Source organism: Geodermatophilus sp. CPCC 206100, assembly GCF_048569675.1.
GTDB lineage: Bacteria > Actinomycetota > Actinomycetes > Mycobacteriales > Geodermatophilaceae > Geodermatophilus.
Genome location: NZ_JAQISV010000013.1, coordinates 1 through 56,177 on the forward strand (window position 1 = coordinate 1; position 56,177 = coordinate 56,177).

Annotated in this window: 53 protein-coding genes and 1 pseudogene (1 of these 54 running past the window's edge); 25 read left to right on the forward strand and 29 right to left on the reverse strand. The window is 75.5% G+C overall.

The genetic code is table 11. The features are described 5' to 3' along the window. Positions 1–230: 230 nt before the first annotated feature. Genes PGN05_RS06895 through PGN05_RS06905 form a run of 3 tightly spaced genes read right to left on the reverse strand, consistent with a single transcriptional unit; the run spans position 231 to position 2,199 of the window. Positions 231–929 carry a hypothetical protein gene (locus tag PGN05_RS06895; protein WP_419751795.1) on the reverse strand — a complete coding sequence of 233 codons (699 nt, stop codon included), beginning with the start codon at positions 927–929 and terminating at the stop codon, positions 231–233. After that, positions 926–1,840 carry an ABC transporter ATP-binding protein gene (locus PGN05_RS06900; RefSeq protein ID WP_419751796.1) on the reverse strand — a complete coding sequence of 305 codons (915 nt, stop codon included), beginning with the start codon at positions 1,838–1,840 and terminating at the stop codon, positions 926–928. Before PGN05_RS06900 ends, PGN05_RS06895 begins: the two co-directional genes overlap by 4 nt. Further along, positions 1,840–2,199 (reverse strand): GntR family transcriptional regulator, encoded by a 360-nt coding sequence (locus PGN05_RS06905; protein WP_419751797.1) that lies wholly within the window; start codon positions 2,197–2,199, stop codon positions 1,840–1,842. The genes PGN05_RS06900 and PGN05_RS06905 overlap by 1 nt, the downstream gene beginning before the upstream one ends. Before the next feature lie 103 nt (positions 2,200–2,302). Here PGN05_RS06905 and PGN05_RS06910 point away from each other — a divergent pair, with 103 nt between their 5' ends. After that, entirely contained in the window at positions 2,303–3,454 is a 1,152-nt protein-coding gene (locus PGN05_RS06910; protein ID WP_419751798.1) for an epoxide hydrolase family protein, read from the forward strand. 40 nt (positions 3,455–3,494) lie between these two features. Here the strand turns inward: PGN05_RS06910 and PGN05_RS06915 are convergent, their stop codons facing one another. Next, complete coding sequence (locus tag PGN05_RS06915) at positions 3,495–3,656, reverse strand: hypothetical protein (RefSeq protein ID WP_419751799.1); 162 nt, start codon at positions 3,654–3,656, stop codon at positions 3,495–3,497. A 122-nt stretch (positions 3,657–3,778) separates the two neighbouring features. Between PGN05_RS06915 and PGN05_RS06920 the strand changes: the two genes are divergently transcribed. Then, positions 3,779–4,081: a DUF4333 domain-containing protein gene (locus tag PGN05_RS06920; protein WP_419751800.1), complete on the forward strand. Its 303-nt coding sequence runs from the start codon at positions 3,779–3,781 to the stop codon at positions 4,079–4,081. A 21-nt stretch (positions 4,082–4,102) separates the two neighbouring features. Here the strand turns inward: PGN05_RS06920 and egtE are convergent, their stop codons facing one another. The 5 genes from egtE to PGN05_RS06945 all read right to left on the reverse strand — a co-directional run bounded on the left by egtE (position 4,103) and on the right by PGN05_RS06945 (position 8,241). Next, on the reverse strand, positions 4,103–5,233 hold the full coding sequence (gene egtE / locus PGN05_RS06925; RefSeq protein WP_419751801.1) for an ergothioneine biosynthesis PLP-dependent enzyme EgtE: 1,131 nt from the start codon (positions 5,231–5,233) through the stop codon (positions 4,103–4,105). A 28-nt stretch (positions 5,234–5,261) separates the two neighbouring features. Then, positions 5,262–6,089: an anti-sigma factor domain-containing protein gene (locus tag PGN05_RS06930; RefSeq protein WP_419751802.1), complete on the reverse strand. Its 828-nt coding sequence runs from the start codon at positions 6,087–6,089 to the stop codon at positions 5,262–5,264. Further along, the gene (locus tag PGN05_RS06935; protein WP_419751803.1) at positions 6,070–6,669 is read right to left on the reverse strand and encodes an RNA polymerase sigma factor; all 600 of its coding nucleotides are present in this window, start codon (positions 6,667–6,669) and stop codon (positions 6,070–6,072) included. The genes PGN05_RS06930 and PGN05_RS06935 overlap by 20 nt, the downstream gene beginning before the upstream one ends. A 92-nt stretch (positions 6,670–6,761) precedes the next feature. Further along, positions 6,762–7,400 (reverse strand): class F sortase, encoded by a 639-nt coding sequence (locus tag PGN05_RS06940; protein ID WP_419751804.1) that lies wholly within the window; start codon positions 7,398–7,400, stop codon positions 6,762–6,764. A 25-nt stretch (positions 7,401–7,425) separates the two neighbouring features. Then, positions 7,426–8,241 carry a DUF4397 domain-containing protein gene (locus PGN05_RS06945; protein ID WP_419751805.1) on the reverse strand — a complete coding sequence of 272 codons (816 nt, stop codon included), beginning with the start codon at positions 8,239–8,241 and terminating at the stop codon, positions 7,426–7,428. Positions 8,242–8,357: 116 nt separating this feature from the next. Between PGN05_RS06945 and PGN05_RS06950 the strand changes: the two genes are divergently transcribed. The 3 genes from PGN05_RS06950 to PGN05_RS06960 are packed head-to-tail and all read left to right on the forward strand — an operon-like array spanning position 8,358 to position 10,091. Beyond that, positions 8,358–8,831, forward strand: a complete 474-nt coding sequence (locus tag PGN05_RS06950; RefSeq protein WP_419751806.1) for a DUF309 domain-containing protein — start codon at positions 8,358–8,360, stop codon at positions 8,829–8,831. A 19-nt stretch (positions 8,832–8,850) separates the two neighbouring features. Next, the gene (locus PGN05_RS06955) at positions 8,851–9,651 is read left to right on the forward strand and encodes a class I SAM-dependent methyltransferase (RefSeq protein WP_419751807.1); all 801 of its coding nucleotides are present in this window, start codon (positions 8,851–8,853) and stop codon (positions 9,649–9,651) included. Beyond that, on the forward strand, positions 9,651–10,091 hold the full coding sequence (locus PGN05_RS06960; protein WP_419751808.1) for an SRPBCC domain-containing protein: 441 nt from the start codon (positions 9,651–9,653) through the stop codon (positions 10,089–10,091). Before PGN05_RS06955 ends, PGN05_RS06960 begins: the two co-directional genes overlap by 1 nt. 9 nt (positions 10,092–10,100) lie before the next feature. On the opposite strand, the gene PGN05_RS06965 is transcribed toward PGN05_RS06960, so the two are convergent. Continuing rightward, on the reverse strand, positions 10,101–10,601 hold the full coding sequence (locus tag PGN05_RS06965; protein ID WP_419751809.1) for an HAAS signaling domain-containing protein: 501 nt from the start codon (positions 10,599–10,601) through the stop codon (positions 10,101–10,103). Continuing rightward, the gene (locus PGN05_RS06970; RefSeq protein ID WP_419751810.1) at positions 10,598–10,942 is read right to left on the reverse strand and encodes a PadR family transcriptional regulator; all 345 of its coding nucleotides are present in this window, start codon (positions 10,940–10,942) and stop codon (positions 10,598–10,600) included. Before PGN05_RS06970 ends, PGN05_RS06965 begins: the two co-directional genes overlap by 4 nt. A 145-nt stretch (positions 10,943–11,087) precedes the next feature. Here PGN05_RS06970 and PGN05_RS06975 point away from each other — a divergent pair, with 145 nt between their 5' ends. Together PGN05_RS06975 and PGN05_RS06980 are read left to right on the forward strand one after the other, a co-directional pair. Next, positions 11,088–12,584: an NAD-dependent malic enzyme gene (locus PGN05_RS06975; protein ID WP_419751811.1), complete on the forward strand. Its 1,497-nt coding sequence runs from the start codon at positions 11,088–11,090 to the stop codon at positions 12,582–12,584. A 145-nt stretch (positions 12,585–12,729) separates the two neighbouring features. After that, on the forward strand, positions 12,730–13,584 hold the full coding sequence (locus PGN05_RS06980) for an Fpg/Nei family DNA glycosylase (protein WP_419751812.1): 855 nt from the start codon (positions 12,730–12,732) through the stop codon (positions 13,582–13,584). 48 nt (positions 13,585–13,632) lie between these two features. On the opposite strand, the gene PGN05_RS06985 is transcribed toward PGN05_RS06980, so the two are convergent. Then, positions 13,633–15,186: a GAF domain-containing protein gene (locus PGN05_RS06985; protein ID WP_419751813.1), complete on the reverse strand. Its 1,554-nt coding sequence runs from the start codon at positions 15,184–15,186 to the stop codon at positions 13,633–13,635. A 118-nt stretch (positions 15,187–15,304) separates the two neighbouring features. Beyond that, complete coding sequence (locus PGN05_RS06990; protein WP_419751814.1) at positions 15,305–16,522, reverse strand: MBL fold metallo-hydrolase; 1,218 nt, start codon at positions 16,520–16,522, stop codon at positions 15,305–15,307. 113 nt (positions 16,523–16,635) lie between these two features. Between PGN05_RS06990 and PGN05_RS06995 the strand changes: the two genes are divergently transcribed. Further along, positions 16,636–16,794, forward strand: coding sequence for a hypothetical protein (locus PGN05_RS06995; RefSeq protein WP_419751815.1), 159 nt, complete (start codon positions 16,636–16,638; stop codon positions 16,792–16,794). Here the strand turns inward: PGN05_RS06995 and PGN05_RS07000 are convergent, their stop codons facing one another. Both PGN05_RS07000 and PGN05_RS07005 read right to left on the reverse strand, forming a co-directional pair. Then, positions 16,795–17,658 (reverse strand): hypothetical protein, encoded by an 864-nt coding sequence (locus PGN05_RS07000; protein ID WP_419751816.1) that lies wholly within the window; start codon positions 17,656–17,658, stop codon positions 16,795–16,797. A gap of 233 nt (positions 17,659–17,891) precedes the next feature. Continuing rightward, positions 17,892–18,101, reverse strand: a pseudogene (locus PGN05_RS07005) (Rieske 2Fe-2S domain-containing protein); the annotation flags it as partial. A gap of 159 nt (positions 18,102–18,260) precedes the next feature. Between PGN05_RS07005 and PGN05_RS07010 the strand changes: the two are divergent. Together PGN05_RS07010 and PGN05_RS07015 are read left to right on the forward strand one after the other, a co-directional pair. Continuing rightward, positions 18,261–18,641, forward strand: a complete 381-nt coding sequence (locus PGN05_RS07010) for a DUF485 domain-containing protein (protein ID WP_419751817.1) — start codon at positions 18,261–18,263, stop codon at positions 18,639–18,641. Continuing rightward, a complete protein-coding gene (locus tag PGN05_RS07015) occupies positions 18,634–20,277 on the forward strand; it encodes a cation acetate symporter (RefSeq protein WP_419751818.1) in 1,644 nt (547 codons plus the stop codon). The genes PGN05_RS07010 and PGN05_RS07015 overlap by 8 nt, the downstream gene beginning before the upstream one ends. A gap of 255 nt (positions 20,278–20,532) precedes the next feature. On the opposite strand, the gene PGN05_RS07020 is transcribed toward PGN05_RS07015, so the two are convergent. The 3 genes from PGN05_RS07020 to PGN05_RS07030 form a co-directional block, all read right to left on the reverse strand. Continuing rightward, a complete protein-coding gene (locus tag PGN05_RS07020) occupies positions 20,533–20,748 on the reverse strand; it encodes a hypothetical protein (protein WP_419751819.1) in 216 nt (71 codons plus the stop codon). Between the two features lie 125 nt (positions 20,749–20,873). Then, positions 20,874–21,734 (reverse strand): manganese catalase family protein, encoded by an 861-nt coding sequence (locus PGN05_RS07025; protein ID WP_419751820.1) that lies wholly within the window; start codon positions 21,732–21,734, stop codon positions 20,874–20,876. Positions 21,735–21,840: 106 nt separating this feature from the next. Next, positions 21,841–22,569 (reverse strand): sensor histidine kinase, encoded by a 729-nt coding sequence (locus PGN05_RS07030; RefSeq protein WP_419751821.1) that lies wholly within the window; start codon positions 22,567–22,569, stop codon positions 21,841–21,843. A gap of 70 nt (positions 22,570–22,639) precedes the next feature. On the opposite strand from PGN05_RS07030, the gene PGN05_RS07035 reads away from it, so the two are divergent. From PGN05_RS07035 to PGN05_RS07045, 3 genes are all read left to right on the forward strand, one after another. After that, positions 22,640–23,317 (forward strand): response regulator, encoded by a 678-nt coding sequence (locus tag PGN05_RS07035; RefSeq protein WP_419751822.1) that lies wholly within the window; start codon positions 22,640–22,642, stop codon positions 23,315–23,317. Positions 23,318–23,403: 86 nt separating this feature from the next. After that, positions 23,404–24,504: a saccharopine dehydrogenase family protein gene (locus PGN05_RS07040; RefSeq protein ID WP_419751823.1), complete on the forward strand. Its 1,101-nt coding sequence runs from the start codon at positions 23,404–23,406 to the stop codon at positions 24,502–24,504. Further along, entirely contained in the window at positions 24,501–25,775 is a 1,275-nt protein-coding gene (locus PGN05_RS07045) for a glutamate mutase L (protein ID WP_419751824.1), read from the forward strand. Before PGN05_RS07040 ends, PGN05_RS07045 begins: the two co-directional genes overlap by 4 nt. Here the strand turns inward: PGN05_RS07045 and PGN05_RS07050 are convergent. The 3 genes from PGN05_RS07050 to PGN05_RS07060 form a co-directional block, all read right to left on the reverse strand. After that, positions 25,753–26,511, reverse strand: coding sequence for a VOC family protein (locus PGN05_RS07050; RefSeq protein WP_419751825.1), 759 nt, complete (start codon positions 26,509–26,511; stop codon positions 25,753–25,755). The genes PGN05_RS07045 and PGN05_RS07050 overlap by 23 nt on opposite strands. A 72-nt stretch (positions 26,512–26,583) precedes the next feature. Then, positions 26,584–27,990: a PH domain-containing protein gene (locus tag PGN05_RS07055; RefSeq protein WP_419751826.1), complete on the reverse strand. Its 1,407-nt coding sequence runs from the start codon at positions 27,988–27,990 to the stop codon at positions 26,584–26,586. Between the two features lie 113 nt (positions 27,991–28,103). Then, positions 28,104–28,604 (reverse strand): PH domain-containing protein, encoded by a 501-nt coding sequence (locus PGN05_RS07060; RefSeq protein WP_419751827.1) that lies wholly within the window; start codon positions 28,602–28,604, stop codon positions 28,104–28,106. Positions 28,605–28,658: 54 nt separating this feature from the next. Here PGN05_RS07060 and PGN05_RS07065 point away from each other — a divergent pair, with 54 nt between their 5' ends. Beyond that, the gene (locus PGN05_RS07065; RefSeq protein WP_419751828.1) at positions 28,659–28,988 is read left to right on the forward strand and encodes a rhodanese-like domain-containing protein; all 330 of its coding nucleotides are present in this window, start codon (positions 28,659–28,661) and stop codon (positions 28,986–28,988) included. A gap of 34 nt (positions 28,989–29,022) precedes the next feature. Here PGN05_RS07065 and PGN05_RS07070 read toward each other — a convergent pair whose 3' ends face one another. Together PGN05_RS07070 and PGN05_RS07075 are read right to left on the reverse strand one after the other, a co-directional pair. Then, on the reverse strand, positions 29,023–30,639 hold the full coding sequence (locus PGN05_RS07070; RefSeq protein WP_419751829.1) for a long-chain fatty acid--CoA ligase: 1,617 nt from the start codon (positions 30,637–30,639) through the stop codon (positions 29,023–29,025). A 74-nt stretch (positions 30,640–30,713) separates the two neighbouring features. Further along, positions 30,714–31,916 carry a cytochrome P450 gene (locus PGN05_RS07075; protein WP_419751830.1) on the reverse strand — a complete coding sequence of 401 codons (1,203 nt, stop codon included), beginning with the start codon at positions 31,914–31,916 and terminating at the stop codon, positions 30,714–30,716. A gap of 89 nt (positions 31,917–32,005) precedes the next feature. Here PGN05_RS07075 and PGN05_RS07080 point away from each other — a divergent pair, with 89 nt between their 5' ends. After that, positions 32,006–32,944, forward strand: coding sequence for a DUF5926 family protein (locus PGN05_RS07080; protein WP_419751831.1), 939 nt, complete (start codon positions 32,006–32,008; stop codon positions 32,942–32,944). Between the two features lie 82 nt (positions 32,945–33,026). Here the strand turns inward: PGN05_RS07080 and PGN05_RS07085 are convergent, their stop codons facing one another. Both PGN05_RS07085 and PGN05_RS07090 read right to left on the reverse strand, forming a co-directional pair. After that, complete coding sequence (locus PGN05_RS07085) at positions 33,027–34,460, reverse strand: M20/M25/M40 family metallo-hydrolase (protein WP_419751832.1); 1,434 nt, start codon at positions 34,458–34,460, stop codon at positions 33,027–33,029. Next, positions 34,457–35,938, reverse strand: a complete 1,482-nt coding sequence (locus PGN05_RS07090; RefSeq protein WP_419751833.1) for an MFS transporter — start codon at positions 35,936–35,938, stop codon at positions 34,457–34,459. The genes PGN05_RS07085 and PGN05_RS07090 overlap by 4 nt, the downstream gene beginning before the upstream one ends. A gap of 230 nt (positions 35,939–36,168) precedes the next feature. Between PGN05_RS07090 and chvE the strand changes: the two genes are divergently transcribed. The 7 genes from chvE (at position 36,169) to araA (ending at position 45,328) form a co-directional block, all read left to right on the forward strand. Then, the gene (gene chvE / locus PGN05_RS07095) at positions 36,169–37,317 is read left to right on the forward strand and encodes a multiple monosaccharide ABC transporter substrate-binding protein (protein ID WP_419751834.1); all 1,149 of its coding nucleotides are present in this window, start codon (positions 36,169–36,171) and stop codon (positions 37,315–37,317) included. A gap of 157 nt (positions 37,318–37,474) precedes the next feature. Continuing rightward, on the forward strand, positions 37,475–39,013 hold the full coding sequence (mmsA, locus tag PGN05_RS07100; protein ID WP_419751835.1) for a multiple monosaccharide ABC transporter ATP-binding protein: 1,539 nt from the start codon (positions 37,475–37,477) through the stop codon (positions 39,011–39,013). Further along, on the forward strand, positions 39,010–40,275 hold the full coding sequence (mmsB, locus tag PGN05_RS07105; protein WP_419751836.1) for a multiple monosaccharide ABC transporter permease: 1,266 nt from the start codon (positions 39,010–39,012) through the stop codon (positions 40,273–40,275). The genes mmsA and mmsB overlap by 4 nt, the downstream gene beginning before the upstream one ends. Before the next feature lie 84 nt (positions 40,276–40,359). Then, positions 40,360–41,394 (forward strand): LacI family DNA-binding transcriptional regulator, encoded by a 1,035-nt coding sequence (locus PGN05_RS07110; protein ID WP_419751837.1) that lies wholly within the window; start codon positions 40,360–40,362, stop codon positions 41,392–41,394. 58 nt (positions 41,395–41,452) lie between these two features. Beyond that, positions 41,453–43,126 (forward strand): xylulokinase, encoded by a 1,674-nt coding sequence (locus tag PGN05_RS07115; RefSeq protein ID WP_419751838.1) that lies wholly within the window; start codon positions 41,453–41,455, stop codon positions 43,124–43,126. Beyond that, entirely contained in the window at positions 43,123–43,803 is a 681-nt protein-coding gene (locus PGN05_RS07120; protein ID WP_419751839.1) for an L-ribulose-5-phosphate 4-epimerase, read from the forward strand. The genes PGN05_RS07115 and PGN05_RS07120 overlap by 4 nt, the downstream gene beginning before the upstream one ends. A gap of 13 nt (positions 43,804–43,816) precedes the next feature. Beyond that, positions 43,817–45,328, forward strand: a complete 1,512-nt coding sequence (gene araA / locus PGN05_RS07125) for an L-arabinose isomerase (RefSeq protein WP_419751840.1) — start codon at positions 43,817–43,819, stop codon at positions 45,326–45,328. A 30-nt stretch (positions 45,329–45,358) separates the two neighbouring features. Here araA and PGN05_RS07130 read toward each other — a convergent pair whose 3' ends face one another. Further along, positions 45,359–46,576 (reverse strand): arginine deiminase, encoded by a 1,218-nt coding sequence (locus PGN05_RS07130; protein ID WP_419751841.1) that lies wholly within the window; start codon positions 46,574–46,576, stop codon positions 45,359–45,361. Positions 46,577–46,605: 29 nt separating this feature from the next. Then, entirely contained in the window at positions 46,606–50,004 is a 3,399-nt protein-coding gene (locus PGN05_RS07135; RefSeq protein WP_419751842.1) for a BTAD domain-containing putative transcriptional regulator, read from the reverse strand. A 180-nt stretch (positions 50,005–50,184) separates the two neighbouring features. Between PGN05_RS07135 and PGN05_RS07140 the strand changes: the two genes are divergently transcribed. Beyond that, the gene (locus PGN05_RS07140) at positions 50,185–51,648 is read left to right on the forward strand and encodes an FAD-binding oxidoreductase (RefSeq protein ID WP_419751843.1); all 1,464 of its coding nucleotides are present in this window, start codon (positions 50,185–50,187) and stop codon (positions 51,646–51,648) included. A 214-nt stretch (positions 51,649–51,862) separates the two neighbouring features. Here the strand turns inward: PGN05_RS07140 and PGN05_RS07145 are convergent, their stop codons facing one another. Continuing rightward, a complete protein-coding gene (locus tag PGN05_RS07145; RefSeq protein WP_419751844.1) occupies positions 51,863–53,569 on the reverse strand; it encodes an FAD-binding oxidoreductase in 1,707 nt (568 codons plus the stop codon). A 16-nt stretch (positions 53,570–53,585) separates the two neighbouring features. Between PGN05_RS07145 and PGN05_RS07150 the strand changes: the two genes are divergently transcribed. Together PGN05_RS07150 and PGN05_RS07155 are read left to right on the forward strand one after the other, a co-directional pair. Further along, a complete protein-coding gene (locus PGN05_RS07150) occupies positions 53,586–55,124 on the forward strand; it encodes a glycerol-3-phosphate dehydrogenase/oxidase (protein WP_419751845.1) in 1,539 nt (512 codons plus the stop codon). 57 nt (positions 55,125–55,181) lie between these two features. Beyond that, positions 55,182–55,976 (forward strand): methyltransferase domain-containing protein, encoded by a 795-nt coding sequence (locus PGN05_RS07155; RefSeq protein ID WP_419751846.1) that lies wholly within the window; start codon positions 55,182–55,184, stop codon positions 55,974–55,976. A gap of 80 nt (positions 55,977–56,056) precedes the next feature. Here the strand turns inward: PGN05_RS07155 and PGN05_RS07160 are convergent, their stop codons facing one another. Beyond that, on the reverse strand, positions 56,057–56,177 hold the 3' portion of the coding sequence (locus PGN05_RS07160; protein WP_419751847.1) for a MerR family transcriptional regulator. Its footprint extends 635 nt past the window's final position; 121 of the gene's 756 nt are visible here — the last part of the coding sequence; the start codon falls outside the window, past its right edge — the gene reads right to left on this strand; it ends in the stop codon at positions 56,057–56,059.

Below are 56,177 nucleotides of genomic sequence, written 5' to 3' on the forward strand. Positions count from 1 at the left end.
TCATTCCGAACCCGGAAGCTAAGCCTCTCAGCGCCGATGGTACTGCCCTGGAGACGGGGTGGGAGAGTAGGACGCCGCCGGACAACCACTCCCGTCAGGGCCCCCAGCACCGCTGGGGGCCCTGACGCGTGTCCGGACCCGATCGCGTCCACACGCGGTGTCTCGGAGCCGGACGCGCGTCGACCCCTTCGTCCCGGGACGAAGGGGTCGACGATCGCGCGGCGGCCGGCTCAGGGGACGACCCGGCGGATCCCCCCGTAGGAGGCCGCGGCGACCACCGCAGCGATGGCGGCCGGGATCGCGAACGCCAGGGTCAGGCCCGACCGGGCGGTCAGCCAGGCCCACACGGCGCCCCAGGCGTCGAGCCCCGTGATCAGGACGGCGAGTCCGCCGAGGACGACGACGGTGGCGAGGAGCAGGGCCCACAGTGCGTCGGTGCCCCAGCGCTTCTGCACGACACCGATCGCGATGCCCACGAAGATGAGCGCCAGCATCGGCCCGCCGGAGTAGAGCACCTGCAGGGCGAAGTTGTCGGCCAGCAGCGGCGTCGGCACCCAGAAGTTGAGGTTCACACCCCACCCGCCGGTGGCCTTCCCGATCTCGTTGAGAACGGCGAGGGCGACGCCGTAGCCGAGCGCCGACAGCACGCCGACCAGCGCGGTCCCGAGCCAGTAGGTGCGCCGGCTGAGGCTGACGCCCATCGCGAAGGGCAGCATCTGGGTGAGGGCCTGGACGAAGACGACGCACACGGTGATGTAGAGGGCCGTGACGCCGCCGGTGAAGTTGTTCGGGTCGTGCTCGGGCACGTCGGCGAGCGCCCAGATCGCCCAGTTGATGACGAAACTGATCGACCCGACCATCCACGGCACCCCGAAGACGACCAGCGGGTGCACCACGTGCAGGCGGGCGGCGGACAGGACGCGGTTCACCGGGAGACCTCCTCGAGGTCGGAGATGCGGGCCGGGCGGTCCTGAGCCGTCTGCAGGCTCATGGCCACGACCAGTTGCTGGAGGTTGGTGGCCTCCCAGGAGAGGCCGGCCGCCGTGGCGTCCTCGGCGTCCGTACCGGGCCGCAGGCGGACGACGGCCCGGCTGTGCCCGCCCAGGGACTCGGTGTGCAGCACCACGTGCGCGGCGGCGAAGGCGTCCACCTTGGCGCGCGGTCCGGTGACGGTCAGGGCGGTGCCCCGCAACGAGTCGGCGTCCGCGTCGAGCAGCACCCGGCCGCGGTCGATCAGCAGGACCCGCTCGAGCAGGCTGGCGATCTCCTCGATGAGGTGCGTGGACAGGACCACGGTGCGCGGGTGCTCGGCGTAGTCGGCGAGCAGGCGGTCGTAGAACAGCTGCCGCGCGACGGCGTCCAGGCCCAGGTAGGGCTCGTCGAAGAGCGTGACCGGCGCCCGGGACGCGAGGCCGATGACGATGCCCACCGCGGAGTTCATGCCGCGGGAGAGCTTCTTGATCGCCCGCTTGGGCGGGAGGTCGAAGTCCCGGACGAGGGCGGCGGCCAGGTCGGCGTCCCACTGGGGGAACAGCATCGCGGCGGAGTCGAGCGCGTCCCGGACCCGGAAGTGGTCGGGGTAGCGCTGCCCCTCCTTGATGAAGCAGATCCCGCTGAGCACGTCGTCGTTCTCGTACGGGTCGCCGCCGAGGACCTGCACCTGCCCGCTGGTCGGCCGGCGGTGACCGGTGAGCAGCTGCATGAGCGTGGTCTTGCCGGCTCCGTTGCGGCCGAGCAGGCCGGTGATGGTGTCGCGCTCCAGGGCGGTGCTGACGCCCTGCAGCGCCGTGTGCTCCCGGAAGCGCATGGTCACGTCGCGGACCTCGGCGACGGCGGTCATCAGGACTCCTCCCAGCGGTCGATCATGGCGGCGAGCTCCCGGACGGAGATGCCGAGCTTCTGTGCCTCTGTCATCAGCGGGCGCACGAACTGGTCGGCGAACTCGCTGCGGCGGCGCTTGAGCAGCTGCTCCCGGGCGCCCGTGGCGACGAACATCCCGACTCCTCGTCTCTTGTAGAGGACCCCGTCGGTGACCAGCTGGTTCAGGCCCTTGGCGGCCGTGGCGGGGTTGATGCGGTGGAAGGCGGCGAGCTCGTTGGACGAGGGCGCCTGGCTCTCCTCGGGGAGGGAGCCGTCGACGATGGCGTTCTCGATCTCGTCGGCGATCTGCCGGAAGATCGGCGCGCCGTCCTCGATCACGAGGAGTTCCGCGGCACGTCCCACCGGTCCGTGGGTTCATTACTCATGTAATGAACCATAGAACCAGCGATCTGTGGAGCGCAAGCCCCGATACGGTGGCCCGATGGACGACAGCGCCCTGCGGCCCACCAGCGTCGACGTACCGGAAGCAGACGTCGAGGACCTGCGCCGCCGGCTCCGGGCCACGCGCTGGCCGGATCCGCCCACGGTGGACGACTGGTCCCAGGGGGTCCCGCTCGACGTCCTGCAGGAGGTGTGCCGCTACTGGGCGGACGAGTACGACTGGCCGGCCCGGCAGGCACGGCTCAACGCCGTCGAGCAGGGGGTGGTCGAGGTCGACGGGCTGCCGATCCACGTCCTGCACGCCCGCTCGCCCCACCCCGACGCGCTGCCGCTGGTGCTCACGCACGGCTGGCCGGGCTCGGTGGCGGAGTTCCTCGACGTCCTCGGCCCGCTGACCGACCCCGACGACCCCCGGGACGCCTTCTCGGTCGTCGTCCCGTCGCTGCCGGGGTTCGGGTGGAGCGGCAAGCCGACGGCGCCCGGCTGGGGTCTCACGCGCACCGCCGACGCCTGGGCCGAGCTGATGACCCGGCTCGGCTACGACCGGTTCGGCGCCCAGGGTGGGGACATCGGCTCGTTCGTCTCGGCCAACCTCGGCGCGCGCCACCCCGACCGGGTCGTCGGGGTGCACCTCAACATGGTCGTCACCGGGGCGCCGGCCGGCCGGACCCCCACCACCGAGCGCGAGCAGCGGGCGCTGGACCGGGAGACCCACTTCCGCACCGAAGGCTCGGCCTACAACCAGCAGCAGCGCACCCGGCCGCAGACCCTGGGCTACGGGCTGAGCGACTCCCCGTCCGGACAGTGCGCCTGGATCCTCGAGAAGTTCCACGCCTGGGCCGACTGCGGCGGGGACCCGATCGGCGTGCTCGGGGCCGACCGCATCCTCGACCACGTCTCGATCTACTGGTTCACCGGCTCCGCGACGTCGTCGGCGCGCATGTACTGGGAGATGGCGCAGGAGCCGGCGGCCCGGACGCCGACCGTGCCCGTGCCCACCGGCGTCTCACTGTTCCCGCACGAGATCCTGCAGCCGCCCCGCGAGTGGGCGCAGGCGCAGTTCCCGGACCTGCGGATGTGGCACGAGCACGACCGCGGCGGGCACTTCGCCGCGATGGAGCGACCAGATGCCCTCGTCGCCGACGTCCGGGAGTTCTTCCGCCCGCTGCGGCCGGCGCCGGGACGGGGCTGAACCCCGGCCCGGCAGCTGGCGCCGCGACGGCGCCCGACCGTCAGGACTGCTGCTCGCCCTCCTCGCGGGCGGCCTGGTCGAGCACCTGCGGGTCCTCGGACACCCCGCCGGCCGGGTCGGCGTTGCCGAGCGCCGTCTCCGCGGGCAGTTGCTGCACGTGCTCGCGGGCGCGCTCGCGCAGGTCGTCGGTGGGTTCGGACACGGGGGCCTCCTCGCTCGGGAACGGGCGCGGCGGGGCTACCCGGTCCACGCGCCCGCCACCCGCGCCGCCGGTCCCGGCTAGGGTCGGCGGACCTCCCCTGCGCCGTCCCCGAGGAGCCCGTCGTGTCCCGTCCCGGCCGCCGTCCGGTCCTGCTCGTCGCCGCGCCGGTCCTGGCCCTCGCCGTGTCCTCCTGCTCGTCCACCGTCGCGCAGTCCGAGCTCGAGACCCAGGTGGCCGACGCGCTGGAGAAGGCCACCGGCGTCAGCCCCGAGGTGTCCTGTCCCGGGGACCTCGACGCGGAGGTGGACGCCACGACCGAGTGCACGGCCACCGACCCCGACTCCGGCGAGGAGTTCGCCTACCGGATCACCGTGACCTCGGTCGAGGACGACCAGGCGGAGTTCGACATCGAGCCGGTCGACTGACGCGCGGGCCCCGGGCCGGCCCTACAGGGCGGCGGCCAGGGCCTCCAGGTCGTCGACGGTGGCGTCCAGGTGCGGGGAGACGCGCAGCACCGGGCCGGTCATCTCGCCGGGCGCGCGCTCGCGGCCGATCGCCGTCGTCACGATGCCGTGCTCGGTGAGCAGCCGGGCCCGGGTGGTGACGACGTCGACGCCGTCCGGCGGGCGGAGTGTCGTGGTCGCGGTGGGCTCCTCGAGCGGCTCGACCACCCGCCACCCGGCGGCGCCCTCGAGCACCTCCCGGCCGGCGCGGCCCAGGGCCGCCAGCCGGGTGCGCACCCGGTCGGGTCCGGCGGCCAGGTGCTCGCCGACCGCCAGCACCAGGCCGACCCGGCCGGCGACGTGCGCCTCGCCGGACTCGAAGGCGCGCAGCGGCGGGACGTCGGGCGGCTCCGGCAGCACCGCGGTCAGCTCCGCCACGACCGGCGGGCGCACGCACAGCACCCCGACCCCGCGCGGTCCGGCCAGCCACTTGCGGGACGTCGAGTAGACGACGTCGGCGCCCAGGTCGGTGTCGACGTGCCCGAGCGACTGGGCGGCGTCCAGCACCAGCGGCACCCCCGCCTCCCGGCACAGCGCGGCGACCTCGCGGGCGGGCTGGACGATGCCCCGGTGGCTGCCGATGTGCGTGAGGTGCACCAACCGCGGCGGGTCCGTGGCGAGCAGCCGGGCCACCCCGTCGAGGTCGGCTCGCCCGAGGCCGTCCACCGGCAGCGGCTCGGGGACCAGCCCGGCGGCGCGCAACTGCGCGACGTTCGGCGCGTACTCGCCGGGCAGGCAGGCCACCCGCGTGCCGGCCGGCAGGCGCCAGCCCGACAGCAGCGCCACGAGCGCCGCCTGCGCGGACTCGACGAAGGCGACGTCGGCCGCGGCCATCCCGACCAGTCCACCGATCACCGACCGGCCCTGCTGGAGCAGGTCGTCCGCGGTCGCCTCCGCGACGTACCCGCCCAGCTCCGCCTCGTGCCGGGCGTGGTGGGCCGCGGCCTCCAGCACCCGGTGGCTCTGCCGGCTGCACGCCGCGGTGTCCAGGTGTCGCCCGGCGGGGCGGGGGCGGGCGGTGCGCCAGGCGGCGCCGAGGTCCTCGTGGACGAGGTCGGGGTGGAGCAGGGTCACGCGCTCCACGCTAGGCGAGAGTCGCGGCTCAGCTGTCGAGCACGCCCCGGGCCACCGACACCCCGGAGTGCGACGGATCGCCGTCCAGGGGCTCCACGGAGACGTCGACGATCGGGTACTCCCCGAGGTCGATGCCGGGCGGGAGCGCGAACGACGCCTCGCCGCCGCCCTGCACGACCCCGAGTGACACGAGCTGCTCGACGTCGGGGTCGAGCAGCCAGACCTCGTAGAACTCGCCCGCGAGCGCGGCGGCGGTGAGGTCGACCTCGAGCACCAGGCTGCCGTCGGACCGCTCCTGCACGCGCGCCTCCCCCGACGCGCCGCTGTCGTCCAGCGGCTCCAGCGCGACCTCGGTGACGGTGAGGCCCTCACCGCCGCGCGCGCCGAGCGCCACGGCCCCCGCGCCGATGCCGGCGCCGACGACCAGCGCGGCCGCCGCGGCCAGCAGCAGCCGGGATCGGCGAGGCCGCAGCGGGACCACGGTCGCCGGCGGCGCGACGGTCGCGGCCGGAGGGACCGCCTGGTCGGGGGCCGCGACGGCCTCCGGCGGCGGCGGGCCCGGCACCGGGGGCAGGGTTCCGGCCGGGCGGACGGGAGCCGCACCGGCCACCCGCTCGGGTCGGGGAGCGGCCGTCACACCGGTGGCGCCGGCGATCGCCGCCCACACGCCGGGCGGCGGCGGAACGGCGGAGGTCGGGGTGGCGAACTCCGGAACGGCCAGCGCCGCCACCCCGCGGCGCAGCGAGGCCACCTCGGCGCGGCACTGCCCGCACGTGTCGAGGTGCGCGGCGTCGTCGGCGGGCAGGGGCTCGCGGAGCGCGGCCAGGGCCAGCTGCTCAGGCGTGCAGTGCGGCACCGTCCACCTCCAGCCGGGTGCGCAGGCGCTCCAGGGTGCGCCGGATGTGGCTCTTCACCGTGCCCAGCGGCAGCCCGGTGCGGGCCGCGATCTGGGCGTGGGTGAGGTCCTCGAAGAAGGCCAGTTCGATGATGCCCCGCTGCGGCTGGCCGATCTGGTCCAGCTCGCCGAGCAGCAGCACCCGATCGGCGACGGCGGTGTCGACCTGCGGGCCCCCGGGGGGCGGGGCGGCCTGCGCCTCGGCGATCGCGGCCTCCGCGGCGCGCCGCTGACGGTCGCGGCGGGCCCAGGCGTCGGCGATCTTGTGCCGGCAGACGCCGACCAGCCAGGCCGGCAGCGGCCCCTGGTCCGGGCGGTACCCGGCGCGACCGGTCCAGGCGGAGACGAAGACCTGCTGGGTGACGTCCTCGGCGTCGGGGCCCGGGCCGAAGGCGCGCACCGCCATGCCGTGCACCTGGCCCGCGAAGCGCTCGTAGGCCCAGGCGAGGGCCTGCTCGTCGCCGGCGGCGAACCGCCGGCCGACCTCGGCGTCGTCCGGCTCGGGGTCGCCCCCGGGCAGCGGCGCGACGTCGGTGCTCACCCGACGCACCCTAGGCCCCCGTCGCCCGGTCGGTCGGCCGCACGGCAGGGCCCCGGCGCGCGCCTGCGGGCGATCGGGGGCAGCGAGATCCTTCACCACGGCAGCGGCTCCGCCACGACGACCACGTTGTCCCGGTAGCTGCCGGTCTCGGGCAGGAACGGGCCGCCGCAGGTGACGAGCACGAGCCGTGGGGGGCCGGTCCGGCCGAAGACGCGGTCCAGCGGCAGCTCCCGCTTCTGGACCACCTCCCGGGACACCACCCGCCAGCGGGTCGCCGTCCCCGCGCCGTCGGTGACGACGACCTCGACGCCGGCGTCGGCCGTGCGCAGGGCGGCCAGGACGCCCAGCCCCTGCGCCCGGTCGTCCACGTGTCCCGCGAGCACGGCCGAGCCGGCGGCTCCGGGCGTCGGGCCGAAGCGGTACCAGCCGACCCGGTGCACGTCGGCGGGCAGCGCCATCCGCCCGTCGTCCGCCACGCCGACCGGGTCGACCGGGGCGTCGATGCCGAGGGCGGGCACGGCGAGGCGGGCCGGCGCCGGCACCTCCGGCGCGGGCGCCGGCGCGGCGTCCCGGGCCGTGACCGCCGGCGCGTTGGTCGCCGGCGCCGGGGCGGGGAGGGCCTGCTCGAGCGGCGCGCCGGCCGCCGCCGGCTCCCGGGTCAGTGCCCAGGCGGCCGGGGTCCCGACCGCGACGGCCAGACCCAGGACGACGCCGGCGACGGCGCGACGCACGACGGACCTCCTCAGCGCGTCCGGGTCACGCCCGGCTGCCGGCCAGCCGACGGGCGGCGAGGCCGGCCGCGACCAGGCCGGCGAGGGACACCGCGGCCAGCGGTGCGGGGAGGCCACCCTCGTCACCGGCCAGGCCGGCGGTACCGCCGGGCACGCCGGACGGCGCGGAGTGCGAGCCGGAGATCGTCTGGACGGCGAGCTCGAAGCCGGCCTCCTGGGAGCCCCAGGCGTAGACGATCGTGGTCGCGCCCTCCGGCAGCGTCAGGTCGGCCGGCCCGATGGCGACGGTCGAGGTGCCGGCCAGGACGACGTCGGCGCTGACCGTGCCCGCGGGGACGGTCAGGGTGGCCTCGTCCGGGTTGGTCAGGCCGGGGGCGACGACCTGGCCGCCGGCGCGGACGTCGACGGCGGGCGCGGCCGCGGTGTGCCGGACGACGACCCGCGCCTGACCGGCGGGGACCGCGGAGGTGTCGTTGACGAAGGGGGTGAGCTGCGGAGCGCCGTCGGCGCCGAGGTGGGCGACGACCGTCGCGTTCGCGCCGGCGGGGACGGCGACGCCGGCGGCCGACAGCAGCGGGTCGCCCGAGCCGTCCGGTGCGTCGGCGGGGAAGAGCGCCAGGTCGTAGGTGCCGCCGGGGAGCTCGAGCGGGTCGGTCAGCGTGCCGGGCTGGAAGTCGTCGATCAGGCGCTCGCCGTTGGCGTACACGTCGACCGGGGTGTCCGGCACGCCGTGCAGCACGGAGACGGTCGCGGTGTCGGCGGCGAGGGCGGGGGGCGCCCCGAGGGTGAGCAGGGCGCCGGTGGCGCCGGCGACGACGAGGGCGGTGCGGGTCCTGGGCACGGGTGCGGGTCCTTCCGGTGTGTGGGGGCGAGGTGCCTGTGTCCCCTCCTTCCGGCCGGTCGCGGCGTCCGGATGCACGTGCCCGCCGGCCGGGCCGGCCGGGGGAGGATCGGTCCGTGGCTGCCGACCGAGACCGCGACCCGACCGGGCGGGCCCGCAGCGCCCGCCCGCGCGACGCCCTGGGCCGTCCCCTGCCGCACGGGACGCCGGGGGTCGAGCGGGCGCCGGAGGGCCAGGTGCGCGCGCCGGCCGACGCGCTGGCCGAGGCCCAGCGGCTGCTGGACGCCGGCCGTCCCTTCCACGCGCACGAGGTGCTCGAGGACGCGTGGAAGTCCGCTCCGGCGGCCGAGCGGCAGCTGTGGCGGGGGCTGGCGCAGCTCGCCGTCGGCCTCACCCACGCCGCCCGCGGCAACCAGCGGGGCGCGGCGACCCTGCTCGACCGCGGCGCGGGCAACGTGGCGGGCTACGCGGCCGCCCCGCCGCACCGGATCGACGTCGCCGGACTGGTCGCGTGGGCCCGGGACGTCGGGGCGCGGCCTCCCGGGACCGTCCCGCCGCCCCGGCTCACCCGGACTACCCCCGGGCTGTGACGCCGGGCACACTGCGGGCATGACCGCCTCCACCGTCGCGCGCAGCCGTGAGGTCTGGGCGGCCGGGGACTACCAGAAGGTCGGCGTGCGGCTGGTGCTCGCGAGCGAGCACCTGGTCGCCGACCTGGGCGTGCGCCCGGGCGACCGGCTGCTCGACGTCGGCGGCGGCACGGGCAACACCGCGCTGGCCGCCGCCCGCCGGGACGCCGACGTGGTGTGCAGCGACCTCGTCCCCGAGCTGCTCGAGTACGCCGTCCGCCGGGCCGAGGTCGAGGGCCTGGCCATCGGCACCGAGGTCGCCGACGCCGCGGAGCTGCCGTTCCCCGACGCGTCCTTCGACGTCGTGGTCTCCACCTTCGGCGTGGTGTTCGCCGCCGATCCCGAGCAGGCCGCGCGCGAGCTGCTGAGGGTGCTGCGCCCGGGTGGCCGGCTGGGGCTGACCGCCTGGCGGCCGGACGCGCCCGGTGGGCGGCTGCTCGCGCTGGTCGCCCGGCACGACCCGGAGCACGCCTCGGGGGACCCGCTGCGGTGGGGGACGCAGGACGGCGTGGACGGGCTGTTCGGCCGCGGCGAGCTGCGCCAGGTCCGGCACAGCGAGCGCACCGTCGAGTTCACCGCCCCCTCGGTGGCGGCGCAGTGGCAGCGCTACCGCGACTGGTTCGGCCCGGTGCACGTGGCCTGGCAGCGGCTGGACGAGGACGGCCGCGCGGCGCTGGAGCGGGAGTTCGGCGACATGTGGGGCAGTGCCACCCGCGGCGGCGGGCCGGGGATCGTCGTCCCCAACACCTACCTGCAGACCACCGGCGTCCGGGCCGCGTGATGCGCAGCTTCGAGGCGTCCACCCGGATCGACGCGAGCCCCGAGCAGGTGTGGGCGCCGCTGGTCGACGTCGGCGGCTGGCGGGACTGGGACTCCGGCGTCGACCGGGTGGAGGGCCGGGTCGCCCTGGGGGAGCGGCTGACCCTCTACGCCACGATGATCCGCAGCCGGCCGCTGGTCGTGACCGTCACCGAGCTGCGGCCCGGCGAGGTCATGCGCTGGCGCGGTGGGCTGCCGTTCGGCCTGGCCGTCATCGAGCGGACCTACCACCTGGACGGGCAGGAGGGCGGCGGCACGGTGCTCACCGTCCGCGAGGACCACAGCGGCCCGCTCGCCGGCCTGCTCGCCCGCACCACCCCGGACCTGCACCCGTCGTTCCGCCAGTTCTGCGCGGGGCTCAAGGCGCGGGCCGAGGGGCGGGTGTCGCGGCCGCCGGGCTGAGGTCGCCGGTCAGGCGGTGAGGGCGGCGGCCAGCCAGGTCGCCGCCGCGAGCGCGAGGATGAAGCCGCTCATCGCGAGCACGACCGTGCCCGGGCCCGGGGTCAGCCGGTCACCGGTCCGCGGGTCGGGCACCGGTGCCTGCCGGCGCAGCTGCGTGAACAGCGCCGGCACCCACAGCAGCGCGCCGACCGCGACCGCCACCCACGCGGGCAGGCCGGCCACGGACTCGTGGTGGACCATCGCGAACACCCCGGTCGCGATCAGCCAACCGCAGGCCGCGCCCAGCAGGGTCAGGACGACGCCCGCCGTCCGTGCTCCGCGTGGCCGCGGGCCGGCGAACCCGGCGGCGTACTCCTTCGCCGGACCGAAGGCCTCCAGCGGGCTCTCGCCGGTGTCGGCCACGTGGCTCTCCACCTCGGCGATGATCTCCCCGATCCGCTGCGGCGGGACGTGGCGCATGCGCAGCGCGAACAGCAGCTCGCGGCGGTAGCTCTCGGTGCTGGTGGTCATCGGGTGCTCCCCACGGACGGGAGCAGGCCGGCGGCCCGCTCGGTGAAGGTGTCCCAGGCCCGGGTGCGCTCGGCGAGGTGGCCGGTGCCCCGGGGGGTGACGGTGAAGAACTTGCGGCCCGGCCCGCCGGCGCCCTCCCGCCACGACGACGTGACGAGCCCGTCCTGCTCCAGCCGGTTGAGGACGGGGTAGAGCGTGCCGCCCTTGACCACGCCCAGACCGGCCTCCTGCAGGCGCTGGGCGATGGCGTAGCCGTAGGTCTCCTCCTGCGCCACCACGGCGAGGACGCAGAGCGGGAGGACGGCGCGGAGCCACTCGGGCGGCCAGTTCTCATCGGGCACGACTAGAGCGTAGGGCCGACTAGTCAGTGACGCAAACTAGTCGGACTCTCAGTGCTGGTGGGCAACGGTGCCGGGGCCGCGGGCCGCCGGTCGCAATGACCACAAGGGGGTGTGACGCAGCCGACGGTGCGACCATGGACCCGCCATGAGCACCGACACCTCAGCTGCGCAGACCAGCACCGACGACACCGCCCTCGGCGAGCCGGCGACGCCGCCCCGTGGGCCGGTGACCTCGGCGTCCTACTCGATCACCGTCCGGCTCACCGCTGACGGCGACCCGGCCTCCATCGGCCGGATCGCCACCGCGGTCGGCTCGGCCGGCGGCGCCGTGACCGCGATCGACGTCGTCGACTCCCGCTCCGACGGGCTCACCGTCGACGTCACCTGCTCGGCCGCCGACGCCCCGCACTCCGAGGAGATGGTGGACGCCCTGCGCCGCCTGCCCGGGGTGGAGGTGCGCAAGGTCAGCGACCGGACCTTCCTGCTGCACCTGGGCGGCAAGCTGGAGGTCGCCTCCAAGGTGCCGCTGAAGACCCGCGACGACCTGTCGATGGCCTACACCCCCGGGGTGGCGCGGGTGTGCCTGGCGCTGGCCGACAACCCCGACGACGTCCGCCGGCTGACGATCAAGGGCAACACGGTCGCCGTCGTCACCGACGGCTCCGCCGTCCTCGGCCTCGGTGACATCGGCCCCGGCGCGGCGATGCCGGTCATGGAGGGGAAGGCGGTCCTGTTCAAGCGGTTCGCCGACATCGACGCCTGGCCGATCTGCCTGGACACCCAGGACGTCGACGAGATCGTCCGCACCGTCGAGCTGATCGCCCCCGGCTTCGGCGGCATCAACCTCGAGGACATCGCCGCGCCGCGCTGCTTCGAGATCGAGCGCCGGCTGCGCGAGAAGCTCGACATCCCGGTCTTCCACGACGACCAGCACGGGACGGCGATCGTCGCGCTGGCCGCCCTGCGCAACGCGCTGCGCGTCGTGGCCAAGCAGCTCGAGGACGTGAAGATCGTCGTGGCCGGTGGCGGCGCGGCCGGCACGGCGATCGTGCACCTGATGCTGGAGGCCGGCGCCCGGCACGTGCTGGTGTGGGACCGCGAGGGCATCCTCGCGCCCGACGACGAGCGGCTCTCCCCGGCCAAGCGCGACCTCGCCCGGCTCACGAACACCGCCTGCGTCCACGGCGAGCTGCCCGACGCGCTCGACGGCGCCGACGTCTTCATCGGCGTGAGCGCGGGCAACGTGCTGCCGGTCGAGGCCCTGGCCCGCATGGCCGACGACGCGGTGGTCTTCCCGATGGCCAACCCGACGCCCGAGGTCGACCCGGTGCGCGCCCGGCAGCACGCCGCCGTCGTCGCCTCCGGCCGGTCGGACCTGCCCAACCAGATCAACAACGTGCTGGCCTTCCCCGGCGTCTTCCGCGGCCTGCTGGACGCGCGGGCTCGGGAGATCAGCGACGGGATGCTGCTGGCGGCGGCCGAGGCGATCGCCGCGGTCGTGAAGGACGACCAGCTCAACGCCAACTACATCATCCCCAGCGTCTTCGACCCGGCCGTCGCCACGGCCGTCGCCGCCGCGGTGGCCCAGCAGGCGCGGCACGAGCCGGGCGCGACCGCCCCCGTCAGCGACCGGACCGCCTGAGGGAGGACCCGTCCTCCCGCTCTCGTCGGTTGTCACGGAAACCGACGGGGTGACCCGTCGGTTTTCGTGGAAACCGACGGATCCCGGAGCGGAAACCCCCTGATCGGGGACGGCGCGGGCCGCGGGTTCGGTGGATCATGTCCGGGTGCCCGAGTTGCCCGAGGTGGAGGCGCTGACCGCGTTCCTGGCCGAGAACGCCGTCGGCAAGGTGGTGACGCGGGTCGACCTGGCCGCCGTCCAGGCGATCAAGACCTTCGACCCGCCGCTGTCCGCGCTCGGCGGGCTGGAGCTCACCGGCGTCACCCGGCACGGCAAGTTCCTCGACCTGGACGTCTCCGGGCTGCACCTCGTCGTCCACCTGGCCCGGGCGGGCTGGCTGCACTGGCGCACCGGTCTGCCGACCGCACCGCCCAAGCCGGGCAAGGGCCCGCTGGCGCTGCGGGTGCACCTGGAGGACGGGAACGGCTTCGACCTCACCGAGCAGGGCACCCGCAAGGGCCTGGCGGTCTACGTCGTCCGGACGCCGGCCGAGGTGCCCGGCATCACCCGCCTGGGTCCCGACGCGCTCGCCGTCGACCGCGAGCAGTTCGCCGCGCTGCTCGGCGGGCGCTCCGGTCAGCTCAAGGGCGCGCTCACCGACCAGACGCTGATCGCCGGGATCGGCAACGCCTACTCCGACGAGATCCTGCACGCCGCGCGGCTGTCGCCGTTCAAGATGGCCGACAAGCTCAACGACGACGAGGTGATCCGCCTCTACGACGCCATGCGGGCCACGCTCACCGACGCGCTCGAGCGCCAGGCCGGGCAGCAGGCGGCGACCATGAAGGGCGAGAAGCGCTCGGGCCTGCAGGTGCACGCCCGCACCGGGCTGCCGTGCCCGGTCTGCGGCGACACCGTCCGCGAGGTCAGCTTCGCCGACACCTCGCTGCAGTACTGCCCGACCTGCCAGACCGGCGGCAAGCCGCTGGCCGACCGGCGGCTGTCCAAGCTCCTGCGCTGAGCGGAGTCGCTGGAGCGCAGAGACCGGCATCGAGCGACTCCGCCTCCTTCAGCTGAGGATGTCCCGGGTGACCGCGGACTGCTCGGTCAGGACGCCGCCGATCACCTGCTGGGTCTCGTTGATGCTCTCCACCACGGCGGCGATCGCGGTGAGCGCGCCGGTGACCCGCTCCACCTGCCCCTGGATGCCCGCGACCTTGGCCTCGACGTCCTTGGTCGCCCGGGCGGTCTCCAGCGCCAGCTCCTTGACCTCGTTGGCCACGACGGCGAAGCCGCGCCCGGCGTCCCCGGCGCGGGCGGCCTCGATGGTCGCGTTCAGCGCCAGCAGGTTGGTCTGGTCGGCGATGCCGCGGATGACCTTGACCACCTTGCCGATCTCGGTGCTCGACCCGCCGAGGCCGGCGACCTCGCGGTCGGCCTCCGCCGTCAGCCGCCGTCCGTTCCCGGCCACGGACGAGGCCGACAGGACGTTGCGCTCGACCTCGGTGATCGACTCCAGCAGCTCCCGGCCGGCGGTCTCCAGCCGCTCCGCGGCCGCGAACCGCTCCAGCGCCTGCGCGAGGAGGAACGCGGCGCTGCGCAGCGCCTGGGCCCGGCCGGGGGCGAGGACGAGCGTCCGGGTGGCGAAGAAGTCGAGGGTGCCCACGACCTCCCCGGCGACCACGATCGGCAGGCAGACGCCCGACTTGACGCCGGCCCGCCGGGCCGCGGGCGCGCGCACGCAGTCGGTCACCTCGGCGAGGTCCTCGACGAACACCAGGTCGCGTGAGCGCCAGGCGCGGCCGGCCAGCCCGACCCCCTCGGCGAACGAGGCCGCCAGCGTCACCTCGCGGAACTCCTGGCCCGCGTCGCCGGACTCCGTGACGAAGCGCAGCACCCGCTCGGCCGGGTCGACGGCCCAGTAGGAGCCGTAGGCCCAGTCGAAGCCCGTGCGGATGGTGTGCAGCGCGCGGGCCGTCGCCTCCTCCCGGGTGGTCGCGGAGGTGACCTCCCGGAGGAGGTCGCTCACCGCCCGGGTGTCCTCCGCCGCCTTGGCCTGGCGGGCGGCCGCGGACACCCGCTCGATCGCCTGGGAGACCAGCAGGCCGACGGTGCGCAGGGTGGCCAACCGCTCCGCGGAGGGCTCCAGGGTCTCGGTGGCGAAGAAGTCCATGGTCCCGGTGACGACGCCGTCCTCCAGGAGGGGGAAGCAGATGCCGGAGCGGACGCCGACCCGCTGGGCCACCGGCGCGCGCACGCAGTCGGCCAGCCGGCCGAGGTCGGGGACGAAGACCAGGTCGCGCGACCGCCACGCCCGGCCGGCCAGCCCGACGCCCTCGCGGAAGGACGCCGTGCGGGTGACCTCGCGGAACTCGGGGCCGGCGTCCCCGGACTCCTGCGCGACGTGCAGCGCCCGGTCGGTGGGGTCGAGGCGCCAGTGGGACCCGTAGGCCCAGCCGAAGTGCGAGCGCACGAGGTCCAGGGCGGTCCGGACGGCCTCGTCCGTCGTGGTGGCACCCAGGAGCGCGGGGACCACGGCGGACACCGCCTCGACGTTCGCCCGCGCCTCGGCGACCTGCGCGTCGGCCGCCGAGGGGGCGCCGCGACGGGGGAAGAGCGGCATGAGACTGGAGTCCCTCCACTTGTCGGTGTGAGGGGACCTTCGTCCCGGGTCCGCGCGCACTTGAGTCCGAACCGGTTCCACTTGACACCATCAGGTGGGACGCGACCGGATTGCCGCGTCAGTCCCCCTGGCGCCGCGCCACCAGCCAGGACGCCGCCCGCGCCAGCACCGAGCTGCCCGCGCCGGCGTCGTCGTCCTCCTGCGGCTCGTCGGCGGCCGAGCCGACCGCCGTCCACCAGTCGTCGAGCGGCGGTGGCGCCAGGACGTCGACCCGCTCACCGGGCCGCGGCACGGCGACCTGCACCTGCGAGCGCCGGGCCGCGGCGGTCAGCCGCTGCACCGGCTCGGCCCAGCGGTGGAAGGCGAGGTTGAACGTCGCCCAGTGGATCGGGACGAGCAGGCCGCCGCCGAGGTCGCCGTGCGCGCGAACGGCCTCCTCGGGGGTCATGTGGATGTACTGCCAGGCGTCGTTGTAGGCGCCGATCGGCAGCAGCGTGAGGTCGAACGGGCCCAGCCGGGCGCCGATGCCGGCGAAGGCGGGGGTGTAGCCGGTGTCGCCGCCGAAGAACACCCGGTGCCGGGGGCCGGTGATGACCCAGGACGCCCACAGCGTGGTGTCGCGCGAGAAGAAGCGGCCGGAGAAGTGCCGCGCCTCCGTGCAGGTGAGGGTCAGCCCGGCGACGCTGGCCACGCCGTCCCAGTCGAGCTCGACGATGCGCTCCTCCGGCACGCCCCAGCCGCGCAGGTGGGCACCGATGCCCAGCGGCACGAGGAACGGGGCGGTCTGGGTGCGCAGCAGCTCGCGCACCGTGGGGAGGTCGAGGTGGTCGTAGTGGTCGTGCGAGAGGAGCACGGCGTCCACCCGCGGCAGCTCGGTCACCGGAGCCGGCGCGGGGTGCAGCCGGGTCGGGCCCAGCAGCGGCGACGGGGAGACGCGCTCGCCCCACACCGGGTCGACCAGCACCCGGCGCCCGTCGACCTCGACCAGCGCGCTGGAGTGCCCGAACCAGGTGACCGCGAGCTCGGCGGCCTCGGCGGGCAGTTCCGGCCGCACCAGCGGCACCGGGTGCGCCGGCAACCCGGTGTGCCGCTCGTCGTGCATCTGGCGCAGCAGCCCGCGGCGGGCGCTGGCCGGGGGCAGCGAGGGGGTGGTCACCCGGTTGTGGAACCGGCCTCCGGAGAACTGCGGCGACCCCGCGACGTACGGCCGCACCGCCCGCCGGCTGGCGCCGAGCGCGGTGGGCAGTCCCCAGGCGGCGCGGGTCACCCAGGCGGCCGGTCCGGCGAGGGTGGCGACGACGGCGAGCGCGGTGCGGCGGGCAGCGGGGGACGGCACGCCCCCAGCATCCCAGCCCGCGGCGGGTCGGCGGCGCGACGGTCCCCGGGAGGCTGCGGGACGGCGGGCGGGCGTCGGGCGCGCGGCGGCGACGGGCGCGGCATCATGCGGCGGTGACCTCCGACGACGTCGCACCCGGTGCGCCCGCGGAGCCCGAGGGCGGCGACCCGGCCTGCTGGCTGCCCCGGGTCTGCCCCGCCTGCGGCCGCCTGGCCGACGAGGACCCGCCCACCCGCTGCGCCGGGTGCGGCGAGCCGCTGCCGGCGGACTGATCAGGCCACGCCCCGCAGCCGCGCAGCAGGTCGGACGAAGTCGCACAGCGCCTGCCGCAGTGCCACGCCGAGCCGGTCGGCACGCACGTGCAGCTCGTCGCGGGTGCCGAGCGGCAGCCCCTCGGCGGGCAGCAGCGCCTGCAGGGCGAGGTCCTCCGCGAGGACCTCGCGCTGGAGAGCCACCTCGCGGGCGAGGTCCTCGGGGCCGGGCAGCCGCTCGCCGGGGCCGGCCGACATCAGCATGCGCGTGTAGACGCGGGTCGAGTCGGCGTCCTCCGGCTGCAGCAGGCACAGCACCGTGGTGACCGCCCCGGTGTCGGTCGAGTCCAGCCGCAGCCGCAGCTGGAACGGGGCCCGGTAGGTGTAGGTGGCCCGGCGGTGCACCGGCGGGCCGCCGACGCCGTCGGGGTGGTGCGGTGTCTCGTAGGCCCGGTCCAGCTCGGCGCGGAACCCGCCCTCCTCGGGCACCACGGCGAACGCGGCGACCTCCGCGGCGCCCGGCGGGCCCCCGATGCGGCGGTGCACGAACGGTGCGTGCGCGACGTCGAGGAAGGTGTCGGCCAGCGGTCCGGCCGGGCCGGGAGAGCGCACCGGCGGCAGCCAGGTGCTCACGAACCGCCGGTCGCCGTCCTCGGGCACCTCCAGGGGCACGTCCCGCGGCTCGGCGAGGGCCAGCTCCACCACGCCGAGCCGCTCCCGGACGCCGAACGCCGGGGGGTCGACCTCGAGCCCGGACGCCGTCCGGCGCAGCATCCAGGTGCGGCCCAGCAGCCGCACCTGCAGCCAGCCGCCCGGGCGCAGCTCCCGGGAGAGCGCCACCGGGTGCCACGCGGACTCCAGCGCGGGGTCGAGGTTGCCGAGCACCGGCCCCTCCGGGGCCGGCGGCTCGGGGACCGGCTCGACGGAGGTGGTCGCGGCCGGGCGCGCCCGCCGGGGGCGGCGGTGGGCTCGGGTGCCAGCCAGACCCAACCGTGCCGCTCGTCCACGGCCCACGGCACCGGGAGGTCCGCGCGTGGGGGTGGCGTCCCCTCGACGCCCAGTGACGGGATGGCGACGCAGCGGCCCTCGCCGTCGAACTGCCAGCCGTGGTGGGGGCACTGCAGGCGCCCCTCGACCACGCGGCCGGCCGTGAGGGGGACCAGCCGGTGCGGGCATCGGGCGGGGAACGCGCTCACCTCGCCCCCGGGGCGCAGGCGGACGACGACGAAGGCGCGTCCCCCGGCGCCGACCGGCACCGGCCTCGTCCCGACCTCGGCGGCGCGGGCCACCGGGAACCACCCGCTCGACGTCCCTCCGGATGCAGCCATGACCCATTGCACCGGCTGCGCGTTCCCGTGCCGTTACGCCCGTCGAGCGGTTGTGCGACACGGATCGGTGTCGAAGGGCAGACGGCGGCCGGGAGCGCTCTCTACAGTGACCGCGATCACCATTCCGCTGGTCACCGGTCCGACACGGGAGGACGCACCGTGACACCACCCGAACGCAGGTTGCTGACACCGGAGGAGTACCGGCAGGCGCAGAACTCACCGGAGTTCACCGAGCTCAGGCGGCGGTTCCGTCGCTTCGCCTTCCCCATGACCGTGGCGTTCCTGACCTGGTACCTGCTGTACGTCCTGCTCTCGACCTACGCGCCGGACTTCATGGCCACCGACGTCTTCGGCAACGTGAACATCGGGATCCTGCTGGGGCTCGCGCAGTTCCTCACCACGTTCGTCATCACGCACCTGTACGTGGCGCACGCGAACAAGCAGACCGACCCGATCGCCGACGAGATGCGCGACCGGCTGGAGCACCACGAGTACGCCTCGGGCGGCACCGACGTCTCCCGGGAGGCCACCCGTGGCTGAGGTCGTCGCCGCCGAGTCGGCCACCATCGGCGAGCCGGCCGTCAACATCTCGATCTTCGCGGTCTTCGTGGCCGTGACGCTGGTGATCACCTTCCGGGCCAGCCGCACCAACAAGAGCGCCGCCGACTACTACGCGGCCGGCCGCAACATCAGCGGCACGCAGAACGGTCTGGCGATCGCCGGCGACTACCTGTCGGCCGCCTCGTTCCTCGGCATCGCCGGTGCGATCGCGGTGTTCGGCTACGACGGGTTCCTGTACTCGATCGGGTTCCTCGTCGCCTGGCTGGTGGCGCTGCTGCTGGTCGCCGAGCTGATGCGCAACACCGCCCGGTTCACGATGGCCGACGTCCTGGCCTTCCGGATGCGGCAGGGCCCGGTCCGGACGGCGGCGGCCATCTCCACCCTCGCGGTCTCGCTGTTCTACCTGCTGGCCCAGATGTCGGGCGCCGGGGGCCTGGTGACCCTGCTGCTCGGCGTGACCGGCGAGGCGGCCCAGGCGCTGGTCGTCGTCCTCGTCGGCGCGCTGATGATCATCTACGTGCTGGTCGGTGGCATGCGCGGCACCACGTACGTGCAGATCATCAAGGCCTCGCTGCTCATCGCCGGCGCGCTGGTCATGACCCTGTGGGTGCTGGCGAAGTTCGGGTTCAACCTGTCCGCGCTGCTGGGCGGCTCGGTGGACAACGCCGTCGCCGGCCGCGACGTCCTGGCGCCCGGCGCGCAGTACGGCGCCACGGGCACCTCCAAGCTGGACTTCGTCTCGCTCGGCCTGGCGCTGGTCCTCGGGACGGCGGGCCTGCCGCACGTGCTGATGCGCTTCTACACCGTGCCGACGGCGAAGGACGCCCGGCGCTCGGTGGTCTGGGCGATCTGGCTGATCGGCATCTTCTACCTGTTCAGCTTGGTCATCGGCTACGGCGCCGGTGCGCTGGTCGGCCCGGAGACGGTCCTGGGCGCGCCCGGCGGGGTGAACTCCGCGGCCCCGCTGCTGGCGTTCGAGCTGGGTGGCACGGTGCTGCTGGGCGTCATCGCGGGCGTCGCGTTCGCCACGATCCTCGCCGTCGTCGCCGGCCTGACGATCACCGCGTCGGCGTCCTTCGCCCATGACGTGTACGCCTCGGTGATCAAGAAGGGCAACGTGCCGCCCAACGGCGAGGTGCGGGTCGCCCGCATCACCGCGGTGGTGATCGGTGCGATCGCCATCGGGCTGGGCATCCTGGCGCTGCAGGCCGGGCTGAACATCGCCTTCCTGGTGGCGCTGGCCTTCGCCGTCGCCGCGTCGGCCAACCTGCCGACCATCCTCTACACGCTGTTCTGGAAGCGCTTCACCACCCAGGGTGCGCTGTGGTCGATGTACGGCGGGCTGATCGCCTGCATCGTCCTCATCATCTTCTCGCCGGTGGTGTCGGGTGCGCCGATCGTCGAGGCGACCGGCAAGAGCACGTCGCTGATCCAGGGCGTGGACTTCTCCTGGTTCCCGCTCAACAACCCTGGCCTGGTGTCCATCCCGCTGTCGTTCTTCCTCGGCTGGCTGGGCACCGTCCTGTCCAAGGAGAAGCCGAACGAGGACAAGTGGGCCGAGCTCGAGGTGCGGGCGCTCACCGGGATCGGTGCGGAGAAGGCCGTCCAGCACTGAAAGGACCGCCCTTCCCCCCACGCCTCGCAGGCTCGGCGCGGGACCCTGAAGGGCGGCCAGGTGCCGAGGCGGGACCCCGTCCTCCCCACCCTTCGCAGGCTCACCCCGAGGCGCGCGTCCCTGTACGGGGGCGCGCGCCTCGTGCGTTGAGCGGCGGTTGTCGCGGAAACCGTCGGGGGTGGAGCGGCGGTTTCCGCGGAAAACCGTCGGGGTGGAGCGGCGGTTTCCGCGGAAACCGACGGGGGCGGCGCGGGGTCAGGCGACGGCCCGGGCGGGGGCGGCCTCCGGTGTCAGGACGGCGTCCACCGCGAGTGCGCGGTGGACGCGGCGGTGCCGCACGGCCCAGCGGGAGACCAGGCCGGTGAGGACGACGACGCCGGCGAGGGCGTGCTCACCGGGTGCGGTGACGGCGACGGCGAGCGCCGCGGCGTAGACCACCGTCAGCAGGACGGCGGGGAGGGACAGGTGCACGGTGCTTCCTCCAGCGGGGGAGGCGTCCCGCCGGCCGGCGGCCAGGTCGGTGCGGACCCGGTCGCCGGCGCGGCGACGGCGCAGGACGGGACGGGCTCAGCTGCTGTGCTGGGGCGAGCAGACGCTCACTTGAGCATGTCCTTGGCCTTCTGGATGAACGACTGCCCCGGCTGCTGGGGCGTCGGGAACAGCCGCGGGTCGCCGGGCGGCAGGATCGGGGCGTCCGCCGTCGCCTCGATCGGGCGGGCGGAGAACTGGCCGCGACCGTCGACCGACGGGCCCGACGCCCAGCGGCCGGCCGAGGCCTCGGGGCCGTCGGAGGCGTCGATGAAGGTGTAGCCGAGGTCGCCGACCTCCTCCTCCAGCGGGAACGCCTCGGGCACCGGGATGCCCTCGAGGCCGTCGTCCTTGAGCTCCTCGATCGCGGCCAGCCACTGCTGCTGGTGGTAGTGGTCGCGGGTGATGAGGAACCGCAGCATGTCCTTCACGCCGGGGTCGTCGGTCATGTTGTAGAGCCGGGCGACCTGCAGCCGGCCCTGCATCTCGGCGGTGGCGTTGTACATGAAGTCGGCCATCAGGTTGCCGCTGGCGGTGACGTAGGCACCGGTCCACGGGTTGCCCATGCTGTCCATGTAGGAGGCGCCCGCGCCGTTGACGATCGGGTGCTGCGGGTTGTGCTGGCCGTACCCGGCGGCGGCCTCCTTGGTGCGGTCGGCGGCGTCGGGCTTGAGCGGGATGTGGTCGAGCAGCCGGTCGATCATCGTCACGATCATCTCGACGTGGGCCAGTTCCTCGGTGCCGATCGCCAGGAGCAGGTCCTTGTACTTGCCGGGCAGCCGGCAGTTCCAGCCCTGCAGCAGGTACTGCGTGGCGACGGTCATCTCGCCCCACTGACCGCCGAGGACCTCCTGCATCTTGCGCGCGAAGTCCGGGTCGGGGCCGTCGGGCTTGGCCTCGTACTGCAGGGCGTGGGTGTGCGTGAACACGGGCTCTCCCTCGTCGTCGCGACCACCGCCGATGCGGTGACACCAGGGATCTGCCCGCGCGCTCTGGCCCACCGGTGCCGACCGCTGGCCCCCCGGTGCCAATCCCTCAGCGGTCGGGCAGCTGCACCCGCAGCGTCAGGGCCGCGCCGCTGCCCTCCCACACGAGATGACCGCCGAGCTCGCGCGTCTGCCGCTGCACCGACCACAGGCCCAGGCCGGTGAGGTCGGCCGGCGGCTCCTGCGTCCGCAGGTGACCCAGCAGCCGCTCGGGGCGGACGACGACCTGGGTCAGCGCCAGGTCGACCCAGCCCGCCCGGCGGGTCACCTCCAGCCGCACGGCGGCGCCGTCGCCGTGCCGGTGGGCGTTCTCCATCAGGTTGGTGAGGATCCGCTGGACGCGCGCGTCACCGACCGCGACCTGCTCCGCCCCCTCCCCGAGCACGACGGTGAGCTGGCCGGCGGGCAGGCCGCAGGCGGCCATCGACGCGCGGACGACGTCCCCGAGCCGGCGGGCCGCCCCGGTGCGCGGCGCCGCTCCGCCGGTGGCGTCGGCGGTGCGCAGCATGGAGGAGAGGTGCGCGGTCTGCGCGCGGGCGAGCTCCAGCACCTCGGCGGGGTCGGCGGAGGTCCGCCCCAGGCTGCCGAGCAGGGTCTCCAGGGAGGCCAGCGGCGTCCGCATGTCGTGACACAGCGCCCGGACCAGGGCCTCGGGCGGGGTCGGGCGGACACTGCCGGCCGGGTCGGGACGCCGGCGGCGACCGCGCACCAGGCGGCGCAGGGCGGGCAGCAGCCCCGTCGTCAGGACCAGGGGAGAGGGGTTGGCGGCCAGGGTCATGGGCACCTCCGACGTGCGATGCGGCCAGCAGTCCCCGGAGGGCGCGGCGACCAGGGGGAGTGGGGTGGGGATGAGCGACGCCGGTGCTGAGCGCCGTCCGGTCGATGTGGTCCTGGTGGACGACCACCCGCTGTTCAGCCGCGGGCTCGCCCTGCTGCTGCCCGTGGTCAGTGGCGGACAGGTGCGGGTGGTGGGGACGACGGATGACGCCTCGGCGGCCGCCGCGCTGGTGCGCCGGCACCACGCCGACGTCGCCGTGGTCGACCTGCACATGCCCCCGCCCGGCGGCACGCGGGCGATCGCGGCCATCCGCCGCGCCGACCCCCTGGTGCGCGTCGTGGCCCTCTCGGGCCTGGCCGAGGCGGACGCCGCGGTCGAGGCCCTGCGCGCGGGGGCGGCGGCGTTCCTGCCCAAGACCGCCGACCCGGAGCTGCTGGTGCGCCCGCTGCTCGCCGTCCTCGACGGCTGGTCGGTGCTGCCCGAGGACCTGCTCCGCAAGCTGCTGGAGGACGCCGCCCCCACCGGGGAGCAGGGCATCGCCGACCGGCTCACCGCGGACGAGCGCCGGCTGTGGCGGCTGGTCGCCGACGGCGCCGGCACGATGGAGATCGCCACGACGCTGCACGTGTCCGACCGGACCGCCAAACGGCTGGTCGCCGCCCTGCTCCGCAGCCTCGGGGTGGCCACCCGGGTCGAGGCGGCCGCGCTGGCCGGCCGGGTGGGCCTGGGCCGCGGCGCGGCGCAGTGAGGACCTCCGGAACGCGTGCGCGTCGGTGGTCATCCCTGCCCCGCTACCCGCAACGGTGATCGACAGTCGCGGCTAGGGTCGCCGGGGTGAGCGCACGCATCGTCCTGTTCGGCGCGACCGGGTACACCGGGCGCCGGACGGCGGAGGCGCTGGTCGCGCGCGGTGCCCGTCCCGTGCTCGCGGGGCGGGACCCGGGCCGGCTGGCGGCGCTGGCCGAGCGGCTGGGTGGCCTGGAGACGGCGCGCGCCGACGCCTCCGACCCCGCCTCCGTCCGCGCCCTGCTCGGCGACGGCGACGTCCTGGTCACCACCGTGGGCCCGTTCCTCCGGCTGGGCTGGCCGGCCGTGGAGGCGGCCGTGGCCGCCGGCGCGGTGTACCTGGACTCGACCGGCGAGCCGCCGTTCCTGCGGCGGGTGTTCGAGCGGGCCGGTCCCCGGGCGGCGGTCACCGGTGCCGCGCTCGTGCCCGCCTTCGGGCTGGACTACGTGCCCGGCGCCCTCGCCGGCGCGCTCGCGCTCACCGAGGCCGGCGACCGGGCGCACCGCGTCGACGTGGGCTACGCGCTCGACGGCACGTCGGGGCAGGCGTTCTCCCGAGGCACGCTGGTCTCGCTGCTCGGCGTCCTGCTGGAGCCCGGCTTCGCCTACACCGGCGGCGCGCTGCGCGAGGAGGTCGCCGGGCGCCGGTTGTGGCGGTTCGAGGCGGCCGGCCGGCCGCGCCGGGGCCTGTCCATCGGCGGCGCCGAGCACCTCACCCTGCCCGACCTCGCCCCCGGCCTGCGCGAGGTCGGCGTCGCCCTGGACTGGTTCGGCCCCCTCACCCCCGTCGCGCACCGGCTGGCGCCGCTGTCGGACGTGGCGGGCCGGCTGCCGCTGGCCCGCGCCGGCACGCGGCGGCTGGCCGCCCTCGCCGGACGCCGGGTCGCCGAGGGCCCCTCCGCGCGGACGCTGGCCGAGGCCCGCACCCGCACCGTGGCCGAGGTCCGCGACCGGGCCGGTGCGCTGGTCAGCCGGGTGGAGCTGGCCGGGCCCGAGCCCTACGGCCTCACCGCGGCGCTGCTCGCGTGGGGCGCCACCCACGCCGCGGCGCACGGCGCCCGCGACGCCGGCGCGCTCGGGCCGGTGCAGGCCTTCGGGCTGGACGCGCTCACCGCCGGCGCCGCGGAGGCGGGGCTGGCGCGGGCGTGAGCGCCCTGGCCTGCGTGGACATCGGGTCGACCTGGACGAAGGCCGCGCTCGTGGCGCTGCCCACCGGGGAGCTGCTGGCCACCGCGCAGGCCCCGACCGACCCGGCGGACGTCGTCCGCGGGGTGCTCGCCGCCACCGCCGGGTTCCCCGACGTGCCGGTGGTGGCCTGCTCGAGCGCCGGCGGCGGGCTGCGGCTGGCCGTGGTCGGCTACGAGGAGCTGATCAGCGCCGAGGCCGGGCACCGGGCGGCGCTGTCGGCCGGGGCGCGGGTCGTGCACGTGGCCGCCGGCCCCCTCGACGACGGCGCGCTGGAGGCGCTGGCGCGGTCGGCGCCCGACGTCGTGCTGCTGGCCGGCGGCACCGACGGCGGCGAGGCGTCGGTGCTGCGGCACAACGCGGCCGCGCTCGCCGGTGTGGACGGGTCCGTCCCGGTCGTGCTGGCGGGCAACACCGCCGTCCGGGACGAGGTGGCGGCGGTGCTGCGGGCCGGCGGGGTGCCGGTCACGGCGGCCGACAACGTGCTGCCCGACATCGGCCGGCTGGCCCCCGACTCGGCGCGCGCGGCGATCCGGGAGGTCTTCCTGCGGCACGTCATCGGCGGCGACCGGCTCTCCACCGACCCGCGGCTGGCCGAGTGGGTGCGCACCGTGACGCCGGACGCCGTGCTGGCCGGGGTGACCGCACTGGCGGCCGCCCGGTCGGGGCAGCCCGCACCGGGCGTGGTCGTGGTGGACGTCGGCGGCGCGACCACCGACGTGTACTGCGTCCCCGACCCCGACGCCGAGCAGGCGTCCCTGGGCCGCGAGGCGGTCGGCGTGCCCGCGGCGCGGCGCACCGTCGAGGGGGACCTCGGGGTGGCCGCGAGCGCCGGGGCGCTCCGCGCGGCGGCCGCGGCGGAGGACGTGCCGGTGACCGGGGACGAGCCGCTCGACCTCGGCGTCGCGGCGGCCACCATCGCCCTGCGCCGGCACCTGCGCGCCGAGGCCGCCTACGGTCCCGGCGGTGCGGGCGCGCGCGGCGCCGGTCTCGTCGTCCTCTCCGGCGGGGTGTTCCGGCACGCCGACCGGCCGGCGCTGGCGGCGGCGGGAGCCCGCATCGGCGCCGACCGCGGCGGCGCCGGCGGCGTGCTGGCCGACGCGACCGTCGTCGTCGACCGCCGGTACGTGCTGGCGGCCGCGGGCCTGCTGACCGGGGAGCACCCGGAGGCGGCGGCCGGCCTGGTCACCGGCCTGGCGGGGGCGGAGCCGGTCAGCTCGCCGGCCGCGCGATGACGGAGAACTCCGCGCCGAACGGGTCGACGACCGTGGCCATCCGCCCGTAGACGAACGCCTCCACCCCCGGTGACCGGCCCCCGGCCCCGAGGGCGCGGCGGACGGTCTCGTCGGCGTCGGCCACCTCGAGGGCCGTGCCCCAGGCGGAGCCCGCCGCGTCGGGCAGCCCCAGGACGCCGCCGACCTCGTGGCCGTCGGGACGGCGCAGGAAGGTGAAGTCGAACCCGGGCAGGTCGGGGTTGCCGTCGAGGGTGAACCCGAAGACCTCGGCGTAGAACCGCCGGGCGGGCCCGGGGTCGGGCGTGACCAGGTCGTTGCGGACCAGCGCGCCGGGTTCGTTGACCACCTGGCAGCCCACGTGGTCGCGGCCCTGCCACAGCCCGACGCGCGCGCCGACCGGGTCGCGCAGCATCGCCATCCGCCCCTGGGCCATGACGTCCGTCGGCTCCTCGAGCACCGCGGCCCCGGCCTCCCGGGCGCGGGCGGTGGTGTCGTCGCAGTCCGGCGTCGCCAGATACACGTCCCAGGCCGGGGTGCGCTCGGCGTCGACGAACACGGCCGCGACCGGGCGGCCGCGCAGCAGGCAGGTCGTGTACGAGCCGTACTCCTCCGGCCCGATCCGGAACTCCCAGCCGAACACCGCGCCGTAGAAGTCCAGCGCCGGCTGCAGGTCGGGGACGGCGAGGTCGATCCAGGTCGGTGTCCCGAGGGGCTGGTTGCCGTCGACGTCGGGCATGCGGTTCTCCTCTCGCGGGGAGCACGACCGTAGGGCCGGCCACCGACGATCCCGGGCGACCGGGGCCGGTGCTCAGCCGGCGAGGGCGCCGGCCCAGGTGCCCGACGACGCGGCCGCGGTGAAGGCGGCGACCTCGTCGGCGGCCATGTCCACCGCCGCGTAGCCGCCGCTGCCGGCGCCCACGCAGGCCACCACGGTGGCCAGCCCCATCCGCCGCTGGAACACGCTCTGCCGCACCTGCCAGCCGACGACGGCGCGGCGCTGCAGCACCGCCTGCTCCCGGACCAGCCAGCCGCTGCGGACGCTGAACGACCGGGGCCCGGCCCGGTGGCCGAGGGCCGAGTAGCGGCCGATCCCCAGGGGCACGCCCAGCACGGTCAGCAGGCCGCCGGCGACGAGGAGCCACCACCAGCCCAGCGTGCTCAGGACGACCCCGCCGGCCGCGGTCACCAGCAGCCCACCGGAGACGGCGCGCACCAGCCGCCGGCGGAGGGCGGCCGGCGGGTGCGGCCGGAGGGGGCCCGGGTCCTCGACCAGCCGGGTGAGCAGCGCCGCGGCGACCGGCCGGGGGCCCAGCGGCAGCAGCTGCCCCCGGCGGTGGGCCTGGCCGAGGCCGGTGACCAGCGCGTTGACCCGCGCCGCGTGCACCCAGCGCATCCCCAGCCCCTCGCTGAGGGTGCCGCCGCGGATCCGGTCGACCTCCAGCTCCGTGTGCCGCCGGGTGAGCAGGCCGCGGACGGCGACGAGGGACCCACCGCGCCGCACCAGCCGGAACCCCCAGTTCACCACCGCGGCCCCCACCACCGCGGCGAGCGCGAGCAGCGGGAGGGCCACCACCGCCGCGCCCACCACCAGCTGGGTGTCGGAGAGGTCGGGGCCGTCCACGTCCGGCAGCAGCCCGTCGGGCAGCTCGTCGAGGAACCGGAACAGGGTGCCGACGGCGGCCACCGGGACGACGAGGTAGCTGCCGACCAGCGGCGCGTACAGCAGCCAGCGGGGGTCGAAGCGGGCGATGACCTCCTCGGCCGGCGCCTCCGGCGCCACGCCGTCGTCCGGTCGGACCGCGCGGCCGGCCAGCAGCCGCTCCCGCAGCCGGTCGCCCTCGGCGCGCGGGACGCCGTCGACGACCAGCTCCTCCTCGCTGACGCCCACCGAGCCGGCGGCGGCGTCGATGCGCAGGCGGACCAGCCCGAACAGCCGGTGCAGCGGCGGCGTCTCGACCTCGACCCCCCGGATCCGGTCGTTCGGCACGGTGCGGACCGACCGCGCCAGCAGGCCCCGGGTCACGACCATCGCCGTCGGCCCGTCGGCGTAGCTGAACCGCCACCAGGTGAGCGCGGCGGCCAGCAGCGACAGGGCGGTGATGGCCGCCACCAGGACGACGATCGTCGTCCGCCCGTCGTCGAAACCGGTGACCGCCGCGATCGGGATGAGCGCCGGCACGAGCTGGCGGGCCTGCCGGAACGTGGCGGTGTGCACCAGGACGATCCGGGGTGAGGTCCGCCGTCCCGCTCGCGACGGGACCCCGGTCCCCGTGCCGCCGGGTCCGCTCCGCGCCCGTCCCCCGCTGCGGTGCCGCCCTCCCCGTGCGCTCACGTCGCCTCGTCGCGGACCAGCTCGGCGCGGCGGGCGAGGTCGTCGGCGACCCGCTGCGCGACGTCGGCCTCCAGGTGCCAGACGCGCACCGTGCCCTGGCTGGAGGCGGTGAGGACCGCGACCGTGGCCAGGCCGAACAGCTGCTGCAGCACCCCGCGGGTGACGTCGACGGTCTGGATGCGGGAGATGGGCACCAGCGTCCAGGTGCGGGTCAGCCAGCCGGTGAGGGTGTGGACCGCCTCGTCGGTGACCTCCCAGCGGTGCACGCGGTGGCGGAACCACGGCCGGATGCCGACGGCGACGACCGCGTAGCAGGCCACCAGGACCGGCAACACCCACCGCAGCACGGGGACCGGCCCGCCGACGGGGACGAACAGGACGAAGGCCGCGACCAGCAGGCCGTAGAACAGCGTGCCCAGCACCCCCTCGGTCACCCACAGGCCGATCGCCGAGCGGGACAGCGACCAGGCGGGGTCACGGACGGGAGAGGCGCTCATCACCCCCATCCTCGCAGCCGGGGAACCCGCGGCCCCGTGCATCATGGAGACGTGATGCCGTTCCAGGTCCCGACCGTCTCCGCGAGCGAGGTCCCCGAGGACGCCGCCGTCCTCGACGTCCGCGAGGAGGACGAGTGGGTGTACGGCCACATCGACGGCGCGACCCACATCCCGATGGGGGAGGTGCCGGCCCGCCTGGACGAGGTACCCGAGGCCGACCTGCTGTACATCGCCTGCCGCAGCGGCGGCCGCTCCGCGCGGGTCGCCGCGTGGCTGAACGCCAACGGCTTCGACGCGGTCAACGTCGGCGACGGGATGGGCGGGTGGGAGGCGGCCGGCCGGCCCATGGTGAGCGAGACCGGCCGGCCCCCCTTCGTCCGCTAGGCCCCCTGCCCGGGCGCCGGCGAGGGGTCCCCCGTCAGCTGCTCGGCTCGAAGTCGGCGAACCGGGCGCGCAGGTCCTTCTTGGAGAACTTGCCGACGCTGGTCTTGGGGACCTCGTCGATGAACGCGACGGCGTCCGGCAGCCACCACTTGGCGACCTGCGGCTTGAGGTGCTCGAGCACCTCGTCCTCCGACATGTCCTCGCCCTCCTCGAGCACGACGCAGGCCAGCGGACGCTCGTCCCACTTCGGGTGCGGGATGCCGACGACCGCGGCCTCCTTCACCTTCGGGTGGCTCATGATCGCGTTCTCCAGGTCCACCGAGCTGATCCACTCACCGCCGGACTTGATGAGGTCCTTGGTGCGGTCGGCGATCCGGATGGAGCCGTGCGCGTCCATCGCGGCGACGTCCCCGGTGCGCATCCAGCCGTCGGGCGTGGTCAGCTCCACGCCGGCGTCGGGGTTGTAGTAGTCCTGCGCGCACCACGGGCCGCGGACCTGCAGCTCGCCGGTGGCCTGGTCGTCCCACGGCTGGGGCTCGAGCGTCTCGGCGTCGACGATCCGGGCCTCGACGCCGAGGAAGGGGATGCCGGCGCGGGCCCGCTGGGCGGCCTGGGTGTCGGCGTCGGCGTCGGCGAACCGGAGCGGGAGGATGCCGGAGGAGGCGACCGGATGGGTCTCGGTCATGCCCCACGCCTGCAGGATCGCCAGGCCGACCTGCTCCCGGTAGGCCTCCGACAGTGCCCGCGGCACCGCCGAGCCGCCGCAGCCGATCTCGCGCAGCCGGTGCTCCCGGCCGGCCAGGTGCGGCAGCACGCCCTGCCAGATCGTCGGGACGCCGGCGGTGAAGGTGACGCCCTCCTCGACGATGAGGTCGGCCAGCGCCTTCGGCTGCATCATCGACCCGGGCATGACCAGCGAGGCGCCGGCGGCCGGCGCGGCCTGGGCGATGCCCCAGGCGTTGGCGTGGAACATCGGGACGACCGGCATGGCGACGTCGCGGATGCCCAGGCCGAAGGCGTTGGGCGCCGTCACGCCCATGGTGTGCAGCCAGGTCGAGCGGTGCGTGTAGACGACGCCCTTGGGGTTGCCGGTGGTGCCGCTCGTGTAGCACATCGAGGCGGCCCGCCACTCGTCGTCGACGCGGAAGTCGACGGGGGAGGCCTCGGCCAGGAGCGTCTCGTAGTCCAGCACCCGCGGGTCGTCGGGGATCTCGTTGTCGCCGCCGTCGTCCATGACCACGACGTGCTTGACCGTCGTCATCGTGTCGATCAGCGGCCACAGCAGCGGCAGCACCGTGCGGTCGGCGAAGACGACCTCGTCCTCGGCGTGGTTGGCGATGTAGGTCAGCTGCTCGGGGAACAGCCGGACGTTGAGGGTGTGCAGCACCCGGCCGCTGGACGGCGCGGCGAAGTACAGCTCCAGGTGCCGCTGGCTGTTCCACGCGAACGTGCCCACCCGGCCGTCGGCGCTGATGCCCAGCGTGTCGAGGACCCCGCCCAGGCGCCGGGTGCGGTCGGCCCACTCCGCGTAGGTCGCCCGCGTGATCCCGTTCGGGCCGGCGGTGGCGATGGTGCCGTCGCCGTAGTGCTGCTCGACGTGCCGGAAGATCGCATCGATGGTCAGGGGGTAGTCCTGCATGAGCCCACGCATGGGCTGGATCGTGCCAGTGACCCCGCTCACCTTCTACCGCTCGGTACGCGGCTGCCGGGCCGGCGCCCGGCGGCTCAGCGGCCGAGGACGACGGGCAGCCGGGCCAGGCCGCGGATGACGAACTCCGGACGCCGCACCGGCTCGCCGCCCAGCTCCAGCCGCGACGTCCGGTCGAGCAGGGCGCCGAACGAGGCCTGCAGCTCCACCCGGGCCAGCGGGGCGCCGATGCAGAAGTGGACGCCGGCACCGAAGGAGATGTGCGCGTTGTCGGTGCGGCCGACGTCGAGGGTCTCGGGGTCGGCGAAGACGGCGGGGTCGTGGTTGGCCGCCCCCAGCAGCGCGGCGATCTTCTGCCCCTCGCGCACGAGGACGCCGCTCATCTCGACGTCCTCGGTGGCGGTCCGCTCGAACAGCTGCAGCGGCGAGTCGAAGCGCATGAGCTCCTCGATCGCCGCGGGGCGCAGGCCGCGGTCGGCCCGGACACGGGCCAGCTGGTCCGGGTGCCGCAGCAGCGCCAGCAGCCCGTTGCCGGTGACGTTCACCGTCGCCTCGTGGCCGGCGTTGAGCAGCAGGATGCAGGTGGTGACCAGCTCGTCCTCGGTGAGCCGGTCGCCCTCGGTGTCGCGCACCGTGACCAGGTGGCTGACCAGGTCCTCGCCGAGGTGCCGGCGGCGGTCGGCGACCAGCGCGCGCAGGTAGGCGACGAACTCGGCGGCCGCCCGCTCCGCGGCCTCCTCGACGGCCGTCGTCCGGCCGTACTCGTACATCTTCACGATGGCGTTCGACCACGGCCGCAGCAGTGGCCGGTCGGCCTCGGGCACGCCGAGCAGCTCGGCGATGACGTCGACCGGCAGCTGCTCGGCCATGCCGGAGAGGACGTCGACCGGCTCGGATCCGCCCGAGCGCTCGACCAGCCCGTCGACCAGCCGCCCCGCCAGCTCCTCGACCCAGGGGCGCAGCCGCTCCACGTGCCCGCGGGCGAACGCGGCGCTGATCAGCCGGCGCAGGCGGGTGTGCGACGGCGGCTCCATCTCCAGGATCGCGTTCCGGTGGATGAGGTTGAAGCTGCCGAACCGCCCGGCCGGCTGCGCGTCGCGCCAGATGCGGCCCAGCCGCCGGTCCCGCAGGACGGCGTTGGCCTCGGCGTGGGTGAAGGCCAGCCACAGGCCCAGGCCCTCGTGCCACTGCACCGGCGCCAGTGCCCGGGCCCGCGCGAAGGCGGGGTAGGGGTCGGCGACGACGGCGGGGTCCGTGAGGTCGAGCGGAGCGGCGGCCACCGGGGGAGCCTAGAGAGAGGACCCCCGTCCTCCTCCCGCCTCGCGGGCTCGGCACCGGCCCCGCGTGGGGGCCACCTAGGCTCGTGGTCATGGCCCGCTCCACGACCCGCCGCCGTCCCGCTGCCGCCGCCGCCAGCGAGGGCGGCGTCAACCCCAAGGCGCCCTGCCCCTGCGGATCGGGCCGCCGGTACAAGCACTGCCACGGCTCGGGCTACGCGCCGCCGGTCACCCGGCCCTTCGAGGGCCTGCCGGGCGAGCCGCACTGGGTGGCGCTGCGCGAGCTGGTGCCGGCTGCGACGGTGCCGCTGCGGACGGCGGACGGCCGCGACGTCACCCTGGCCAGCGTGCTGCCGGGTGGCGCGCCGGCGCTGGTCCGCGCCAACGGGGAGATCCTGCTCGGCGTCCAGCTGCAGACGTCGTCCGACGACGTCAGCCGCGACCTCGGGACGGCGCTGGCCGCGGCGCTGGAGGCGCCCGCCGGCGCACCGGTCGACCCCGGCCCGATCGGCGGCGCGGGCTCGGCTGGCCCCCGGCTGCAGGAGCTCCTGGACCTCGAGGCCCCGTTCGAGGTGACCGTGCACCCGGACTTCGGCTTCTGGCTGGAGGGCACCGACGCCGGTCCCGCGGCGCACGCCGGGCTGGAGCAGGCCAACGCCGCCGTGCTGCCCACCGAGCTGCTGCCGGGCCTCGGCGCCGCGTACTGGGTGCGGCCCGGCGCCGAGCGCGCCCACCTGCGCTGGGTGCGCCCGGAGCCCGAGGAGCGGCTGCTCGACGCGCTGGCCCGGCTGCGGGCCGCCGAGCAGGTCACCCTCGGGGAGGGCACCCGCTACGCCGGCGCCTTCCGCGCGCACGGCCTCGTCGTCCCGGTGTGGGACCTCCCGGCCGACGCGCCGTCCACCGACTGGACCGGTCCGGCGACCGAGTTCCAGGCCCGCCTCGAGCAGGCGCTGGGCGCGACCGACCCGCTGACCGCCGACGAGCGCCGCGCCCGCGCCGGGCTGCTGTCCCGCCAGGTCACCCTCCGCTGAGCGAGGACCCCGGCGTCGGTTCTCACGGAAACTGACGGGGAGGATCCGTCGGTTGTCACGGGAACCGACGGGGGAGCCGGGGTCAGAGCTGCTGGATGAGGTGGCGGTAGAAGCAGGCGCCGCGGTGCAGGGCGGCGACGGAGATCCGCTCGTCGGCGGCGTGCAGCGTGGCCAGCTCCGCCGCTGACAGGTCGAAGGGCATGAAGCGGTAGACGCTGTCGGACAGCGCGCAGAAGTGCCGCGCGTCGCTGGCCTGCACCATCACGTACGGCGCCACGACCGCGTCCGGGTAGACCGCCCGCACGGACGCGGCCAGCGCGGCGAAGGCCTCGTTGTCGGCGCGGGACACCGGTGACGGATCGGACCCGGAGACCACGCGCAGCTGCACCGAGGGGTCGTCCACCACCCGCCGCAGGCGCTCGAGGGTCGAGGCGACCGTCTCCCCGAGCGCGATGCGGATGTTGGCGTGCGCCGTCGCCCGGGTGGCCAGCACGTTGGCCGCGGCGCTGCCCTCCAGCCGGGTGATGGCGACCGTGGTGCGCACCAGCGCGTTGGCCTCCCGGCTCGCCGCGGCCAGCACGCGGGCCAGGAGCGGGCGCAGCAGCGGCGCGTGGGCGAACACCGCCCGGTGGACCGGCGTCGCGGCCCGGCCGGCCGCGTCGACCATCGCGAGGACGACGTCGTCCAGGCGCGGCGGGAACGGTGACTCGTCGATCCGCACGATGGCGCGGGCCAGGCGGGCGGGAGCTCCGCCGGGCAGCGGCGCGGAGGCGTGCCCGCCGGGGTCGGACGTCGTCAGCTCGACGTCCAGCAGGCCCTTCTCGGCCAGCCCGACGACCGCGACCGGGCCGGGGACCCCGGGGAACACCCCCTGGACGACGGCGCCGCCCTCGTCGACGACCGCCCACGGCCGCACGCCGCGCCGCCGCAGCTCCTCGACGGCCAGCGGGGCCCCGACGCCGGCGACCTCCTCGTCATGGCCGAAGGACAACCAGACGTCGCGCCGCGGGACGACGCCCGCCGCGGCCAGCGACTCCACCGCCTCCATCACCGCGACCAGGCAGCCCTTGTCGTCGATGGCGCCGCGGCCGTGCACGGAGCCGTCGGCGACCCGCCCGGAGAACGGGTCCTCCGCCCAGTCCTGCCCCGCGACGGGGACGACGTCGTAGTGCGCCATGAGCACCAGGGGCCGCTCGGGCGACGCCCCGGGCCAGCGGTACAGCAGGGCGCCGTCGCCGAGCACCTGCCGCTCGAGCACGCGGTGCGCCTGCGGATAGAGCTCGGCGAGGCGGTCGCGGAACCGGGCGAACGCCGCGCCGTCCACGGCCGCGGGGTCCCGGGAGGAGATCGTCGGGATGCGGATCAGCTCGCCCAGGCGGGCGGCCGCGGCGTCGGCGTCCAGGCCGGTGGCGTCGGCCGGGACCACGTCGGCCGGCTCCGGCCGGAAGCGCGCCACCCGGCGCGCGGCGGCCGCGGCCGCGACCCCGGCGGCGGCCAGCAGCAGCCGGGCCCTCACGCGACCGGCCCCGGCAGCGGGTCGGAGAACGCCAGCCGCGGGACGACGAGCAGCGCCACGGCCGCGAGGAGGGCGGTGACCCCGCAGATGACCCAGACGGTGACGTAGCCCGACAGGGACCCCGCCGTGCCCTCGGTGCCGTCGGCGAGCGTGGGCACGTCGGAGGCCAGCGCGAGGGCGAAGGCGGCCGAGGCGAACGTGCCGCCGAGCACCTTGGTGGTGTTGGTCAGCCCGGTGGCCACGGCGGTGCGGCCCGGGACCGCGGCGGCCGCGGCGGCCGCGGGGATGGCGGCGACCAGGGCGCCCGAGCCCAGCCCGGCCACCACCATCGCGCCCAGGACCTGCGCCAGGGAGCCGTGGAAGGGCACCAGGAGCAGGTAGCCGGTGCCGGTGAGGGTGGCCGCGCCGATGAGGGTGGTGCGCGGGCTGGTCAGCGCCGAGACGCGGGAGAAGCCGGCCGCACCGGCGAGCATCGAGACCACGTACCCGCCGATGACGATCGACACCGCGCTCGTCGACAGGCCCAGGCCGTAGCCGTAGACCGCCGGGTCGGTCCGCGCGAACGTGGACAGCGGCCCCTGCGCGCCCAGCACGCTGACGCCGAACAGCGCGGCGGTCAGCTGCACCGGCCACATCGAGGGGCTGCGCAGCACGCGGAAGTCCACCAGGGGGTCGGGCCGCCGCAGCTCGAAGCGCACGAAGGGGACGACGAGCAGCACGCCCAGCGCCGTCACCAGCCACGGCCACGCGGCGTCGCCGTCCAGCCGGACGAGGGTCAGCCCGCCGGTGACGACGAGCAGCACCAGGCTCAGCAGGACCGCGCCGCCGGTGTCCACCTCGCCGCTGGTCCGCCCCTCGCTCTCGGGGACGCGGAGCGCGATGACGACGCACACGCCCACGACCAGGAGCGCGGGGACCAGCAGCACGACCGTCAGGTCCAGCGCGCCGCCCAGCTGCCCGCCGGCGAGGGCGCCTCCGATCGCGCCGGCCTGCAGTGCCGCGACGATGACGCCGGTCGCGCGCCGGGTCCGGGCCGCCGGGTCGGGGACGCCGCGCGAGCGGGCGTGGATGAGCGCCACCTGAAGCGGCAGCCAGGCGACGTAGCAGCCCTGCACCGCCCAGGCGGCGAGGAACAGCGGGAACGTCGGCGCGACGGCCAGCGCGAGGCTGGCGACCGCCGTGACGACGGCGGAGACCAGCAGGACCCGGCGGTGCCCGTGCAGGTCGCCCAGCTTGGCCAGGACCGGCACCGCGATCGCCGACAGCATGAGCTGGGCGGCCTCGAGCCAGTTGACGTCGGCGTCGTGGATGCCCAGGTGCCGGGCGAGGTCGGTCAGCAACGGCACGTAGTACCCCTGCAGGACGCCGCTGGTGAACTCCACGACGACCAGCCAGCCGACCAGCCCGCCGCCGATCCGGCCGATCCGGCCGCTGGTCGAGCGGCCCGCCCGGCCGCCCGCCGTCCCTGCTCGCGCCACCCGTGGGTCCTCCCGGCCGTTCGCGGTCGGCGGATGTTACCCGGCAGTAGTAGCCCGGTGCGCCGCGCCGCGACGCAGTGCACCCGAACGAATTCGACGTTACGAGAACGTGACGCGCGTTTGTCGTCGAGGGGTTGACGGGGCCCGCTTGTTAGCGCTCACACTGATGCGCTCGCCACGGGCGGGCCTGCGCCGGGTCGAGCGCGCAGACATCTCGAGGAGGAGATCACGTGAGCAAGAGGCTCGGCTTCACCGCCCTCAGCGCCACCCTGGCGCTGACGTTGGCGGCGTGCGGCGGCGAGGGCGCCGGCGGCAGCGGGGGCGCCGGCGGCGGCGACGCGGAGGACCTGACGGTCGGCGTCTCGATGCCGACCCAGACCTCCGAGCGCTGGATCGCCGACGGCGAGAACGTGCAGGCGCAGCTGGAGGAGGCGGGGTACGGCGTCGACCTGCAGTACGCGAACAACGACATCCCCACGCAGTCGCAGCAGATCGACCAGATGATCACCGAGGGCGCCGACATCCTGCTCATCGCGGCCATCGACGGCACCGCTCTCGCCGGCCAGCTGGAGAACGCGGCGTCCAACAACATCCCGGTCATCGCCTACGACCGGCTCATCCGCGACAGCGAGAACGTCGACTTCTACGTCACGTTCGACAACTTCCAGGTCGGGGTGGCGCAGGCCAACGCCCTGCTGACCGGGCTGGGTCTGCAGACCCCGGACGGGCAGCCGGGTACGGCCACCGGCCCGTTCAACATCGAGATCTTCGCGGGCTCGCTGGACGACAACAACGCCTTCTTCTTCTTCGACGGCGCGATGTCGGTCCTGCAGCCGCTGATCGACGACGGCACGCTCGTCGTCAAGTCCGGCCAGACGAGCATCGAGCAGGCCGCGATCCTGCGGTGGGAGCAGGAGACCGCCCAGCGGCGCATGGAGGACCTGCTGACCTCCACCTACAACGACGGCTCCCGCGTCGACGGCGTCCTGTCGCCCTACGACGGCATCTCCCGCGGCATCATCACCGCGCTGCAGAACGCCGGCTACGGTCCGACGCTCGACGCTGCCAACCCGATGCCGCCCGTGACCGGTCAGGACGCCGAGATCGGCTCGGTGAAGCTCATCCAGGACGGGGTCCAGAGCTCCACGATCTTCAAGGACACCCGTCTGCTGGCCGAGCAGGCCGTCGCCGCGGCGACGGCGTTCGCCGAGGGCAACGAGCCGGAGGCCAACGACACCGAGACCTACGACAACGGCGTCAAGGTCGTGCCGTCCTTCCTGCTCCCGGTCGAGACGGTCTTCGCCGACGACATCCAGTCGGTGCTGATCGACTCCGGCTACTGGACGGCCGAAGAGGTCACCAGCGGCGTGGCGGACTGACCTCCGTCCCATGAGCCCGGCCGGGCTCGGCAGCCGTTGCTGCCGGGCCCGGCCGGCACCACCGGGATGGGAGGCAGTCCGACGCGCCATCGGGCTCCAGGACGCCCCATCCTGAGACCACGCACACCCAGCGCTCGAGACGAGGACGACGAGGTCCATGGCCGATCACATCCTGGAGATGCGCAACATCACCAAGACCTTCCCCGGCGTCAAGGCGCTGGAGGACGTCACCCTGTCCGTGCAGCGTGGCGAGATCCACGCGATCTGCGGTGAGAACGGCGCCGGCAAGTCGACCTTGATGAAGGTCCTCTCGGGCGTCTACCCCGCGGGCAGCTACGACGGCGAGATCGTCTACGACGGCCAGCCCGTCAGGTTCAACGGCATCCGCGACAGCGAGCACGTCGGGATCGTGATCATCCACCAGGAGCTCGCCCTGGTGCCCTACCTCTCGATCGCGGAGAACATCTTCCTGGGCAACGAGCGGCGCGGCCGCGGCGGGTTGATCGACTGGAACAAGGCCAACGCCGAGGCCGGCGAGCTGCTGCGCTCGGTGGGGCTCGAGGAGAACCCGGTGACCCAGGTGGGCCAGCTCGGCGTCGGCAAGCAGCAGCTGGTCGAGATCGCCAAGGCGCTGTCGAAGGACGTGCGGCTGCTGATCCTCGACGAGCCCACCGCCGCGCTCAACGACAACGACTCGGCGCACCTGCTGGACCTGCTCCGGCGGCTCCGCGAGCGCGGCATCACCTGCATCATGATCTCGCACAAGCTCAACGAGATCACCGCCGTCTCCGACAACGTCACCGTCATCCGCGACGGCAAGACGGTCGAGACGCTGAGCCTGCACGCCGGCGAGGTCACCCAGGAGCGGATCATCCGCGGGATGGTCGGCCGGGATCTCGAGAGCTACTACCCCGAGCGCGAGTCGCACCCCGGCGAGGAGATCCTCCGCGTCGAGGACTGGACCGTCTGGCACCCCACGCAGGACCGCAAGATCGTCGACGGGGCGAACTTCACCGTCCGGGCCGGAGAGGTCGTCGGGATCGCCGGCCTCATGGGGGCAGGGCGCACCGAGCTGGCCATGAGCATCTTCGGGCGCGCCTACGGCCGGAACATCTCCGGCCGGATGTTCGTGCACGGCAAGGAGATCCGGCCGCGCAACGTCGCCGAGGCCATCGACGCCGGGATCGCCTACGCCACCGAGGACCGCAAGCACTACGGCCTCAACCTCATCGAGGACATCCGCCGCAACGTCTCCGCCGCCGCCCTGAAGAAGCTCGCGAGCAACGGCTTCGTCAACGGCAACGAGGAGATCAAGGTCGCCGAGGGTTACCGCAAGAGCCTGAACGTCCGGGCTCCCAGCGTCACGTCGATCGTCGGCAAGCTCTCGGGCGGCAACCAGCAGAAGGTCGTGCTGTCCAAGTGGCTGTACACCGACCCGGAGGTGCTGATCCTCGACGAGCCCACCCGCGGCATCGACGTGGGTGCGAAGTACGAGATCTACACGATCATCAACCGGCTCGTCGCGGACGGTAAGGCAGTGCTGGTCATCTCCTCCGAACTGCCGGAGCTGCTCGGCATCTGCGACCGGATCTACACGCTGTCCGCGGGCCGGATCACCGGCGAGATGCCCGTCACGCAGGCCACCCAGGAGAACCTGATGGAGCTCATGACCAAGGAGAAGGAGCTCGCGGCATGACCAGGACCGTTCCCCCCTCGTCGGACCCGGAAGCCCAGTCGGCCACCGCTCCCAAGGACGTCGCGCCTGCCGCGGCGCTGCACACCGGCACCAGCGACGTCCGCGGACTGCTGACCAGCAACCTGCGGCAGAGCGGCATCTACGTCGCCTTCGTGGTGATCGTCGCGCTGTTCGCCGTCCTGACCGGGGGGACGTCCCTCTCCCCCGGCAACGTCACCAACATCGTCCTGCAGTACTCCTACATCCTGATCCTGGCCATCGGCATGGTCATCGTGATCATCGCGGGGCACATCGACCTGTCGGTGGGATCGGTGGTCGCGCTCACCGGGGCGGTCTCCGCCGTCCTGGTGATCCGCCAGGGCATGCCCTGGTGGGTGGGGGCGCTGGCCGCCATCGCGGTCGGTCTGGCGATCGGCGCCTGGCACGGGTTCTGGGTCGCCTACGTCGGCATCCCGGCGTTCATCGTGACCCTCGCCGGCATGCTGCTGTTCCGCGGGCTCACGCTGCAGGTGCTCGACAACATCTCGCTCTCGCCGTTCCCGAGCGAGTACGGGCGGATCGCCAGCGGCTTCCTCAACGGGCTGCTCGGCGGCCAGGGCTTCGACGCGTTCACCCTGCTGATCGGGGCGATCGCGGTCGCCGGCTACGCGGTCAGCAACTGGCGGACCCGCATGGCGCGGGTCAAGTACCAGCAGCCGGTCGAGTCCTTCCCGCTGTTCGTCGCCAAGATCGTGCTCGTGGGCGCGGTCGTCATGGCCTTCGCCTGGCAGCTGGCGCACGCGCGCGGACTGCCCATCGTGCTGATCATCCTGGCCGTGCTGATCATCGCCTACGGCGTCATCACCAAGCGGACCGTCTTCGGCCGCCAGGTGTACGCGATCGGCGGCAACCTCGCGGCGGCCACGCTCTCGGGCGTCAAGGTCCGCGCGGTGAACTTCTGGATCTTCGTCAACATGGGCTTCCTGGCCGCGGTCGCCGGCGTCGTCTTCTCGTCGCGGTCCAACGGCGCGCAGCCGGGGGCCGGGAACATGTTCGAGCTCGACGCGATCGCCGCGGCGTTCATCGGTGGCGCGGCCGTCACCGGTGGCGTCGGCACGGTCGTGGGCGCCATGGTCGGCGGCCTGATCATGGCCGTGATGAGCAACGGCATGCAGCTCATGGGCGTCGACCAGTCCATCCAGTCGGTGGTCAAGGGGCTGGTGCTGCTCCTCGCGGTCGCCTTCGACGTCTACAACAAGCGGCGGGCCGGCGCCTCGCGCTGAGGTCCCGGGCGGTCCCGCGGGCGCACCGCGGGACCGCCCCGCCCCCACCGCAGCGGTGGGACCCGACGAGGGGAGGGGAACACCGTGGAGCCCGAGGGGGCCACGCGCGCACTGGTCATGGCCGACGTGGCCGCCCGCGCCGGCGTCTCGCACCAGACCGTCTCCCGGGTCGTCAACGGGCACCGCAACGTGGCCCCCCAGACCCGTGAGCGGGTGCAGCGGGCCATCCGCGAGCTGGGCTACCGGCCGAACACGGCGGCGCGGGCGCTGGTGACCGGGTCGACCCGCACGATCGGCTTCGTCGCCGTCAACATCAACCAGTACGGGCCGGCCCAGACGCTGGTCGGCCTCGAACAGGCCGCGCGCACCGCCGGCTACTCGCTCAGCGTCACCGTGCTCGACGACGCGACGGCCGAGGCCATGCGCGACGCCGTCGACCGGTTCGTGGCGCAGTCCGTGGACGCCGTCGTCGCGCTGGGCACCTACGACGACGCCTCCGAGGCGCTGCACGCGCTGGACGCGCCCATCCCCCTGGTCGCGGTGCAGAGCGGGGGCTCCAAGGAGTGGCCGGCCGTCGGCGTGGAGCAGGTGGCCGGCGCCCGGCTGGCCACCCGGCACCTCCTGGACCTCGGCCACCACACCGTCCACCACGTCACCGGCCCGGCGGACTCCCAGGAGGCCCGGGACCGCATCGAGGGCTGGCACACCGAGCTGTGCACGTCCGGGGCACCGGTGCCGGAGTACCTGCGCGGCGACTGGACGCCGTCGTCGGGGTACGCGGCCGGCAAGCGGCTGGCCGCCCGCGTCCGGGACGGCGAGGAGATCACCGCGGTGTTCCTGGCCAACGACCAGATGGCGCTCGGGCTGCTCGCCGCCTTCTCCGAGGAGGGCCTCGACGCGCCCCGCGACGTCAGCGTGGTGGGCTTCGACGACCTGCCCGAGGCCCCCTACTTCACCCCGCCGCTGACGACGGTCCGCCAGGACTTCGCCGAGCTGGGCCGCCGCGGCGTGCAGCTGGTGCTGGCCCGGCTGCGCGGCGAGGACCTGCACCCGGACCCGGTGCCGGCGCAGCTGCTGATCCGGTCGAGCACCGGGCCGCTACCGCGCCCCCGGGTGTGACCCTGACTGTGTTAACGCTAACATCATCACCTCCCGAACCGCGAGAGGCTCCCCTGACATGACGATGGACGCCGGCGCCGCGATCGCCGGAGGTCACACGGCCCTCGGGATCGAGCTCGGATCGACGAGGATCAAGGCGGTGCTGATCGGTCCGGACTCCGCTCCGCTCGCCGTCGGCACCTCCGACTGGGAGAACCAGCTCGTGGACCGGCGGTGGACGTACTCGCTGGACGCCGTCTGGTCGGGTGTCCAGGAGAGCGTCGCGGCCCTGGCGGCCGACGTGCGGCGCCGTCACGGGGTCGACCTGGCGGGAGTCGGTGCGCTGGGCGTGTCGGCGATGATGCACGGCTACCTGGCGTTCGACGCCTCCGGGGAGCTGCTGACGCCGTTCCGCACCTGGCGCAACACGAACACCGGCCGAGCGGCCGAGCGGCTCAGCGCGGAGTTCGGCGCCAACATCCCGCACCGGTGGAGCGTCGCCCACCTCTACCAGGCGATCCTGGACGGCGAGGACCACGTCGGCCGGCTGGACCACCTGACGACCCTGGCCGGCTACGTGCACTGGCGGCTCACCGGCGAGAAGGTGCTCGGTGTCGGCGATGCCAGCGGCATGCTCCCGATCGACGGCGACACCGGCGGCTACTCCGCCGCGATGCTGACCCGGTTCGACCAGCTCGCGGCCGAGGCGGGGGTGGAGCTGACCCTGGCGGACCTGCTGCCGGCGATCGCCGTCGCCGGCCAGCCGGCCGGCACGCTGACCGAGGCGGGCGCGGCGCTGCTCGACCCTCCCGGGCGACTGCGGCCCGGCATCCCGCTCTGCCCGCCCGAGGGGGATGCGGGGACGGGGATGGTCGCCACCAACTCGGTCGCACCGCGCACCGGCAACGTCTCCGCCGGCACGAGCATCTTCGCCATGGTCGTGCTGGAGCACGAGCTCAGCCGGGTGCACCGCGAACTGGACCTGGTCACCACGCCGGCCGGGGACCCAGTGGCCATGGTGCACTGCAACAACGGGGCCAGTGAGCTGAACGCCTGGGTCGGGCTGTTCGCCGAGTTCGCCCGGGCGATGGGCATCGCGGCCGAGCCGTCGGCCGTCTTCGAGACCCTGTTCGCCGCCGCGCTCGGTGGGGCCAGCGACTGCGGCGGGCTGCTGGCCTACAACTACCTCTCCGGCGAGCCGATCACCGACCTCGAGGAGGGGCGGCCGCTGTTCGTGCGGTCCCCGGACAGCACCTTCGACCTCGCCACCTTCATGCGCACGCACCTGTTCGCGTCCCTGGCCACCCTGCGGATCGGCATGGACGTGCTGCTGGAGACCGAGGGCGTGCGGCTGGAGCGGATGTTCGCGCACGGGGGCCTGTTCAAGACCAGGGGCGTGGCGCAGCGCTTCCTGGCCGCGGCGATCGACACGCCGGTCTCCGTCGGGGACGTCGCGGCCGAGGGCGGCGCCTGGGGGATGGCCGTCCTCGCCGCCTTCGCCACCCGGCGCTCGCCCGAGCAGAGCCTGGCCGACTACCTGGACACCGTGGTCTTCCCCGCCGCCGCGCTGGAGACCGTCGAGCCCGAGCCGGGCGACGTCGCCGGGTTCGACGCGTTCATGCAGCGGTACGTCGCGGCACTGCCGGTCGAGCGGGCCGCCGTGGACCACGTGGGCATCGGCCCCCAGCGGGCCGAGCCGGACCTCCCCGACGTCGAGACGACGGCGTCCGCCCTGACCGAGGAGCAGGCATGACCAGCACGACCACCCGTACCGAGCGGGGCACGTTCCGCGAGCAGCGTGAGCACGTGGCCCGGCTGCACAGCTACCTGACCCGCTACCAGCTGGTCACCTGGACGTCCGGGAACGTGTCCGAGCGGGTGCCCGGCGAGGACCTCTTCGTCATCAAGGGCAGCGGCGTCGAGTACGACGACCTGACCTGGGAGGGCATCACCGTCTGCGACCTCGACGGCAATGCCGTCGACGGGGTGAAGAAGCCCTCGAGCGACACCGACGCGCACGCCTACGTCTACCGGCACATGCCCGAGGTCAACGGGCAGGTGCACACGCACAGCCCGTATGCCACGGCGTGGGCCGCGCGCGGCGAGGCGATCCCGTGCGTGCTCACCGCGATGGGCGACGAGTTCGGGGGGTCCATCCCGATCGGGCCGTTCGCGCTGATCGGCGACGACTCGATCGGCCAGGGCATCGTCGCCACGCTGCGCGGCTCCCGCTCGCCCGCCGTCCTCATGCAGAACCACGGCGTCTTCACGATCGGCCCGTCGGGGAAAGCCGCCGTCAAGGCCGCCGTCATGACCGAGGACGTCGCCCGGACGGTGCACTTCTCGCGCCAGCTCGGCGAGCCGCTGCCGATCGCCCAGTCCGACATCGACTCCCTCTACACGCGCTACCAGAACGTCTACGGACAGTGAGGAAGGCAGCTTGATGCGCACGGACCCCTTCGCCGGGCACGAGCTCTGGTTCCTGACCGGCAGCCAGGGGCTCTACGGCGAGGAGACCCTCCAGCAGGTCGCGGCACAGTCGCAGCAGGTGGCCGCGGCGCTCGACGGGGCCGGGGAGGTCCCGATCCGGGTGGTCTGGAAGCCGGTGCTCACCGACGCCGGCGCGATCCGGCGCGCGATGGGCGAGGCGAACGAGGACCCGGCCTGCGTCGGCGTCATCACCTGGATGCACACCTTCTCCCCGGCGAAGATGTGGATCAGCGGGCTCGACGCGCTGCGCAAGCCGCTGCTGCACCTGCACACCCAGGCCGACGCCGCCCTGCCGTGGGCGACGATCGACATGGACTTCATGAACCTCAACCAGGCCGCCCACGGCGACCGGGAGTACGGCTTCGTCCTCACCCGGCTGCGCATGCCGCGGACGACGGTGGCCGGGCACGTCTCGAACCCGCGGGTGCTCGCGCGCGTCGGCTCCTGGGCGCGCGCGGCCGCGGCGGCCGACGCCGTCCGGTCGCTGCGGCTGGCCCGCTTCGGCGACAACATGCGCAACGTCGCGGTCACCGAGGGGGACAAGGTCGAGGCCGAGATCCGTTTCGGCGTCTCGGTGAACACCTGGGGCGTCAACGACCTGGTGGCCGTGGTGGAGTCGGTCGAGGACGCCGCCGTCGACGCCCTGGTGCAGGAGTACGGGGACCTCTACGAGTTCGCCGACGACGCCGCGCCCGGCGGGCCCGCGCACGACGCGGTGCGGTACCAGGCCCGCATCGAGGCCGCGCTGCGCAGGTTCCTGGAGGACGGCGGCTTCGGCGCGTTCACCACGAACTTCGAGGACCTGGGCGGCCTGCGCCAGCTCCCGGGCCTCGCCGTCCAGCGGCTGATGGCCGACGGCTACGGGTTCGGCGGCGAGGGCGACTGGAAGACCTCGGTCCTCCTGCACACGCTCAAGGTGGCCGCGCACGGGCTGCCCGGCGGCACGTCCTTCATGGAGGACTACACGTACCACCTGGACACCGAGACCCCGAAGATCCTCGGGGCGCACATGCTCGAGGTCTGCCCGACCATCGCCGGCGACCGGCCGCGGGTGGAGGTGCACCCGCTGGCGATCGGCGGCCGCGAGGACCCGGCCCGGCTGGTGTTCACCGCGGCGCCGGGCGAGGGCGTCGTCGTCGGCTGGTGCGACCTGGGCGACCGGTTCCGGTGGGTGGCCAACGAGATCGACGTCGTCCAGCCCGACGAGCCGCTGCCGAACCTGCCGGTCGCCCGCGCGGTGTGGCAGCCGCGGCCGGACTTCGGGACGGCGACCGAGGGCTGGCTGACCGCCGGGGGGCCGCACCACACCGTGCTGTCGACGGCGCTGGGGGCCGAGGAGCTCACCGACCTGGCCGAGGTGTTCTCGACCGAGCTGGTGCTCATCGACGCGGACACCACCCGGCGGTCGCTGGCCAAGGAGCTGCGCTGGAGCGCCGCCTACCACCGCCTCGCCCAGGGGCTGTAGCCCCCCGACCGCCGGTTCCCGCGGAAACCGTCAGAGGGCGGCGCGGGAGATCGGGCAGCTCATGCACCGGGGCCCGCCGCGACCGCTGCCGAGCTCGGACCCGGCGATGCGCACGACCTCGATCCCGGCGGCCTCGAGCGCGGCGTTGGTGACGGTGTTGCGCTCGTAGGCCACCGTCAGCCGCGGCGCCAGCGCGAGGGTGTTGTTGCCGTCGTCCCACTGCTCCCGCTCGGCGGTGACCGGGTCGAGGCCGGTGTCGATCACCCGCAGCCGGTCGATGCCCATGGCGGCGGCCGCGGCCGACAAGAACGGCGCGGGGCCGCGGACGGTCAGGTCGGTGGTGTCGTCGTCGTCCGGCTCGACCTCCGCGGTCACCGTCCAGGCCACCAGCGAGTCGGCGACGGCGGGGTACATGACCAGCGCGTCGACGTCGACCATCGTCGCGATGGTGTCCAGGTGCATCGTCGCGCGCTGCTGCGCGATCGGGACGACGAGCACCGTGTGCGCCAGTCCGCGGGCGAACACGCGCCGGGCCAGCCGCTCCGCCCCGCCGGGCGTCGTCCGCTCGCCCACGCCGACGGCCACCACCCCCGGCGCCAGGAGCAGCACGTCCCCGCCCTCCAGGTGCTCCAGCGACGCCTCGTACAGCTGCCGGGTGCCGGCGAAGCGCGGGTGGTGGGCGTAGACGGCGGCGGTGATCGAGCTCTCCCGCGCCCGGGCCGGCATCGCCAACGAGGTCACCGCCACCTCGTCGCCCACCCACACCGACGAGTCGCGGGTGAACAGCAGGTTGGGCAGCGGGGGGACGACGAAGTCGCCGCGGGTCATGAGCTCGTAGGACAGCCCGCGCCCGCCGGGCAGCTCGTCGTGCGCCAGCCCGGCGATCAGGGTGCCGGCGAGGTCGGCGGGGGCGAGGTCGGCCAGGTGCGCGGTCGCCGTCCGCTTGAGGGTGGCCCCGAGCCGCGGGTCGTCGACGGCGGCGGCGACCAGCTCGGCGCGCGCGTCCGGCACGGTCAGCACCTCGGCCAGGAGCCGGTCCAGGTACAGGACCTCGACGCCGCGGGCGGTCAGCTCCGCGGCGAACGCGTCGTGCTCGTCCTGCGCCCGCCGCACCCACGGCACGCCGTCGAACAGCAGCTGGTCGTTGTTGCGCGGGGTCAGCCGGCGCAGCTCGGCACCGGGGCGGTGCAGGAGCACGGTGCGCAGCCGGCCCACCTCGCTGGTCGCGCCGGGGGGAGCGGGGTCCATGGCGCCGAGGCTGGCACACCCGCCGGGGGTCAGGCGGACCTCGGTGCGGTCGAGCGCTTGCGACGCGGACGGGTCGCGGTGTCCTCCGGCAGCCGCGAGAGGTGCGAGTCGGCCAGCGCGACCTGGTGCGGCGAGCCGACCAGCTGGCCCTGCCGGCGGGCCGCCAGCCACCACTCGCGCGCCGCGACGGTGTCCCCGGCCCGCTCGGCGATCCGCCCCAGCAGCTCGTCGTAGGCGCCCAGGCTGAACGCCGGCGTTCCGAGCACCGCCTGCCGGCCGCGGAACGGGTGCAGCTGACCGGTGGCCGCCTCGATCTCGGGCTCGTCGCCGATCTGCACCGCCACCTCGGCCTGCAGCAGGGTCGCCACGTCGCTGGCCCAGTCGCGCACCTGGGTGCGGCCCCACCGCTTGCGCAGCCGCCGCGCCTCGGTCAGGTCACCGGACTCGGCCGCGGCCAGCACCGCCATGAGCTGCAGCAGCGGGTTGCCCTCGTCGCCGGTCTGCACCAGCAGGTCGATCGCCTCGGGCAGCCGGTGATCGCCCCGCCGCAGGGTGAACTGGTGCGCGGCGAACGCGTGGGCGGCGTGCGGCGTGACCTTGCGGTACAGCTCGTAGGCCTCGGTGGTCAGCTCCTCGGCGCGGACGGCGTCCCCGCGGAGCCAGGCGGCGCCGGCCTGCTGCCAGAGCACGTGCGGCCGCACCTCCGGACCCGACAGCGAGATCGCCAGCCGCCGCCCGGCGTCCAGGTCGGCCTCGAAGCCTCGCAGGTCGGCCAGGTGCAGCCGGATCGCCGCCCGGTGCAGCCGGGCGTAGAACTCCGTGCGGCGGGGGAGCCCGCGGCCGACCAGGGCGAGCGCCTCGTCGGTGGCCGCCAGCCGCTGCTCGGCCGCGCCCGGGCGGCCCCAGACCGCCAGCGAGTGGTTGTTCAGCGTCCGGCCGAGCAGCTCGGGGTCCCCCACCTCGCGGGCCAGCTGCACCGCCCGCTCGGCGTGCCGCGGGCCCTTGTCGAGGTCCTCGCTGAAGGCCAGCTCGACGCCGAGGGTGCCCAGCAGCCGGGCGGTCAGCCGGGCCCGCTCCTCGGGCGACGCGTCCGGGGCGATGTCGTCGGCGTGGTCCAGCAGGTCCTCCAGCAGGCCGACCATCTCGTGGTCGACGACGCCGTGCGGGCGCCAGTTCCACAACGTCGGCGAGCCCCACACCGCGGCGGACTCCAGCAGGCAGCGGCGGTCCCCCAGCTCGCGCGCGACCGCGATCGCCTCGCCCACCACCTCCCGCGCCTCGGTGTGCTGGCCGCTGCGCAGCAGGTCGTTGCCGAGGGTGGTCAGCAGGTCGTGGCGGGTGCGGGCGGCACCGGGCTCGGCGGGGTCGAGCAGCGCCAGGGCCCGCCGGACGTGCGCCGCGGCCTCGCCGGAGGCCAGCCGGTCGCGGGCGGCCTGGGCGGCGGCGGTCGAGTAGCGCAGCGCCGGGCCCGGCCCGGCGACGGGCACCGCCTCGACGAAGTGGTGGGCCAGCCGCTCGACGAGGGTGTCGTCGGGCCGCCCGCCCGCGACCCGCCGCTCCAGGGCGGCGGCCAGCCGAGCGTGCAGCCGGGCCCGGCGCAGCCGCGGCAGGTCGTCGTGGAGGACCTCCTGCACCAGCGCGTGGGTGAACCGCCAGGTCCACGGCTGGCGACCCTCGACCACGAGGCCGAACGCCATCGCCGTGTCCAGCGCGGCCAGCGCCTCCTCGGCGGGGGTGCCGGCCGCCTCGAGGAGGTCCAGCGGGACGTCCCGGCCGGCCAGCGCGGCCAGTTCCAGCACCTCCCGCGTGCCGGCGGGCAGCCGGGCGAGCCGGGTGCGCAGCACCTCGCCGACCGACGGCGGCACCGGCACCCGGTCCAGGTGCAGGTCGTGCGCGCCGACCATCCACCGGGCCAGCTCCACGACGAAGAACGGGTTGCCGGCGGTGCGGTCGTGCACCGCGGAGGCCAGCGACCGGTCGCCGACCGACCCGAGCTGGCCGGCGATGAGCGCCGCGACGTCGTCGGCGGCCAGGCCCTCCAGGCGCAGCCGGGACGCGGCCGGCTCCCGGTTGAGCCGGGCCAGGCAGTCGGACACCGCCTCCGGCAGGTCCTCGCCCACGGTCCGGACCGTGACGACGATCAGCAGCGGCACCCGGGGCAGGTGTCGGGCCAGCAGCGACAGCAGCTGCACCGAGGTGGTGTCGGCGCCCTGCAGGTCGTCGAGGACGACGAGCACCGGGCGGGTCGCGGCCGCGGCGAGCCGGGCGCGGAGGTCCTGGAACAGCCGGAACCGGGCGGCGTCGGCGTCCCCGGCGGCGTCCTCGGCCGGCGGCGCGAGCTGCTCCTGGCCCAGCTGCTCCAGCACCTGCGTCCAGGGCCACAGGGCGGGCGCGCCGGCGTCGTCGGCGCACCGGCTCCAGGCCACCGCCCAGCCGGCCGCGCGCCCCGCGTCGGCCGCGGCCTCGGCCAGCCGGGTCTTGCCGATGCCGGCCTCCCCGCCCAGGACCACGACGGCGGGCCGCCCCGCGCCGACCTGCTCGGCGACCGTGCGCAGGTGGCCGAGCTCGGCCTGGCGGCCGACGAGGGCCTCCGCGCCGGGAGAGACCGCCGCCGGCGGCGCGGGCGGCGGGACGACGGACAGCACCGGCCGCGGCACCCGGTCGGTGAGCCGCGGGTCCTGCCGGAGCACCGCCCGCTCGAGGTCGCGCAGCTCCGGGCCGGGGTCGATGCCGAGCTCGTCGCGCAGGAGCTCGGTGCAGCGGCGCAGCGCGTCCAGGGCGTCGGCCTGCCGGTCCGCGGCGTAGAGGGCGGTGACCAGCCGGGCCCACAGCCGCTCCCGCAGGGGGTGCTCGGCGACCAGGTGCTGCAGGTCGGCGACGGCGCTGTCGGCCCGCCCGACCGCCAGCAGCGCGTCGCAGCGCCGCTCGCGGGCGCGCACGTGCAGCTCGGTGAGCCGCAGCCGGTCGGTGGCGGCCGTCGGCGTGTCGCCCAGCTCCGCCAGGGGCTGCCCGCGCCACAGCCCGAGCGCGCGGTCCAGCAGCGGGATGCCGCGGGCCGGGTCGCCGGAGGCCACCGCGCGGTCGCCGTCGTCGACCAGCTGGGCGAACCGCAGGCTGTCCAGGTCGGCCGGGCCCACCTGCAGCAGGTAGCCGGGCGGGCGGGTCAGCAGCACCGTGGGCGCCTGGCGGGGACCGCGGTCGGGCTCCAGGACCCGCCGCAGGTGCGAGACGTGGGCCTGCAGGGTGCCCGTGACGGTGGGGGGCGGCTCGTCCCCCCACAGCGTCGTCACGATGCGGTCGACGGCCACCACGCGCCCGGGCTCGGCGAGCAGGAGGGTGAGCAGGGCGCGGGGCTTGGCGCCGCCCACGTCCAGCAGGCGCCCGTCGGGGCCCGTGACCTCGAGCGGTCCGAGGACGCGGTAGCGCACGACGGGGGATCCTCCCAGCTCGCGCGCCGGAGCGGGAGCCCTCCCGGCGCGCCGCCCGGGGCGCAAGCAGCCCCGCAAGTGGCCGGCAAGTCCGGGGCAAGTCCGCGGCGGGAGGGTCGGCGGCGTCCGAGAGAAGCTCCGCGGCGCGACCGCCGCACCGTCCCCGAGGAACTCCCTGTCATGAGCCCCACCGAGCTCCACCCCGCCGCCGAGACCATCCCCGCGCCGCGCCGACCCGCCGAGAACGCCGGGGCCGACCTGCCCGCCGTCCCGGCCGGCGACGTCGACGAGCTGCGCAGCCGCGTCCACGGCCCGGTCTACGCCGCCGGGGACGAGGGGCTGGCCGCCGAGGTCTTCGCCTGGAACGTCGCCGTCCGGCACACCCCCGCGGTCGCCGTCGGCGCCACCTGTGCCGCCGACGTGTCCGCCGCCGTCTCCTGGGCGGTCGCGCACGGGCTGCCCGTCGCCGTCCAGGCCACCGGGCACGGGCCGGTCCGCAACGCCGCCGGGTCGGTGCTGGTGTCCACCCGCCGCATGCAGGGCGTCACCGTCGACCCGGTCCGGCGCACCGCCCGCGTGGAGGCCGGCGTCCGGTGGGAGAAGCTGCTGGCGGCCGCCGCCGAGCACGGGCTGACCGGACTGTGCGGCTCGTCCTCCGACGTCGGGGTGGTCGGCTACACCCTGGGCGGGGGCATGGGCTCGCTGGGCCGCCGGTACGGCTTCGCGGCCGACGCCGTCGTGTCCTTCGACATCGTCACCGCCGACGGCGCGCTGCGGACCGTCTGCTCCGAGACCGAGCCCGAGCTGTTCTGGGCGGTGCGCGGCGGCAAGGGGAACTTCGGCATCGTCACCTCGCTGGAGATGCAGCTCGTGCCGGTGCGCTCGATCGTCGGCGGCGGGCTGTTCTTCGCCGCCGAGGACGCCGCCGACGTGCTGCACGCCTTCCGCGCCTGGGCGCCCACCCTGCCCGAGGAGGTCGGCACCTCGATCGCCGTCCTGCGGCTGCCGCCGATGGAGGAGCTGCCCGAGCCGCTGCGCGGGCGAACCGTCGTCCACCTGCGCTACTCCTACTGCGGCGACGACCCGGCCGAGGGGGAGCGGCTGGTCGAGCCGATGCGGGCCGCCGGCCGCATCGTGCTCGGTTTCGTCGGCCCGCTGCTGACCACCGAGATGGACGCCGTGCACATGGACCCGAAGGACCCGATGCCCGGCTGGGAGAAGGGCATGCTGCTCGCCGAGCTCACCGAGGAGACGGTCGAGGCCTTCCTCGCCGCGGCCGGCCCGCAGGTGGAGCTGCCGCTGATCATGGCCGAGCTCCGGATGATGGGTGGGGCGCTGGCCCGCCGGCCGGAGGTCCCCAACGCGGTGGCCGGCCGGGACGCCGCCTGGTCGGTGCTGGTGCTGGGTCCGGGGGTGCCCGAGCTGGCCGACGTCCTGCCGCACGTGGCCGGCGGGGTGCTGGGTGCGCTGCGGCCCTGGGCGGCACCCGGGTGCATGGTGAACTTCCTCGGCGCGGTGTCCGGCCCGGCCGAGGTGGCCGCGGCCTATCCGCCGGCGGTGGCCGAGCGACTGCTCGCGCTCAAGCAGGCGGTGGACCCCCAGGGCGTCTTCTCCTTCGGGTACGCCCTCGACCCACGTGCCTGAGCGGGAGGCCGGAGAGGAGTGGCGCGGGGGCCAGGACGGCTGGCCCCGGCGCCTGCCGCGGCACTACCGGCGGCTCCGGCCCGGCCTCCCACCGACGGGCGAGGGCGAGGGCGCCGGCTCCGGACCCGACGAGCGCAGCGGGGACGACGAACCCCGCTGACGGCCCCGAAGTGGAGTGCAGGAGCGCAGGGAACCTGGGCTCCTGCACTCCACTTCACTCGGGGAGCAGGACGCCGGGGTTGCAGATGCCCCGCGGGTCCAGGCGCTGCTTGACCGCCCGCAGCACCTCCACGCCGAGGGGGCCGATCTCGCGCTCCAGCCAGGGGCGGTGGTCGGCTCCGACGGCGTGGTGGTGGGTGAGCGTGCCGCCGGCCGCGACCAGGGCGTCGGTCGCGGCGCGCTTGGCCAGCAGCCACTGCTGGATGGGCAGGTCGTCGTCCCGGTCGGCGAGCACGGTGACGTAGAGGGAGGCGCCGGTCGGGTAGCCGTGCGACACGTGGCTCAGGACCAGCGGCGTCCTCCCGCGCCGGCCCAGCGACTCCCGCAGCGCGGCACGGACGGCGTCGTAGACCGCGGGCAGCGCTGTCCAGGTGGCCGCCGTCTCCAGGGTCTCGACCAGCAGGCCGGCGTCCAGGAGCGAGTCCCGCAGGTACGGGGCGCCGAAGCGGTGCTTGCGCCACGACTCCCCGACGCGCGCGCCGACCCGCACCGCCCGGGACTCCCGCAGGACCGCGGCCGCCGCCCGCTGCCGGGCGCGCACCAGGTGCGGCAGCCCCTCCCAGCCGACGACGAGCAGGCAGCCCTCCCCGCGCCGCCGCGCCCGCAGCACGCCGCGCAGCGCCCGGGCGCCCGGCCCCGACGCCATGAGCAGGTTCGCCCGCGTCTCGTCGGGGTCGGAGAGCCGGACGACGTCGGGCAGCAGGTCGTGCCGCGCCAGCCGCTGCAGCCCGGCCAGCCCCGCCTCCCACGACCGGAACGACCAGCCCTCGTACTCCCGCGCCCGCGGCCGGGGGCGGACCCGCAGCCGCAGCTCGGTGATGACGCCCAGGGCGCCCTCCGAGCCCAGCGCCAGCCCCAGCAGGTCCGGGCCGGCGGCCGACGCCGGCGGGTGCCCGAGCTCGAGCACCCCGGACGGCGTGGCCAGCGTGAGCCCGGCGACCAGGTCGTCGAACCGGCCGACGCCGGTCGAGGCCTGCCCGGCCGAGCGGGTGGCCGCGTACCCGCCGAGGGTGGCGAACTCCCAGCTCTGCGGCAGGTGGCCGAGGGTCAGCCCGTCGGTCTCCAGGTGCCGCTCCAGGGCCGGGCCGCGCACCCCCGGCTGCACCGTCACCAGCGACGAGTGGACGTCGACCGACCGCACCGACGCCATCCGCGCCAGGTCCACCGACAGCGACGGGCGGTCGTCGGCGTCGACGCCGGACAGGCCCCCCACGACGCTGGTGCCGCCGCCGAAGGGCACCACGACGACCCCCAACTCGCTGCACAGCGCCAGCAGCGCGGCGGTCTCCTCGGTGCTGCCGGGGGTGACGACCGCGTCGGGGGCGTCGGAGGCGTCGCCGGCCCGGCGGCGCAGCAGGTCCAGGTAGCTCTTGCCGCCGGCGTGCCGCAGCCGGGCGGCCCGGTCGGTCCGGACGTGCTCCTCGCCGAGCAGCTCGACCAGGCGGAGGCGGCAGTCCTCCGCCAGTCGGGAGGGGGGCAGCACGATCTCGGCCACCGGCACCGGCGGGGTCGGCCGGGCCGTCCAGCCGAGCTCGCGGGCCAGGTACCGGCGGGCGGCCTTGGGCAGCACCTCGGCCAGGTCGGGGAAGGCCGCCAGCTCCAGCGAGCCGTCGTCCCCCTCCCGCCCGGCGGTCACCGTGGCGTCGCGCGGGCGGGTGGGGCGACCCCAGCCCTGGATGGTCAGTTCGGGCTGCTCCGGCACGGCTACAGTCTGCCGGGTGCTCGGCGCGGGTCCCTCCGACGGCGCCGGTGCCGGCGCCCTGTCCCCGGCCCGGCGGGCCGCCGACCTCGACGTCGTCGCCGGGGGACGGGTCGACGTGGTGGTGGTCGGCGGCGGGGTGACCGGCGCCGGCGTGGCCCTGGACGCCGCCTCCCGCGGGCTGTCCGTGGTGCTCCTCGAGCGCGCGGACCTCGCCTCGGGCACCAGCCGCTGGTCGTCCAAGCTCGTGCACGGCGGGCTGCGCTACCTCGCGCACGGCGAGCTGGGCCTGGCACGGGAGAGCGCCCGCGAGCGCGCCGTCCTCATGGGGGCGACCGCGCCGCACCTGGTCCGGCCGCTGGCGTTCCTCGTCCCCGACGTGGCCGGCCGCGCGGCGAGCGCGCTGGCCGGGGTGGGTGGCCGGCTGGGGGACGCCGTCCGCGCCTCGGTCGCCGGCGGTCGCCGCTCGCTGCCGGGCACCCGCCGGGTGGGGGCGGCCGAGCTGGCCCGGCTGACCCCGGGGGTGCGCGGGGGCCGCGGCGGCGTCGTCTTCTGGGACGGCCGGCTCACCGACGACGCCCGGCTGGTCGTGGCCCTGGCCCGCACCGCGGCGGCGAACGGGGCGCGGGTGCTGACCGGTGCGGCGGTGCGCGCCGTCGACGGCGCCGACGTGCACGTCGAGACGGCGGACGGCGAGGCGCTGGCGCTGCGCGCGGGCGTGGTCGTCAACGCGACCGGCGTGTGGGCGCAGCGCCTGGCCCCCGCCGTCCGGCTGGTCCCCTCGCGCGGATCGCACCTCGTCGTGCCGGGGGAGCGGCTGGGCTCGCCCTCGGCAGCGCTGACCGTGCCGCTGCCCGGGTCGCGCTCGCGCTACGTGTTCGCCCTGCCGCAGCCCGGCGGCCTGCTGTACCTGGGCCTGACCGACGAGCCGGTGCCGGGTCCGGTCCCCGACGAGGACCCCGTGCCGGCCGAGGACGAGGTGACGCTGCTGCTGGACACCGTCAACCAGGTGCTGGCCGCGCCGCTGACCCGGGCCGACGTCGTCGGGAGCTTCGCCGGGCTGCGCCCGCTGGTCCTGCCCGCCTCCGCCGGCACCGGCCCGGACGGCGCCACGTCGGACCTCTCCCGGCGACACCTGCTCCGGTGGGACGGACCGGTCCTCACCGTCGTGGGCGGCAAGCTGACGACCTACCGCGCGATGGCGGAGCAGGCCGTCGACGCGGTCGTGGCGCGGCTGGACCGGGGCGCCCGGCGGGCCCGCACCGCCCGCCTGCCGCTCGTCGGCGCCGCGCCGCCGGTCGCCCTGGAGCGGGTGGCGGCACCGCGGCGGCTGGTCGAGCGGTACGGCACCGAGGCGCCGGCCGTGGCCGCCCTGGGCGCGGAACCGGTGGTCGACGGTCGGCCGGAGACGGTGGGGGAGCTGCGGTTCGCCGTCCGCTGCGAGGGGGCGCGGACGGTGGCCGACCTGCTGGACCGGCGGGTGCGGATCGGCCTGGTGCCCGCCGACCGGCAACGCGCTGTCCCGGTGGCCGTGCGGGTGCTGGCCGAGGAGTCCTGATCCCACTGTCTGGGAACACGGTTCCCGCGTGGTGGGCGGCGGGTGGAGGCTGGGCGCGTGGACACCTACACGCACGGCCACGCCGAGCCGGTCCTGCAGTCCCACCGCTGGCGGACCGCGGAGAACTCGGCCGGGTACCTCCTCCCGCACCTGCGGCCCGGCGCGGACCTGCTCGACGTCGGCTGCGGGCCGGGCACCATCACCGTCGACCTGGCCGCCCGGGTGGCACCCGGCCGCGTGCTCGGGCTCGACGTCGCCCCGGCGCCCCTCGACGAGGCGCGGGCGGCCGCGGCGCGCGCCGGCCTGCCGGTGACCTTCGCGGTCGGCGACGTCTACGCCCTCGACCTGCCCGACGACTCGTTCGACGTCGTCCACGCCCACCAGGTGCTCCAGCACCTGACCGACCCGGTCGCCGCGCTGCGCGAGATGGCGCGGGTGTGCCGGCCCGGTGGCCTGCTCGCCGTCCGGGACGTCGACTACGCGGCGACCGCCTGGGCGCCGGCCGACCCGGGCCTGGACCGGTGGCTGGACCTGTACTCCCGGGTGGCGCGGCGCAACGACGCCGAGCCCGACGCCGGACGCCGGCTGCTGGCCTGGGCGCACGCCGCCGGGCTGCGCGACGTCACGGCCACGACCGGGTCGTGGTGCTTCGCCGGCCCGGCCGACCGCGAGTGGTGGGGCACCTCGTGGGCGGGGCGCGCGACGTCGTCGGCCTTCGCGGAGCAGGCGCTGGCCTACGGGCTGGCCACGCCGGGCGACCTCGAGGAGGTCGCCGCGGCGTGGCTGCGCTGGGCCGCGGCCGACGACGGCTGGCTCGGCATGCTGCACGGCGAGCTGCTGATCCGCGTCTGAGCCGCCGAGATCGCCGATCTCGCACGCCTGGGCGCTCCCAGGGCGGCGAGATCGGCGATCTCGGCGGGGGCGGGGGCGGGTCAGCCGCCGTGGCGGGCGGCGTTCGTCTGGATCGCGTCGCTGACGTACTGCGCCAGGCCCGGCGCGATCCTCTCGTAGTGCGCGGTGAACCGGCCGTCCTCCACGTACATGCGCCCCAGC

What these genes read in the sequence shown, in the direction of transcription:
- PGN05_RS07060 (WP_419751827.1), bottom strand. Translation starts at nt 28,604, where the DNA reads ATGAGCGCCTCTCCCGTCCGTGACCCCGCCTGGTCGCTGTCCCGCTCG.
- PGN05_RS07050 (WP_419751825.1), bottom strand. Translation starts at nt 26,511, where the DNA reads ATGCCCGACGTCGACGGCAACCAGCCCCTCGGGACACCGACCTGGATC.
- mmsB (WP_419751836.1), top strand. Translation starts at nt 39,010, where the DNA reads ATGACCAGGACCGTTCCCCCCTCGTCGGACCCGGAAGCCCAGTCGGCC.
- araA (WP_419751840.1), top strand. Translation starts at nt 43,817, where the DNA reads ATGCGCACGGACCCCTTCGCCGGGCACGAGCTCTGGTTCCTGACCGGC.
- PGN05_RS07030 (WP_419751821.1), bottom strand. Translation starts at nt 22,569, where the DNA reads ATGACCCTGGCCGCCAACCCCTCTCCCCTGGTCCTGACGACGGGGCTG.
- PGN05_RS06910 (WP_419751798.1), top strand. Translation starts at nt 2,303, where the DNA reads ATGGACGACAGCGCCCTGCGGCCCACCAGCGTCGACGTACCGGAAGCA.
- PGN05_RS06985 (WP_419751813.1), bottom strand. Translation starts at nt 15,186, where the DNA reads ATGCCGCTCTTCCCCCGTCGCGGCGCCCCCTCGGCGGCCGACGCGCAG.
- PGN05_RS07080 (WP_419751831.1), top strand. Translation starts at nt 32,006, where the DNA reads ATGGCCCGCTCCACGACCCGCCGCCGTCCCGCTGCCGCCGCCGCCAGC.
- PGN05_RS07120 (WP_419751839.1), top strand. Translation starts at nt 43,123, where the DNA reads ATGACCAGCACGACCACCCGTACCGAGCGGGGCACGTTCCGCGAGCAG.
- PGN05_RS06960 (WP_419751808.1), top strand. Translation starts at nt 9,651, where the DNA reads ATGCGCAGCTTCGAGGCGTCCACCCGGATCGACGCGAGCCCCGAGCAG.
- PGN05_RS06955 (WP_419751807.1), top strand. Translation starts at nt 8,851, where the DNA reads ATGACCGCCTCCACCGTCGCGCGCAGCCGTGAGGTCTGGGCGGCCGGG.
- PGN05_RS07065 (WP_419751828.1), top strand. Translation starts at nt 28,659, where the DNA reads ATGCCGTTCCAGGTCCCGACCGTCTCCGCGAGCGAGGTCCCCGAGGAC.
- PGN05_RS07130 (WP_419751841.1), bottom strand. Translation starts at nt 46,576, where the DNA reads ATGGACCCCGCTCCCCCCGGCGCGACCAGCGAGGTGGGCCGGCTGCGC.
- PGN05_RS06965 (WP_419751809.1), bottom strand. Translation starts at nt 10,601, where the DNA reads ATGACCACCAGCACCGAGAGCTACCGCCGCGAGCTGCTGTTCGCGCTG.
- PGN05_RS07140 (WP_419751843.1), top strand. Translation starts at nt 50,185, where the DNA reads ATGAGCCCCACCGAGCTCCACCCCGCCGCCGAGACCATCCCCGCGCCG.
- PGN05_RS07115 (WP_419751838.1), top strand. Translation starts at nt 41,453, where the DNA reads ATGACGATGGACGCCGGCGCCGCGATCGCCGGAGGTCACACGGCCCTC.
- mmsA (WP_419751835.1), top strand. Translation starts at nt 37,475, where the DNA reads ATGGCCGATCACATCCTGGAGATGCGCAACATCACCAAGACCTTCCCC.
- PGN05_RS07070 (WP_419751829.1), bottom strand. Translation starts at nt 30,639, where the DNA reads ATGCGTGGGCTCATGCAGGACTACCCCCTGACCATCGATGCGATCTTC.
- PGN05_RS07035 (WP_419751822.1), top strand. Translation starts at nt 22,640, where the DNA reads ATGAGCGACGCCGGTGCTGAGCGCCGTCCGGTCGATGTGGTCCTGGTG.
- PGN05_RS06975 (WP_419751811.1), top strand. Translation starts at nt 11,088, where the DNA reads ATGAGCACCGACACCTCAGCTGCGCAGACCAGCACCGACGACACCGCC.
- PGN05_RS06900 (WP_419751796.1), bottom strand. Translation starts at nt 1,840, where the DNA reads ATGACCGCCGTCGCCGAGGTCCGCGACGTGACCATGCGCTTCCGGGAG.